Origin of the sequence: Pseudomonas campi, from assembly GCF_013200955.2 — a bacterium.
Lineage (GTDB): Bacteria > Pseudomonadota > Gammaproteobacteria > Pseudomonadales > Pseudomonadaceae > Aquipseudomonas > Aquipseudomonas campi.
Genome location: NZ_CP053697.2, coordinates 57,672 through 115,342, shown reverse-complemented (window position 1 = coordinate 115,342; position 57,671 = coordinate 57,672). Strand labels below are relative to the sequence as shown.

General features: G+C 63.3%; 48 protein-coding genes (2 of these 48 cut by a window edge). 31 read left to right on the top strand and 17 right to left on the bottom strand.

All coding sequences use genetic code 11. From position 1 onward, the window contains the following. Positions 1–21: the 3' portion of an alpha/beta hydrolase family protein gene (locus tag HNE05_RS00490; protein ID WP_173210997.1), read on the top strand. 801 nt of this gene lie to the left of the window's left edge; 21 of the gene's 822 nt are visible here — the last part of the coding sequence; the start codon falls outside the window, past its left edge; it ends in the stop codon at positions 19–21. 35 nt (positions 22–56) lie between these two features. Continuing rightward, positions 57–851 (top strand): acyl-CoA thioesterase, encoded by a 795-nt coding sequence (locus HNE05_RS00485; protein ID WP_173210995.1) that lies wholly within the window; start codon positions 57–59, stop codon positions 849–851. Here the strand turns inward: HNE05_RS00485 and HNE05_RS00480 are convergent. Then, positions 848–1,753 carry a LysR substrate-binding domain-containing protein gene (locus tag HNE05_RS00480; protein WP_173210993.1) on the bottom strand — a complete coding sequence of 302 codons (906 nt, stop codon included), beginning with the start codon at positions 1,751–1,753 and terminating at the stop codon, positions 848–850. The two genes, HNE05_RS00485 and HNE05_RS00480, sit on opposite strands and share 4 nt — an antisense overlap. A gap of 306 nt (positions 1,754–2,059) precedes the next feature. On the opposite strand from HNE05_RS00480, the gene HNE05_RS00475 reads away from it, so the two are divergent. After that, complete coding sequence (locus tag HNE05_RS00475; protein ID WP_173210991.1) at positions 2,060–3,484, top strand: aspartate ammonia-lyase; 1,425 nt, start codon at positions 2,060–2,062, stop codon at positions 3,482–3,484. A gap of 185 nt (positions 3,485–3,669) precedes the next feature. On the opposite strand, the gene HNE05_RS00470 is transcribed toward HNE05_RS00475, so the two are convergent. Both HNE05_RS00470 and HNE05_RS00465 read right to left on the bottom strand, forming a co-directional pair. After that, complete coding sequence (locus HNE05_RS00470; RefSeq protein WP_173210989.1) at positions 3,670–4,377, bottom strand: hypothetical protein; 708 nt, start codon at positions 4,375–4,377, stop codon at positions 3,670–3,672. 76 nt (positions 4,378–4,453) lie between these two features. Further along, positions 4,454–5,266 (bottom strand): helix-turn-helix domain-containing protein, encoded by an 813-nt coding sequence (locus tag HNE05_RS00465; protein WP_173210987.1) that lies wholly within the window; start codon positions 5,264–5,266, stop codon positions 4,454–4,456. A 162-nt stretch (positions 5,267–5,428) separates the two neighbouring features. Here HNE05_RS00465 and HNE05_RS00460 point away from each other — a divergent pair, with 162 nt between their 5' ends. From HNE05_RS00460 to HNE05_RS00450, 3 genes are all read left to right on the top strand, one after another. Then, entirely contained in the window at positions 5,429–6,874 is a 1,446-nt protein-coding gene (locus HNE05_RS00460; RefSeq protein WP_173210985.1) for an alanine/glycine:cation symporter family protein, read from the top strand. Between the two features lie 103 nt (positions 6,875–6,977). Further along, on the top strand, positions 6,978–7,424 hold the full coding sequence (locus tag HNE05_RS00455; RefSeq protein WP_173210983.1) for a GNAT family N-acetyltransferase: 447 nt from the start codon (positions 6,978–6,980) through the stop codon (positions 7,422–7,424). 4 nt (positions 7,425–7,428) lie between these two features. After that, positions 7,429–8,421, top strand: coding sequence for an asparaginase (locus HNE05_RS00450; RefSeq protein WP_173210981.1), 993 nt, complete (start codon positions 7,429–7,431; stop codon positions 8,419–8,421). 177 nt (positions 8,422–8,598) lie between these two features. On the opposite strand, the gene glsB is transcribed toward HNE05_RS00450, so the two are convergent. Continuing rightward, the gene (gene glsB / locus HNE05_RS00445) at positions 8,599–9,522 is read right to left on the bottom strand and encodes a glutaminase B (RefSeq protein ID WP_173210979.1); all 924 of its coding nucleotides are present in this window, start codon (positions 9,520–9,522) and stop codon (positions 8,599–8,601) included. 206 nt (positions 9,523–9,728) lie between these two features. Here glsB and HNE05_RS00440 point away from each other — a divergent pair, with 206 nt between their 5' ends. The 3 genes from HNE05_RS00440 to HNE05_RS00430 all read left to right on the top strand — a co-directional run bounded on the left by HNE05_RS00440 (position 9,729) and on the right by HNE05_RS00430 (position 12,424). After that, on the top strand, positions 9,729–10,757 hold the full coding sequence (locus tag HNE05_RS00440) for a histone deacetylase family protein (RefSeq protein ID WP_173210977.1): 1,029 nt from the start codon (positions 9,729–9,731) through the stop codon (positions 10,755–10,757). A gap of 24 nt (positions 10,758–10,781) precedes the next feature. Continuing rightward, on the top strand, positions 10,782–11,891 hold the full coding sequence (locus tag HNE05_RS00435) for a polyamine ABC transporter substrate-binding protein (protein WP_173210975.1): 1,110 nt from the start codon (positions 10,782–10,784) through the stop codon (positions 11,889–11,891). 188 nt (positions 11,892–12,079) lie between these two features. Continuing rightward, on the top strand, positions 12,080–12,424 hold the full coding sequence (locus HNE05_RS00430; RefSeq protein WP_173210973.1) for a hypothetical protein: 345 nt from the start codon (positions 12,080–12,082) through the stop codon (positions 12,422–12,424). A 10-nt stretch (positions 12,425–12,434) separates the two neighbouring features. On the opposite strand, the gene HNE05_RS00425 is transcribed toward HNE05_RS00430, so the two are convergent. Next, the gene (locus HNE05_RS00425) at positions 12,435–13,472 is read right to left on the bottom strand and encodes a threonine aldolase family protein (protein ID WP_173210971.1); all 1,038 of its coding nucleotides are present in this window, start codon (positions 13,470–13,472) and stop codon (positions 12,435–12,437) included. Between the two features lie 402 nt (positions 13,473–13,874). Here HNE05_RS00425 and HNE05_RS00420 point away from each other — a divergent pair, with 402 nt between their 5' ends. Then, the gene (locus HNE05_RS00420; protein WP_173210969.1) at positions 13,875–14,090 is read left to right on the top strand and encodes a DUF1127 domain-containing protein; all 216 of its coding nucleotides are present in this window, start codon (positions 13,875–13,877) and stop codon (positions 14,088–14,090) included. Positions 14,091–14,434: 344 nt separating this feature from the next. Here the strand turns inward: HNE05_RS00420 and oadA are convergent, their stop codons facing one another. Then, positions 14,435–16,243: a sodium-extruding oxaloacetate decarboxylase subunit alpha gene (gene oadA, locus HNE05_RS00415; protein WP_173210967.1), complete on the bottom strand. Its 1,809-nt coding sequence runs from the start codon at positions 16,241–16,243 to the stop codon at positions 14,435–14,437. A gap of 11 nt (positions 16,244–16,254) precedes the next feature. Next, complete coding sequence (locus HNE05_RS00410) at positions 16,255–17,670, bottom strand: acetyl-CoA carboxylase biotin carboxylase subunit (protein WP_173210965.1); 1,416 nt, start codon at positions 17,668–17,670, stop codon at positions 16,255–16,257. A gap of 187 nt (positions 17,671–17,857) precedes the next feature. On the opposite strand from HNE05_RS00410, the gene HNE05_RS00405 reads away from it, so the two are divergent. Next, a complete protein-coding gene (locus HNE05_RS00405; RefSeq protein WP_173210963.1) occupies positions 17,858–18,808 on the top strand; it encodes a LysR family transcriptional regulator in 951 nt (316 codons plus the stop codon). On the opposite strand, the gene HNE05_RS00400 is transcribed toward HNE05_RS00405, so the two are convergent. Both HNE05_RS00400 and hexR read right to left on the bottom strand, forming a co-directional pair. Next, the gene (locus tag HNE05_RS00400) at positions 18,762–18,977 is read right to left on the bottom strand and encodes a PA3496 family putative envelope integrity protein (RefSeq protein ID WP_173210961.1); all 216 of its coding nucleotides are present in this window, start codon (positions 18,975–18,977) and stop codon (positions 18,762–18,764) included. The genes HNE05_RS00405 and HNE05_RS00400 overlap by 47 nt on opposite strands. 199 nt (positions 18,978–19,176) lie before the next feature. Continuing rightward, a complete protein-coding gene (gene hexR / locus HNE05_RS00395) occupies positions 19,177–20,043 on the bottom strand; it encodes a transcriptional regulator HexR (RefSeq protein WP_173210959.1) in 867 nt (288 codons plus the stop codon). Positions 20,044–20,152: 109 nt separating this feature from the next. On the opposite strand from hexR, the gene zwf reads away from it, so the two are divergent. The 6 genes from zwf to HNE05_RS00365 all read left to right on the top strand — a co-directional run bounded on the left by zwf (position 20,153) and on the right by HNE05_RS00365 (position 29,511). Further along, positions 20,153–21,580 (top strand): glucose-6-phosphate dehydrogenase, encoded by a 1,428-nt coding sequence (gene zwf / locus HNE05_RS00390; protein WP_219637220.1) that lies wholly within the window; start codon positions 20,153–20,155, stop codon positions 21,578–21,580. A 280-nt stretch (positions 21,581–21,860) separates the two neighbouring features. Next, on the top strand, positions 21,861–22,379 hold the full coding sequence (locus HNE05_RS00385) for an Hcp family type VI secretion system effector (RefSeq protein WP_160077581.1): 519 nt from the start codon (positions 21,861–21,863) through the stop codon (positions 22,377–22,379). A gap of 177 nt (positions 22,380–22,556) precedes the next feature. Next, positions 22,557–24,707: a type VI secretion system Vgr family protein gene (locus HNE05_RS00380; protein ID WP_173210955.1), complete on the top strand. Its 2,151-nt coding sequence runs from the start codon at positions 22,557–22,559 to the stop codon at positions 24,705–24,707. Next, positions 24,692–25,510: a DUF4123 domain-containing protein gene (locus HNE05_RS00375; RefSeq protein ID WP_173210953.1), complete on the top strand. Its 819-nt coding sequence runs from the start codon at positions 24,692–24,694 to the stop codon at positions 25,508–25,510. The genes HNE05_RS00380 and HNE05_RS00375 overlap by 16 nt, the downstream gene beginning before the upstream one ends. Position 25,511: 1 nt before the next feature. Then, a complete protein-coding gene (locus HNE05_RS00370; protein WP_173210951.1) occupies positions 25,512–28,550 on the top strand; it encodes a hypothetical protein in 3,039 nt (1,012 codons plus the stop codon). Continuing rightward, complete coding sequence (locus HNE05_RS00365) at positions 28,543–29,511, top strand: tetratricopeptide repeat protein (protein ID WP_240008794.1); 969 nt, start codon at positions 28,543–28,545, stop codon at positions 29,509–29,511. The genes HNE05_RS00370 and HNE05_RS00365 overlap by 8 nt, the downstream gene beginning before the upstream one ends. Before the next feature lie 295 nt (positions 29,512–29,806). Here the strand turns inward: HNE05_RS00365 and HNE05_RS00360 are convergent, their stop codons facing one another. Continuing rightward, positions 29,807–32,407, bottom strand: coding sequence for an EAL domain-containing protein (locus HNE05_RS00360; protein ID WP_173210949.1), 2,601 nt, complete (start codon positions 32,405–32,407; stop codon positions 29,807–29,809). 441 nt (positions 32,408–32,848) lie between these two features. Here HNE05_RS00360 and HNE05_RS00355 point away from each other — a divergent pair, with 441 nt between their 5' ends. The 7 genes from HNE05_RS00355 (at position 32,849) to trhP (ending at position 39,595) form a co-directional block, all read left to right on the top strand. Beyond that, a complete protein-coding gene (locus tag HNE05_RS00355) occupies positions 32,849–33,091 on the top strand; it encodes a hypothetical protein (protein WP_173210947.1) in 243 nt (80 codons plus the stop codon). Between the two features lie 554 nt (positions 33,092–33,645). Next, a complete protein-coding gene (locus HNE05_RS00350) occupies positions 33,646–34,647 on the top strand; it encodes an SEL1-like repeat protein (RefSeq protein ID WP_240008793.1) in 1,002 nt (333 codons plus the stop codon). Positions 34,648–34,751: 104 nt separating this feature from the next. Further along, positions 34,752–35,264: a hypothetical protein gene (locus HNE05_RS00345; RefSeq protein ID WP_173210942.1), complete on the top strand. Its 513-nt coding sequence runs from the start codon at positions 34,752–34,754 to the stop codon at positions 35,262–35,264. A 111-nt stretch (positions 35,265–35,375) separates the two neighbouring features. Then, on the top strand, positions 35,376–35,774 hold the full coding sequence (locus HNE05_RS00340; protein ID WP_173210940.1) for a hypothetical protein: 399 nt from the start codon (positions 35,376–35,378) through the stop codon (positions 35,772–35,774). A gap of 582 nt (positions 35,775–36,356) precedes the next feature. After that, positions 36,357–37,757, top strand: coding sequence for a CSLREA domain-containing protein (locus HNE05_RS00335; RefSeq protein WP_173210938.1), 1,401 nt, complete (start codon positions 36,357–36,359; stop codon positions 37,755–37,757). Positions 37,758–37,801: 44 nt separating this feature from the next. Continuing rightward, entirely contained in the window at positions 37,802–38,140 is a 339-nt protein-coding gene (locus tag HNE05_RS00330; RefSeq protein WP_173210936.1) for an OmpA/MotB family protein, read from the top strand. Between the two features lie 129 nt (positions 38,141–38,269). After that, on the top strand, positions 38,270–39,595 hold the full coding sequence (gene trhP / locus HNE05_RS00325) for a prephenate-dependent tRNA uridine(34) hydroxylase TrhP (protein ID WP_420826981.1): 1,326 nt from the start codon (positions 38,270–38,272) through the stop codon (positions 39,593–39,595). Here the strand turns inward: trhP and HNE05_RS00320 are convergent, their stop codons facing one another. Next, positions 39,596–42,475 (bottom strand): putative bifunctional diguanylate cyclase/phosphodiesterase, encoded by a 2,880-nt coding sequence (locus HNE05_RS00320; RefSeq protein ID WP_173210934.1) that lies wholly within the window; start codon positions 42,473–42,475, stop codon positions 39,596–39,598. 185 nt (positions 42,476–42,660) lie between these two features. On the opposite strand from HNE05_RS00320, the gene uvrD reads away from it, so the two are divergent. The 3 genes from uvrD to HNE05_RS00305 all read left to right on the top strand — a co-directional run bounded on the left by uvrD (position 42,661) and on the right by HNE05_RS00305 (position 46,437). Beyond that, on the top strand, positions 42,661–44,871 hold the full coding sequence (uvrD, locus tag HNE05_RS00315; RefSeq protein WP_173210932.1) for a DNA helicase II: 2,211 nt from the start codon (positions 42,661–42,663) through the stop codon (positions 44,869–44,871). Between the two features lie 49 nt (positions 44,872–44,920). Beyond that, positions 44,921–45,595 carry an outer membrane protein gene (locus HNE05_RS00310; RefSeq protein ID WP_173210930.1) on the top strand — a complete coding sequence of 225 codons (675 nt, stop codon included), beginning with the start codon at positions 44,921–44,923 and terminating at the stop codon, positions 45,593–45,595. Positions 45,596–45,855: 260 nt separating this feature from the next. Next, complete coding sequence (locus HNE05_RS00305) at positions 45,856–46,437, top strand: TetR/AcrR family transcriptional regulator (protein WP_173210928.1); 582 nt, start codon at positions 45,856–45,858, stop codon at positions 46,435–46,437. Positions 46,438–46,651: 214 nt separating this feature from the next. Here HNE05_RS00305 and HNE05_RS00300 read toward each other — a convergent pair whose 3' ends face one another. Further along, a complete protein-coding gene (locus HNE05_RS00300; RefSeq protein WP_173210926.1) occupies positions 46,652–47,284 on the bottom strand; it encodes an FMN-binding negative transcriptional regulator in 633 nt (210 codons plus the stop codon). 304 nt (positions 47,285–47,588) lie between these two features. Here HNE05_RS00300 and HNE05_RS00295 point away from each other — a divergent pair, with 304 nt between their 5' ends. The 4 genes from HNE05_RS00295 to HNE05_RS00280 all read left to right on the top strand — a co-directional run bounded on the left by HNE05_RS00295 (position 47,589) and on the right by HNE05_RS00280 (position 52,036). Continuing rightward, entirely contained in the window at positions 47,589–48,428 is an 840-nt protein-coding gene (locus HNE05_RS00295) for a Tim44 domain-containing protein (protein ID WP_173210924.1), read from the top strand. 207 nt (positions 48,429–48,635) lie between these two features. After that, entirely contained in the window at positions 48,636–50,627 is a 1,992-nt protein-coding gene (locus HNE05_RS00290) for a PhoX family protein (RefSeq protein ID WP_173210922.1), read from the top strand. A 242-nt stretch (positions 50,628–50,869) separates the two neighbouring features. Further along, positions 50,870–51,277 carry an SMI1/KNR4 family protein gene (locus tag HNE05_RS00285; RefSeq protein ID WP_173210920.1) on the top strand — a complete coding sequence of 136 codons (408 nt, stop codon included), beginning with the start codon at positions 50,870–50,872 and terminating at the stop codon, positions 51,275–51,277. Positions 51,278–51,385: 108 nt separating this feature from the next. Further along, positions 51,386–52,036, top strand: coding sequence for a hypothetical protein (locus tag HNE05_RS00280; protein ID WP_173210918.1), 651 nt, complete (start codon positions 51,386–51,388; stop codon positions 52,034–52,036). 110 nt (positions 52,037–52,146) lie between these two features. Here the strand turns inward: HNE05_RS00280 and HNE05_RS00275 are convergent, their stop codons facing one another. The 5 genes from HNE05_RS00275 to HNE05_RS00255 form a co-directional block, all read right to left on the bottom strand. Further along, on the bottom strand, positions 52,147–53,535 hold the full coding sequence (locus tag HNE05_RS00275; RefSeq protein ID WP_173210916.1) for a pectin acetylesterase-family hydrolase: 1,389 nt from the start codon (positions 53,533–53,535) through the stop codon (positions 52,147–52,149). 228 nt (positions 53,536–53,763) lie between these two features. After that, positions 53,764–54,456: a sensor histidine kinase gene (locus tag HNE05_RS00270; protein WP_173210914.1), complete on the bottom strand. Its 693-nt coding sequence runs from the start codon at positions 54,454–54,456 to the stop codon at positions 53,764–53,766. Next, positions 54,453–56,057: a tetratricopeptide repeat-containing response regulator gene (locus HNE05_RS00265; protein ID WP_173210912.1), complete on the bottom strand. Its 1,605-nt coding sequence runs from the start codon at positions 56,055–56,057 to the stop codon at positions 54,453–54,455. Before HNE05_RS00265 ends, HNE05_RS00270 begins: the two co-directional genes overlap by 4 nt. Before the next feature lie 116 nt (positions 56,058–56,173). Further along, positions 56,174–56,842 (bottom strand): GntR family transcriptional regulator, encoded by a 669-nt coding sequence (locus tag HNE05_RS00260; RefSeq protein WP_173210910.1) that lies wholly within the window; start codon positions 56,840–56,842, stop codon positions 56,174–56,176. Between the two features lie 120 nt (positions 56,843–56,962). After that, on the bottom strand, positions 56,963–57,671 hold the 3' portion of the coding sequence (locus tag HNE05_RS00255) for an SDR family NAD(P)-dependent oxidoreductase (RefSeq protein ID WP_173210908.1). Its footprint extends 62 nt past the window's final position; the window shows 709 of its 771 coding nt (coding positions 63–771); its start codon lies beyond the right edge, outside the window — the gene reads right to left on this strand; it ends in the stop codon at positions 56,963–56,965.

Below are 57,671 nucleotides of genomic sequence, written 5' to 3'. Positions count from 1 at the left end.
CATCTGGCCAGCCACGCCTGAGCCCCTTCACAACCCCCAGGACCAGAGGATCAATCATGGCCTTCGAAGAAATGCTGCGCGCCGCCTGTGATGCATCACCCACCCAGATACAGATTCCGCAACACTGGGGCCAGGGCCGCGCCACCTTCGGCGGGCTGCTGGCCGCCTGCCTGTTCGACAAGATCCAACCACAGGTCGCCGCCGGGCGAGCGGTGCGCTCACTCATGTTGTCCTTCGTCGCGCCCGTGGCCCCTGGCATTCTGGACGTACAAATCGAGGTGCTGCGCGAGGGCAAAGCGGCAACCCAGATCCAGGCTACGGCGGTGCAGCAAGATCAAGTGTGTGCCGTGATGCTGGCGAGCTTCGGCGGCGATCGCAGTTCGGCGGTGAGCGTGGGTGCGCTGCCCGCACCGGCGTTCCGGGCCCCCGAGACGGTGTCGCCCTTCCCCTTCATCGCCGGCCTGACGCCGGACTTCACCCAGCACTTCGACTATCGCTACGCGGTCGGCAAGATGCCCTTCATGGGCGGCCAGGAGACACGCATGGGCGGCTGGATCCGCTTGCGCGACCCCGGCGCGCAAGCCACCAGCGTGGCCGAACTACTGTGCCTACTGGACGCCTGGCCACCGGCGGTGTTCAGCCTGCTCAAGGCTCCGGCGGCCGGTAGCTCGCTGAGCTGGACCGTCAGCTTCGCCGACGCTTCGGACGACTGCGCGGCCGGCGACTGGTGGCAGTACCTGGCCGACATCCAACACGCGGCCAACGGTTACAGCCACATAGACGCCACAGTGTGGAACAAGCACGGGAACGCAGCGCTGATCAGTCGCCAGACCGTCAGCGTCTTTGCCTAACCCGCGCCCAGGCCGCCTGCCAGCTTGCGCCAAAGCAGACGCACCGCCGCCTTGCGTGACAGCTCGCAGCGGTACAGGCGAATCTCCAGCGGCACCTGCCAGTGCTCGCCGCCACAGATGGTCAGCTCGCCGCGGGCCAGTTCGGCGGTCACCGACAGGCGCGGCACCCAGGCCACGCCCAGGCCCTGCATGGCCATGCTCTTCAGGCTGTCGGCCATCGCTGTTTCGTACACCGTGCTGGAGCGCAGGGCGCGCTGGCGCAGCAGCAGGTTGACCGAGCGACCGAGGAAGGCACCGGCGCTGTAGGCCAGCAGCGGCACGCTCTGCCCGCTGTCGAGGTCGAACAGCGGCGCGCCGGCCTCGTCCACCGCGCACACCGGCAACATCGAGGTGGCGCCCAGGTGCAACGAGGGGAAGATTTCCGGCGCCAGCTGCAGCGCGGCGTCCGGATCGTAGTAAGCGAGGATCAGGTCGCAGGCGCCTTCGCGCAGGGCGTGAATCGCCTCGCCGACGTTGCTCGCCACCAGCCGGGTGTTCAGCGGCAGACCCTCGCGGCGCAGGCGAGCGATCCATTCCGGAAAGAAGCCCAAGGTCAGCGAATGCGCCGCGGCAATCTGCAGCACTTCGCCCTGCTGGCCCTCGACGTTGTGCAGGTGGCGCACCACCTCGCCGAGTTGCTCGACCATGCTGCGCGCCGTGACCAGGAACAGCTGGCCGGACTCGGTCAGCTCCACCGGCGTACGCGAACGGTTGACCAGGGTCAGCCCCAGCGCCGCCTCCAGGCTGCGGATACGACGGCTGAAAGCCGGCTGGGTGACGAAGCGCTTCTCCGCCGCCTGGGAAAAGCTGCGGGTGGCCGCCAGGGTGACGAAGTCTTCCAGCCACTTGGTTTCCAGGTTCATCGAATCTCCGTAGCCCGGCTGCAATCCGGGAAATGTTTCGATAGCTCCCACGCTCTGCGTGGGAGCGTCACTCAGGCGCGGAGCGCCTGAGGCTGCATTCCCACGCGGAGCGTGGGAACGATCAGCGCATTTTTAACCCAGGCAGTCGTTTGAAATTATGCACGCGCGACATCCACCCTGGGTCACCGCGACATTATGCCGATTATGCATACCATAGCGTTTAACAGCATTAGCCGACAAACGGACTCAGGCCTAGTCTATTGGGCATCGCGGCACTCGCCGTATCTACCAGAGATAAATCTCATCATGTCCGCTGCTGCATCCACCCGCGTCGAAAAAGACCTGCTCGGCAAACTGGAAGTCCCGGCCGAGGCCTATTACGGCATCCAGACCCTGCGTGCTGTGCAGAATTTTCGTCTTTCCGGTGTACCGCTGTCGCACTACCCGAAACTGGTAGTCGCCCTGGCCATGGTCAAGCAGGCCGCCGCCGACGCCAACCGCGAGCTGGGCCACCTGTCCGCCGCCAAGCACACCGCGATCAGCACAGCCTGTGCGCGCATCATCCAGGGCGAGTTCCACGAGCAGTTCGTGGTCGACATGATCCAGGGCGGCGCCGGCACCTCGACCAACATGAACGCCAACGAGGTGATCGCCAACATCGCCCTGGAAGCCATGGGCCACGAGAAGGGCGAGTACCAGTACCTGCACCCGAACAACGACGTGAACATGGCGCAGTCGACCAACGACGCCTACCCCACCGCCATCCGCGTCGGCCTACTGCTTGGCCATGACTTCCTGCTCACCGCGCTGGACAAGCTGATCCAGTCGTTCGCCGCCAAGGGCCTGGAGTTCGGCCACATCCTCAAGATGGGCCGCACCCAGCTGCAGGACGCCGTGCCGATGACCCTCGGCCAGGAGTTCCGCGCCTTCGCCGTGACCCTCGGCGAAGACCTGCAGCACCTGAAGATGCTCGCCCCGGCCCTGCTCACCGAGGTCAACCTGGGCGGCACGGCGATCGGCACCGGGATCAACGCCGACCCGGCCTACCAGCACCTGGCCGTCGAGCGCCTGGCGATCATCAGCGGCCACCCGGTCAAGCCGGCCGCCGACCTGATCGAAGCCACCTCGGACATGGGCGCCTTCGTGCTGTTCTCCGGCATGCTCAAGCGCACCGCGGTCAAGCTGTCGAAGATCTGCAACGACCTGCGCCTGCTCTCCAGCGGCCCGCGCACCGGGATCAACGAGATCAACCTGCCGGCGCGTCAGCCGGGCAGCTCGATCATGCCGGGTAAGGTCAATCCGGTGATTCCGGAAGCGGTCAACCAGGTGGCCTTCGAAGTGATCGGCAACGACCTGGCCCTGACCATCGCCGCCGAAGGTGGCCAGCTGCAGCTGAACGTGATGGAGCCGCTGATCGCCTACAAGATCCTCGACTCGATCCGCCTGCTGACCCGCTCCATGGATATGTTGCGCGAGCTGTGCATCGACGGCATCACCGCCAACGAAGCGCATTGCCGCGCGCTGATGGAAAACTCCATCGGCCTGGTCACCGCACTCAACCCCTACATCGGCTACGAGAACGCCACGCGCATCGCCAAGGTGGCGCTGGACACCGGCCGTGGCGTGCTGGAACTGGTGCGCGAGGAGAAGCTGCTGGACGACGCCACCCTGGCCGACATCCTGCGTCCGGAAAACATGATCGCCCCGCGCCTGGTGCCGCTCAAAGCCTGAGTATTCGCTGCAAACATCGACCGAGAGGCCCCCTCGCCTCTTGCCTTCAGGGATGGCTTCGGCCATCCCTTTTTTTGTCTGGCGAAAGCACTCAGCAAACCTGTAGCCGTAGCCCGGATGCAATCCGGGAAAAACAGGCAGCTCCAGGTCCCGGATTGCATCCGGGCTACACGCGGCGCACCCACTCATTGCACCAGGCACTCGCCTTCTTCAAGGGTTCCCAGCAGACGCTCGCGGTACTGCGATTCGCCGTCGAATACCGCGACCGGCTCCTTCTGCGCATAGGGTTCGAGGAAGTCGAGGGTGACCATCAGCTTGAACACCTGGTAGCGCTTGCGCGACTGGCGAAAGCCGGGGCAATCGGGGAAGTGATCGCGCACGACGGCGGACTCCTCCTCGCAGTTGTCGTCGTCCTCGTGCTCCTCGTAACGCTCCGTCCCTTGCCGATAACTCCTGCGGCCACAATCCAGACGCTGCACGCTCTTGCTGCAGAAACCGGCAGTGCTACAACTCTCATGAGCATTGCGCTCACTGGTCTCCGCCTGCACTTCGCGCCAGCGGGCCTGGATGTCGTAGGCCAGGCCACTGTCCGTGCTGTCGATGAAGAACGAGTTGCCGGCATAGTCACCCGCCGTTACCCAGGCGCTGAAACCGGACGTGGCGTCATGCAGCTTGAGCCGACCGACCAGCCAGGGGTCCGGGGCAAACTGCAGACGCATGTGCCCCTGTTTGAGCACCACGTCATCCGTCAGCTGCAGTGGCTGGCTGTTCTCGGTGAACAGGTAGCCCTTGCCCGACAGACTGCCGCAACCGGCCAGGGTCAGACCGACCAACAAAGTAGCGCTGAGCCGCAGGATCGCCCGCGGCGTCCTGGCTGCGAGAAGGTGGCGCACGTGGTATCGCTCCGTGATGATCATGGCGGACTTGGGTCGCCGTTCGACCTCGGCCGCTGCAATAGATTCGCCGAGCCTACTCGATCTCGAACAGGCCGTTCTTCAGCGGTTCCACCGTCAGGCGCTGGCGGATATCGGCATCGATACGCGGGTCGTCCGGGCGGTACAGCATGATCTGCCGGTAGGCGTTGACCCGGTTGATCTCCGGCCCGAGAAATTCCCAGACCACCCGGGTGCAGGCCGGGTTGCGCCCGTCGGCGCTGGAGACGCCGGTCTTCAGGCCGTTGAGGCGGGTGATGCGGCTCTTGAAGCTGGGGATGAGGATGGTCTGGCTCATCTCGTTGACGGTCAGCGACTCGTAGTCCAGCAGGAACAGCCGATCCTGCAGGGCGAAGGCTGCGCCCAGGTAACGGCAGCGCACCCAGTCCTCGGCCTCGCCGGCCCGCGTGCGCTCCTGGCGTTCCTGACGCTCGAACAGGAAGGTGCCGCGCTCCTCGCGCAGGTGCACCAGCGACAGCAGGATGAACCCCGGCACCGACATGCAGTTGGAGTATTCGAAGTAGTAGCCGCAGTAGCGACTGAGGTTGCCGGCGTTGTCGCGCAGCGGCTGCAGCAGCTCCAGCAGCGGATCGCCTTCGCTGACCTTGCCTGGCGTGGTGCCACGAGCACCGATCAGGCGGGCGAACTGCTCCGGTGGCTGGCCCAGCTCGTATTCCTCGACCCCGAAAAAGTCGCAGATGCGCTTGAGGTTGTAGGGCGTCGGGCGGCTCTGGCCATTGAGGTATTTGTTGAACTGGGCGCGATTGATCGCCAGCTTGCGGCAAACCTCGGCAATCGAGCGGTAGTGGCTGCACAGCAGCTTGAGGTTGTCGCCGAAATGCTCCGCCATGATGCGGTTCCTGATGGTGCGAGTGACGCGATTCTAGCATCAACTCGCATCAACTCGCCGCGACCTGCGAAATTGTCTCAACGCCGCCCCTGGCCAACCATTCGGGGGCCGCACGGTGGCGCGGCCTCGCCCATCCAGAACAACAAGAGAGACACCCTCATCATGCTCGATCTTCTTAACGACCTGCTCTGGAGCAAGGTCCTCATCGTCGCCCTGGTCGGCCTCGGCCTGTACTTCACCATCGCCTCGCGTTTCGTCCAGTTCCGTTACTTCGGCAGCATGTTCAGCATCTTCGCCGAAGCCTTCCAGCGCAAACCGGGCCAGCTCAGCTCGTTCCAGGCGCTGATGCTTTCCGTGGCCGGCCGCGTCGGCGCCGGCAACATCGCCGGTGTGGCGGTCGCCATCATGCTCGGCGGCCCCGGTGCGATCTTCTGGATGTGGCTGGTCGCCCTGCTCGGCATGGCCACCAGCTACTTCGAATGCTCCCTGGCCCAGCTGTACAAGCGCAGCGAGCCGGATGGCACCTACCGTGGCGGCCCGGCCTTCTACATCCTGCACGGCCTGGGTCAGCGCTGGCTGGCGGTGATCTTCTCGATCCTGCTGCTGGTGACCTTCGGCTTCGGCTTCAACGCCGTGCAGTCCTACACCGTGGCCACTTCGCTGCACGACACTTTCGGCCTGCCGACCTATGTCAGCGGTCTGGCCCTGGTGGCGGTGATCGGTCTGATCATCTTCGGCGGCATCAAGCGCATCGCCAGCACCGCCGACGTGCTGGTACCGATCATGGCCTTCTCCTACATCGCCATGGCGCTGGTGGTGATCGGCATGAATATCACTGAAGTGCCGGCTGTACTGACCCTGATCGTCAAGAGCGCCTTCGGCCTGGAGCCGGCCTTCGCCGGCGGTATCGGCGCGGCCATCATCATGGGCGTCAAGCGCGGCCTGTTCTCCAACGAAGCGGGTCTGGGCAGTGCGCCAAACGTCGCCGCCGTGGCCGCGGTCAAGCACCCGGCCGCCCAGGGCATCGTGCAGTCGCTCAGCGTGTTCATCGACACCCTGCTGATCTGCACCAGCACCGCGCTGATCATCCTGCTCTCGGGCGTCTACGAGCCGGGCAGCAACCTGGCCGGCGTAGTTCTGACCCAGACCGCCCTGGCCGCCGAAGTCGGCGAGTGGGGCCGCGTGTTCGTCAGCACCGCCCTGCTGCTCTTCGTCTTCACCACCCTGGTGTACAACTACTACCTGGGCGAGAACGCGCTGAGTTTCTTCAGCGAGAAGCCTGCGCTGCTGATCGTCTACCGCGTGCTGGTGATCGTCCTGGTGCTGTGGGGCTCGATGCAGGACCTGTCCACCGTGTTCGCCTTCGCTGACGTGACCATGGGCCTGCTGGCGCTGGTCAACCTGGCCGCCGTGACCCTGCTGTTCAAGACCGGCCTGCGCCTGATGCGCGACTACGACCGGCAGATCAAGGCGGGCGTGCAGTCGCCAGTACTGAATCCGCAGGACTATGCCGACCTCGACCTGGATCCGGCTGCCTGGCCGACCCCGACCCAGGGCGAAAGCGCCAACGCCCGTGCCGAGCTGGCTCACGCCGTGCACCAGCGCTGAGTCAGGGCACTCAAGGATGAGGGGGCTTAGGCCCCCTTTTTCTTGCCCAATCGCCGCCGTTTCGCCGTTACACTCGAGCGAAAACCCGCGCAAGGAGCCGCCGATGTCCCTGGAAATTCGCCCCGTCACCGCCGCCGATCACGCCGCCTGGCTGCCGCTGTGGCAGGGCTATCAGCGCTTCTACCACAGCGACATCCCGGCTGAAGTCAGCGCCGTGACCTGGCAGCGCTTCCTCGACGCCAGCGAGCCGATGCACGCCGCGCTGGCCTGGCAGGACGGCGTGGCCATCGGCCTGGTGCACTGGATCTTCCACCGCTCCTGCTGGACGGTCGGCGACTACTGCTACCTGCAGGACCTGTTCGTCGCCGAAGGCGTGCGCGGCGGTGGCCATGGCCGCGCGCTGATCGAGCATGTCTATGCCGCCGCCCAGGCCGCCGGCGCCAGCCGCGTGCACTGGCTGACCCAGGAAGACAACGCCCAGGCGCGCCTGCTCTACGACCGGATCGCCAGCCGCTCCGGCTTTATCCAATACCGTCACTTGTTTGGTTGACTCCATGAATCCGACCCAAAAGCTGCTGGTGTTGTATACCGGCGGCACCATCGGCATGCAGATGAGCGCCGCCGGGCTGGCCCCGGCCTCGGGCTTCGAAGCACGCCTGCGCGCCGAACAGGCCGCCCACCCCGAGCGCCCGGCACCGGCCTGGCAGTTCGCCGAGCTGCTGCCGCCGCTGGACAGCGCCAACATGACCCAGGCCAACTGGCTGGCCATGCGCGATGCCATCGTCCACGCGGTGGACGAGGACGGCTGCGATGCCGTGCTGCTGCTGCACGGCACCGACACCCTGGCCTACAGCGCGGCGGCTCTTAGCTTTCTGCTGCTCGGCCTCGACGTGCCGGTGGTGCTGACCGGCTCGATGCAACCCGCCGGTGTGCCCGGCAGCGATGCCTGGCCCAACCTGTTCGGCGCCCTGGCCCTGCTCGCCGAAGGTGTAGCGCCTGGCGTGCACCTGTATTTCCACGGCCAGCTGCTGCACGGCGCACGCGCCAGCAAGCTGAAAAGCGAGGCCTTCGACGCCTTCCAGGACACCCGCCGGCCGCGCCACGGCCAGGCCGTCGACGCACTACCGAGCGCCCTGCACTACCGCCAGCCGCGCCGCGCGGTGGCGCTGGCCGTGCAGCCGCTGTTCCCCGGTCTGAGCGCGGCGCAACTGCGTGCGGTGCTGGCCAGCGGTGCCGAGGCGCTGCTGCTGGAATGCTATGGCAGTGGCACCGGGCCGTCGGACAACCCCGAGATTCTCGCCGCGTTGCGCGAGGCCCATGCACGCGGCGTGGTGCTGGCGGCGATCAGCCAGTGCGCCCAAGGCCATGTCGAGTTCGGCGTGTACGCCGCCGGCAGCGCCCTGGCGCAGACCGGCCTGGTCAGCGGCGGCGGCATGAGCCGCGAGGCGGCGCTGGGCAAGCTGTTCAGCCTGCTCGGTACGGGCCTGCCACAGGCCGAGGTGGAGCGCCTGTTCGCCCTCGACCTGTGCGGCGAGCTGGCCGAGTAAGCACAGGGCATCAGGCCTGCCGCGATCAGTCCCCTCTCCCATTTATGGGAGACGACTGCATGGATGCAGGAGGTAGAGCGACGCAGGAAGCCCAAGCCGAGGGCTAGGGAGAGGGGCGTTGCCTGACCCTCTCTCGGGATCCCTCTCCCAAACGCGAGAGAGGTCGCACTCAGCGATTCACCGATTCAGCGGTGAAAACACCGACCCTCCGATCCGTTCGCTGAGCAATTCCAGCGCCGCCATGCCGGCCAGCGAGTTGCCGGCCGGGTTCAGCTCCGGTGACCACACGCACACGCTGAAGCGTCCCGGCACCACCGCGACGATGCCGCCACCGACCCCGCTCTTGCCCGGCAGGCCGACGCGGTAGGCGAAGTTGCCGGCCTCGTCGTACAAGCCGCTGGTGGCCATGATCGCGTTGACCTGCTGGGTCTGCCGCGGCGTCAGCAGCTGTTCACCGCTGTGCGTGCACAGCCCCTGGTTGGCCAGGAAGCCGCAGGCGCGCGCCAGGTCGACGCAGTTCATCGCCAGCGCGCAGTGGTGGAAATAGCTGCGCAGCACCGTCTCGACATCGTTGTGGAAATTGCCGAAGGCCTGCATCAGGTAAGCCGCAGCAGCGTTGCGCGCACGGTGCTGGTATTCCGACTCGGCCACCTTCATGTCCGCCACCACATGCAGGTTGCCGGACAGGCGCCGGGCGAAGTCGCGCATCGACAGCGCCGGGGCGGCGAAGCGTGACTCGTTGATATCGCAGATCACCAAAGCGCCGGCATTGATGAACGGGTTGCGTGGCCGGCCGCGCTCGAACTCCAGCTGCACCAGCGAATTGAACGGCTGGCCGGAAGGCTCGTGGCCAAGGCGCTGCCAGATGTCCTCGCCGGAATGCTGGATCGCCTGGACCAGGCTGAACACCTTGGAAATGCTCTGGATGGAGAACGCCGTGCTGGCGTCACCGGCGGTAAACAGGCTGCCATCGACGCCGTACACGGCGATGCCCAGCTGGTTGGCCGGCACCTCGGCCAGCGCCGGAATATAGTCGGCGACCTGGCCCTGGCCGAGCAGCGGCCGGACCTGATCCAGAATCTCGTTCAACAACGCCTGCATGCTCGACCTCTTGCCTGTACGGGTGCCGAAATAGACGCCCGCCGACCACGCGCAATCACAGTGCCGGGCTGGCCGTGGCCAACCCCTGGTGGCCATGCTCCCCGCCACAATGGCCGGAATTATCCCTTTGTTGGCCGGGGTTATCGTTCTCCCGACTCGGCCACGGCGCCAACAATGCGCCCAGCAAGTATGAGGAGAACCACAAGATGCTGACCATCTACAGCGACGACCACCGCCTGCACCACGCCCAGGGCGAGATGGTCGGCGGCGAGCTCCAGCCCTGCTTCGAGATGCCGGCGCGCGCCGACCATGTGCTGGCCCGTGTGCAAGCGCAGCAGCTCGGCGAGATCCGCGCACCGCAGGAATTCGGCCTGGCACCAATCGCCCGTATCCACAGCGCCGATTACCTGGTGTTCCTGCAAAAGGCCTGGGCCGGCTGGGCTGCCCAGGGCAACAGCGCCGACTTCCTGCCCGGCGTGTTCCCGGCCCGGCATATGCGCGCCAAGCGCCCGGACGACCTCTACGGCCAGTACGGCTTCCACAGCTTCGACTGCTTCGCGCCGATCACCGCCGGCACCTGGCAGGCTGTGTACAGCTCCGCCCAGGTCGCCCTGACCGCCCAGCGCGAAGTCGCCGCCGGCGCGCGCAGTGCCTTTGCCCTGTGCCGTCCGCCGGGCCACCACGCCAGCAGCGATGTGATGGGCGGTTACTGCTACCTGAACAACGTGGCCATCGCCGCCCAGGCCTTTTTCGACCAGGGCGCCGCGCGGGTGGCCATCCTCGATGTCGACTACCACCACGGCAACGGCACCCAGTCGATCTTCTATGAGCGCGCCGACGTGTTCGTCGCCAATATCCACGGCAGCCCGAGCTTCGAGTACCCGCACTTTCTCGGCTATGCCGATGAGACCGGCGCAGGCGCCGGCGTGGGCTACAACCTCAACCTGCCGCTGGCCGCCGGTAGCGCCTGGGATGTCTGGGGCGCGGCCCTGGACAGCGCCTGCCAGCGCATCGCCGCCTACGCGCCGGACGTTGTGTTGGTGTCCCTCGGCGTCGACACCTACAAGGACGACCCGATCTCGCGCTTCAAGCTCGACAGCCCGGATTACCTGCGCATGGGCCAGCGCATCGCCCAACTCGGCAAGCCGACCCTGTTCGTCATGGAGGGCGGTTACGCGGTGGCGGAAATCGGCATCAACGCGGTCAACGTACTCGAAGGTTTCCAGGGCGCCTGAGGCGCCATCAATGAGGAGAACAAAATGAACAAACTCCAACAGCTGTTCGGCATCACCCTCTGCGGCAGCGCCCTGCTGACCGGCGCGGGACAGGCGCAAGCGGCAGAACAGCGCGAGCTGCGCGTGTACAACTGGGCCGACTACATGCTGCCGTCGGTACCCAAGGAATTTCAGCAGAAGACCGGCATCCAGCTGACCTGGGACGTGTTCGACACCAACGAATCGCTGGAAGCCAAGCTGCTCACCGGCAACTCCGGCTATGACCTGGTGGTGCCGACCAACACCTTCCTCGACACCCAGATCAAGGCCGGCGTGTTCCAGAAGCTGGACAAGAGCAAGCTGCCCAACTGGCAGAACCTCGACCCCGGCCTGCTTGAGCTGATGACCGCCAACGACCCCGGCAACCAGTACGCCGTGCCCTACATGTACGGCACCGTGCTGATCGGCTTCAACCCGGCCAAGGTCAAGGCCGTGCTCGGCGAAAATGCCCCGGTGGACAGCTGGGATCTGATCTTCAAGGAAGAGAACATCAGCAAGCTCAAGCAATGCGGCGTGGCCATGCTCGACTCGCCCGGCGACATCCTGCCGATTGCCCTGCACCACCTCGGCCTGGACCCGAACAGCGCGCAGCCTGGCGACTACGACAAGGCCGCCGAGCTGATGCTGAAGATCCGCCCCTACGTCGCCTACTTCCACTCGGCCAAGTACATGACCGACATCGCCAACGGCGACATCTGCGTGGCCATCGGCTACTCGGGCAGCTTCTACCAGTTCGCCAACCGCGCCAAGGAAGCCGGCAACGGCGTGGTGGTCGACTGGCGCCTGCCCAAGGAAGGCGCGCCGCTGTGGTACGACTCCTTCGCCATCCCGAAAAGCGCGAAGAACGTCGCCGAGGCCCATGAATTCCTCAACAACCTGCTCGACCCGAAAGTGGTGGCACCGATCAGCGACTTCCTCGGCTACCCCAACCCCAACCTGGCCGCCACGCCACTGGTCGGCGCCGAGATCCGCGACAACCCCAACCTGACCCCAACCGCCGAGGCGCAGAAGACCCTCTACGTGCTGCAACCGCTGCCGCAGAAGATCGAGCGCGTGCGCACCCGGGCGTGGAGCAAGATCAAGACGGGTAACTGAGCCGCGCCTCAACAGTTGAAATAGAACCGGCCTCAGGGCCGGTTCTGCATTTCGACCTGCAGCTCATCGGCAAGCTTGGCAGTCGTTGGACAAGCCCGAGAGCGGCTGCTTAGGTGAACAGTCAGGAACGCCGCCGGCCGGCCATGGCTCTGGCGTCCATTGCCGACTGCCACGCCAGGAGCCATCCGATGAGAAACCAGCTGATCGCTGCCACCCTGCTCGCCGCCAGCACGGCGGCCAGTGCTGCCAACCTGCCCGCGTTCAACGTCACCTGCCCGACCGATGTCAGCGTGCGCGCCGAGGCCGGTGGCCCGGTGTATATCAACGACCAGCAGGCCACCCTGCACAAGTTCAGTGAGCAGTACTTCGAGGCCAAGGGCGAAGGCATGACCGTCTCCGTCAGCCTCACTGCCAGTGGCACGCCAACGGTGTCCTACACCGGCAAGCAGGGCGCCAACGGCATGTGCGAGGAAAAGCAGGAAGACCCGGCAACAGAAACTGCGCCGCCAACCCAGCCGGACGAGCAGCAGTAAGCCGCGATGCTCAGGCCATGGCCTTGCGAATATCCGCCGCCAACTCACGCACCCGCGTTTCCTCGGTATCCCAGGAACACATGAAACGCGCGCCACCGGCGCCGATGAAGGTGTAGAAGCGCCAGCCCCACGCGCGCAGGCGTTCGATGGCCGGCTCGCTGAGTTGCAGGAACACGCCGTTGGCCTGCACCGGGAACATCAGGCTGACGCCCGGCACATCCGCTACCAGTTCGGCGAGCAGGCGTGCGCAGCGGTTGGCGTGGTGGGCGTAGCGCAACCAGGCGTCGTCCTGCAGCAGGCCGACCCAGGGGGCGGAGAGGAAGCGCATCTTCGAGGCCAGCTGGCCGGCCTGCTTGCAGCGGTAATCGAAGTCTTCAGCCAGGGCCTTGTTGAAGAACAGGATGGCTTCGCCGACCGCCATACCGTTCTTGGTGCCGCCGAAGCACAGCACGTCGACGCCGGCCTGCCAGGTCAGCTCGGCCGGGCTGCAGCCGAGGAAGGCACAGGCGTTGGAGAAACGCGCACCGTCCATATGCAGGTTGAGCCCGAGCTCCTTGCACACCTGGCTGATCGCCCTTACTTCATCGGGGCTGTAAACGGTGCCGACCTCGGTGGCCTGAGTCAGGGTCACTACCCGCGGTTTCGGGTAGTGGATGTCCTGACGCTTGAGCGCCACTTCGCGGATCGATTCGGGAGTCAGCTTGCCCTGCTCGGTGCGCGCGGTGAGCAGCTTGGAGCCGTTGGAGAAAAACTCCGGGGCGCCGCACTCGTCGGTCTCGACGTGGGCGGTCTCCGAGCAGATCACGCTGTGGTAGCTCTGGCACAGGCTGGACAGCGCCAGGGAGTTGGCGGCCGTGCCGTTGAAGGCGAAGAACACTTCGCAATCGGTCTCGAACAGTTGGCGGAAGTGGTCGGCGGCGCGCGCCGTCCACTGATCCTCGCCGTAGGCACGCTGGTGGCCCTGGTTGGCCTCGGCCATGGCGGCCCAGGCTTCCGGGCAGATGCCGGAATAGTTGTCGCTGGCGAATTGTTGTGTCTGGTCGGTCATGCGGGTTTCCTTGTGCATCCCTGCCGCGGCGCAGGGCGGATCGGGTCAGCCTACTTTACGCCGCACAGGCCCGCCGGCGCCGCCGAAAGGGCGACAGACACAGGCAGCTTTTCGACAAAAACAGATCGCCACAAACACAATCGGCTGCAGAACTGTATCGCCACGAATCTGCTGCAGACGCCACCAGTCACCGGTAAAAATCACGCTGCTCAGACAAGCGCGGGACTTTCACCTGGTGACCCGTACAGTTGGGCAAATAAAACCAGAACAGTTAGCTAGCCGGCTAATTAATAGCCCGACAATTCACCCCAGCTGTGCCTACAAAATCGACCAGTCAGTCAGGATAATTAACCCCAAGCAGAACACTCTCTCACCCCGCCACAAGCGGAAGGAAGCTCCACCATGGAACGTACCCTCGGTTCCGACTCGCTCTTTCAAGACAGTTCCTCGAACGTACGTGGCCACCTGCCGCTGCAGATCATCGCCACCCTGCTGCTGTGGAAGCGCCGCATCATCAGTCGCCATCAACTGGCCCGCCTGGACGAGCGCCTGCTGGCCGACGCCGGCATCAGCCTCTATCAGCGCCACGCCGAGATCAGTAAGCCGTTCTGGCGCTGAGTCGAACGCGTCACCGCGCAAAAGGGAAGCCGAGTGCTTCCCTTTTTTGTACCTGCGATCTGCGCGCTAGGTGCTGGGTGCTGAGTAGGGCGGGTGAAACCCGCATTGCCCGTGTCGCGGGTTGCACCCGCCCTACTCAGCACCCGCGCATAAAAAAGGGGAGCCTTGCGGCTCCCCACAGGGGACTTGCTCGTTAGAGCCGGTTTACGATCTTTTGAGCTAGAGCCAGGCAAGGCGAAATTGGGCGAGGGCGCGGAGTTTACGAGCTGTAAATGAGCAGCCCGAGCCCAATTTCAACGCAGCATGGCCGACGATCAAGAGGTCGTAGACCGGCTCTTGGCCGATCAGGCCTCGATCTCCACCAGCACTTCACCAGGGGTCACTCGATCACCCTTGGCCACGTGGATAGTTTTCACCGTACCGGCGATCGGCGCCTGCACCTCGGTTTCCATCTTCATCGCCTCGGTAATCAGTACGGCCTGGCCGGCTTTCACCTGGTCGCCCTCTTTCACCAGCACCTCGACGATATTGCCCGGCATGGTGGTGGACACATCGCCCGGCGCGCTGGCCTGCTTGCGCTTGCTGCCGCCACCGCCGACGAAGTCGTTGAGCGGCTCAAACACCACTTCTTCCGGCATGCCGTCGATGGACAGGTAGAAGTGGCGCTTGCCGTCGCCCTTCACGCCAACGCCGGTGATGTCGACGCGGTAGCTCTCGCCGTGCACGTCGATGATGAACTCGGTCGGCACGCCCTCACCGCCCACCGCCGCCACGCCGCCAGCTTCCGGAATCGGCAGGAGCACTTCGGGAGTCAGTGTGCCGGCGGCGCGCTCCTCGAGGAACTTGCGGCCGATGTCGGGGAACATGGCGTAGGTCAGCACGTCTTCCTCGGACTTGGCCAGGGCGCCGACTTCGGCGCGCAGCTTGGCCAGCTCCGGCGGGATCAGGTCGGCGGGGCGCACATCGATAACGTCCTCACTGCCGATCGCCTGCTTGCGCAGCTGCTCGTTGATCTTGCCCGGCGCCAGGCCGTAGCGACCTTGCAGGTACAGCTTCACCTCGTTGGTGATGGTCTTGTAGCGCTCGCCGGCCAGCACGTTGAACACCGCCTGGGTGCCAACGATCTGCGAGGTCGGCGTCACCAACGGCGGGAAGCCGAGGTCTTCGCGCACCCGCGGGATTTCCGCAAACACTTCGTTGATGCGATTCAGCGCGCCCTGCTCTTTCAGCTGGTTGGCCAGGTTGGACATCATGCCGCCCGGCACCTGGTTGACCTGCACGCGGGTGTCGACGGCGGTGAACTCGCTCTCGAACTGGTGGTACTTCTTGCGTACGGCGTGGAAGTACATGCCGATTTCCTGAATCAGCGGCAGGTCAAGGCCGGTGTCGAACTCGCTGCCGCGCAGGGCGGCGACCATCGACTCGGTGCCCGGATGGCTGGTGCCCCAGGCGAAGCTGGAGATGGCGGTGTCGATATGGTCGGCACCAGCCTCGATGGCCTTGAGCTGGCACATCGAGCCCATGCCGGCGGTGTCGTGGCTATGGATGAACACCGGCAGGTCGATCTCGGCCTTCAGCGCCTTGACCAGCTCGGCGGTGGCGAACGGCGTGAGCAGCCCGGCCATGTCCTTGATGGCGATGGAGTCGATGCCCATGGCCTGCATGTCTTTGGCCTGTTTCACGAAGGCCGCGACCGTGTGCACCGGGCTGGTGGTGTAGCTGATGGTGCCCTGGGCGTGCTTGCCGGCGGCTTTCACCGCTTCGATGGACACGCGCAGGTTACGCACGTCGTTCATCGCGTCGAAGATGCGGAACACGTCGATGCCATTGACCGCCGCCTTGGCCACGAAGGCGCGCACCACGTCGTCACTGTAGTGGCGGTAGCCGAGCAGGTTCTGCCCGCGCAGGAGCATCTGCAGGCGGGTGTTGGGCAGCGCGGCCTTGAGCTTGCGCAGACGCTCCCACGGATCTTCCTTGAGGAAGCGCACGCAGGCGTCGAAGGTGGCGCCGCCCCAGACTTCCAGCGACCAGTAGCCGACCTTGTCGAGCTTGTCGCAGATGGGAAGCATGTCTTCGGTGCGCATGCGCGTGGCGATGATCGACTGGTGGGCGTCGCGCAGGATGGTGTCGGTAACGGTGATTTTTTTAGCCATTTCTCAATTCCTCACAGGCCGGCGTGGGCGGCGATGGCGGCAGCGATGGCCAGGGCCAGCTCGTCCGGTTTGCGCTTGATCGAATAGTTGGTCAGTTCCGGGTGGGCTTCGACGAAGCTGGTGTTGAACTGGCCGCTGCGAAACTCGGGGTTGCGCAGGATTTCCTGGTAGTAGGCGGCGGTGGTCTTCACCCCTTGCAGGCGCATGTCGTCCAGCGCACGCAGGCCGCGGTCCATCGCCTCTTCCCAGGTCAGGGCCCAGACGATCAGCTTGAGGCACATGGAGTCGTAGTAGGGCGGAATGGTGTAGCCGGTGTAGATCGCCGTGTCGGTGCGCACGCCGGGGCCGCCGGGGGCGTAGTAGCGGGTGATCTTGCCGAACGAGGGCAGGAAGTTGTTCTTCGGGTCCTCGGCGTTGATGCGGAACTGCAGGGCGAAGCCGCGGTACTGGATGTCTTCCTGCTTGACCGACAGCTCCATGCCCGAGGCGATGCGGATCTGCTCGCGGACCACGTCGATGCCGGTGATTTCTTCGGTGATGGTGTGCTCCACCTGCACCCGAGTGTTCATCTCCATGAAGTACACCTCGCCCTCGGCGAGCAGGAACTCCACGGTGCCGGCGTTCTCGTAGCCCACCGCCTTGGCCGCACGCACGGCCAGGTCGCCGATATAGGCGCGCTGTTCGGGGGTCAGCTGCGGGCTGGGGGCGATCTCGATCAGCTTCTGGTTGCGCCGTTGGATCGAGCAGTCGCGCTCGTACAAATGCACGGTGTTGCCGAAGCTGTCGGCAAGGATCTGCGCCTCGATGTGCTTGGGGTTGACGATGCATTTCTCGAGGAACACCTCGGCGCGACCGAAGGCCTTGGTCGCCTCGGAGATCACCCGCGGGTAGGCCTGCTCCAACTCCTCGCGGCTGTTGCAGCGACGGATGCCGCGACCGCCACCGCCGTTGGTGGCCTTGAGCATCACCGGGTAGCCGATGCGGTCGCCTTCGCGCAGGGCTTCGGCGATATCCGCCACGTTGCCCTCGGTGCCGGGCGTGCAGGGCACGCCAGCGGCGATCATGCTGCGCCGCGCCTCGGTCTTGTCGCCCATGCGGCGGATCACTTCCGCCGACGGACCGATGAACTTGATCCCGCGCTCGGCGCAGATATCGGCCAGCTCGGCGTTTTCCGAGAGGAAGCCGTAGCCAGGGTGCAGGGCATCGCAGCCGGTCTCCACCGCCAGGTTCACCAGCTTGCGCGGGTTGAGGTAGCCGGCCAGCGGGTCGTCACCGATGCTGTGGGCCTCGTCGGCGCGCTTGACGTGCAGCGCCATGCGGTCCGCTTCGGCGTAGACCGCCACCGAGCGGATGCCCATCTCGGCGCAAGCGCGCACGATACGGACGGCAATCTCGCCACGGTTGGCAATGAGGATTTTCTTGATCACGAGCCTGGTTCCTCGATCACGTGAACAAACGACCGCACGCGGCGGTCGACGGGTGACCGTACGCCTGGTAGCGGTCTTGGCTTTACCCTACGCCGGCACGGTGATTAACCAAAATCAATATTTGTTGGGTTAGCCATTAGTAAAGACTTATAGTTGAGCCAGCCCACCTTTCTGACGAGCCACAGCAATGCGTAAGTCGCTGATGCGCATGACATTTCGGCAACTGCAGATTTTCCGGGCAGTCTGCGAAAGCCGTTCCTACAGCCGTGCCGCCGAGGAAATGGCCCTCACCCAGCCGGCCGTGAGCCTGCAGATTCGCCAGTTGGAAGAGCTGATCGACCAGCCGCTGTTCGACTACGTGGCCAAGAAGCTCTACCTGACTCCGGCCGCCGAGGTGCTACTGAAAGCCAGCGAAGATGTCTTCGGCCGCCTGGAGAGCCTCGACATGCAACTTTCCGACCTGCAGGGCTCGCTGCAGGGCCAGCTCAACCTGGCGGTCGAGTCCAGCGCCAAGTACCTGGTGCCGCACCTGTTCGCCGCCTTCCGCGCCCAGCACCCGGAAGTCAGCCTGCAGCTGGTGGTGGTCAACCATGCCATGGCGGTCAAACGCCTGTCGGCGAGCCGCGACGACCTGCTGATCATGTCGCAGGTGCCGAGCGAGCTGGCGCTGGATTTCTTTCCCTTCTTCAACAACCCGATCGTCGCCGTGGCGCCGCCGACGCACCCCCTGTGTTCAGTGGAGCGCCTGCGCCTTAGCGATCTCAGCGACTTTCCCCTGCTGGTGCGCGAGCCAGGCTCGGGCACGCGCAAGGCCTGCGAGGAATACTGCCACCAGAAGCGCGCGCATTTCGCCCAGCTCATCGAGATCGGCTCTAGCGAATCCCAGGTGGAAGCGGTGATCGCTGGCCTCGGCCTGGCCCTGCTGCCGCGCCACGCGGTGCGCCTGGAGCTGGCCGCCGGCCTGTTGCGCGAACTGCCGGTCGAGGAGCTGCCGCTGCTGCGCAGCTGGTGCGTGGTGCACAACCGCGGCAAACGCCTGTCACCGGTGGCCCAGGCGTTTCTCGACTTTATCCGCGTCGAGCGCCTGCAGATCAGCGCTCTGGGCGAGCGCTTCGCGGCTGCGCCGACTGCAGCGTAGTCAGGTAGTTGGCGGCGATCAGCTCGGGAAAATCGGCGACTTCCTGACTGAGGCGGCGCTGCTCCGAATAATCCTCGATCGCCCGGCGGAACTGCATGCGGCGCAGGTCTTCCTGCTGGCGGCGAGTACGGCTGGCGGAATGTTGCTGGTCAGCGTGATGGCGGGACATGGCACGACTCCAGTGCGGATGCGGGGAGCATCAGCATGCGGGGGAGCCATGACGGTTTGCCGACAGGATGGTGAAGATCGGGTGAAGCCTGGGACATCAGACGTTGCCGGTGATGGATAAGCAAGGCGTTATCCACCCTACAAAAGCTCGAAGCCCACGTAGGGTGGAAAACCGCGCAGCGTTTTCCACCAAGTGCGCCTCAATCCTCGGCGGCACGCACCGACTTGGGTGACAGACGCAGGCTGCGCAAGCTGCGCTTGACGCTTTTCAGGTGGTTGACCAGGTCCGGGCCGCGGGCCATCGCCACGCCCATGGCCAGCACGTCGATCACCACCAGGTGGGCGATGCGTGAGGTCAGCGGGGTGTAGATCTCGGTGTCTTCCTGCACGTCGATGGCCAGGTTGACGTCGGCCAGGTCGGCCAGCGGCGTCTGCCCGGGGCACAGAGTGATCAACGTGGCGCCGGACTCGCGCACCAGGTTGGCGGTGATCAGCAGATCCTTGGAGCGCCCGGACTGGGAAATGCAGATGGCCACATCGGTAGGCTTGAGCGTCACCGCGCTCATCGCCTGCATGTGCGGGTCCGAATAGGCCGCGGCGGTCAGCAGCAGGCGGAAGAACTTGTGCTGGGCATCCGCCGCCACGGCGCCGGAAGCGCCGAAACCGTAGAACTCGATGCGCTTGGCGTTGGCGATGGCGTTGATCGCCTTCTGCAGGGCCTGAGTGTCGAGGCGCTCGCGCACTTCCATCAGGGTATGCAGGGTGGTGTCGAAAATCTTCAGGCTGAACTCGGTGACCGAGTCGTCTTCCTGGATCGCGAACTGGCCGAAGCTGGCGCCCGCCGCCAGGCTCTGCGCCAGGCGCAGCTTGAGGTCCTGGAAGCCCGTGCAACCGATGGCGCGGCAGAAGCGTACGATGGTTGGCTCGCTGATGCCGACCTCGTGGGCCAGGTCGGCCATGGAGCTGTGCATCACCGCCGAGGGGTCCTGCAGGACGTAGTCGGCAACCTTGAGTTCGGACTTGCGAAGCAGATGGCGGGACTGGGCGATGTGCTGCAACAGATTCACGGGCGGGACTCGGTTATGATCAGGCTGTAGTGGCCTTGTAGTTATACTACATGAACGGTTGTACCGCACAGGCAAACCCGGAGTCATCCTGTTGAACACCCCCTGCGACATGCTGGTTTTTGGCGGCACTGGCGACCTGGCCCTGCACAAGCTGCTGCCGGCGCTCTACCACCTGCACCGCGACGGCCGCCTAGCCCCCGACATGCGCATCCTGGCGGTGGCGCGCAATGTGCTCACCCGCAGCGCCTACCAGGCCCTGGCCGAGCGCCGCTGCCGCGCCCAGGTGGCGCGCACCGCCTTCGACAATGACACCTGGGCCAGCTTCGCCGCGCGCCTCGACTACTTCGCCATGGATGCCTCGCAGAGTGCCGAATTCGGCCGCCTGGCCAAGTTCCTCGATGCCGGCAGCTGCCAGCGCGGACGCATCTATTACCTGGCCACCGCGCCCAATCTGTTCGAGGCGATTGCCGAGAACCTGGCGATCGCCCGTCTGGCCGGCGACAACACGCGGATCGTTCTGGAAAAACCGATCGGCCATTCGCTGGAGTCGGCCCAGGAGATCAACGCGGCGATCGGTGCGGTGTTCAGCGAGGCGCAGGTGTTTCGCATCGACCACTATCTGGGCAAGGAGACCGTGCAGAACCTGATGGCGCTGCGCTTCGCCAATGCCCTGTTCGAGCCGATCTGGCGCGCCGGGCACATCGACCACGTGCAGATCAGCGTCAACGAAACCCTCGGTGTAGAGAATCGCGGCGCCTACTACGACCACGCCGGCGCCATGCGTGACATGGTGCAGAACCACCTGCTGCAGCTGCTCTGCCTGGTGGCCATGGAAGCGCCGGTGCGCTTCGACGCCGAAGCGGTGCGTAACGAAAAGGTGAAGATCCTCGAAGCGTTGAAACCCATCAGCGGCCTCGACGTGCAGGACAAGACCGTGCGCGGCACCTATGCCGCCGGCAAGATCGGCGGACAGGAAGTGCCGGCGTACTACTTCGAAAAACAGGTCGACAACGACAGCGATACCGAGACCTTCGTCGCCCTGCAGGTCGAGGTCGACAACTGGCGCTGGGCCGGCGTGCCGTTCTACCTGCGCACCGGCAAGCGCATGGCCAAGAAGAGTTCGGAAATCGTCATCCAGTTCAAGCCGGTGCCGCACCGCCTGTTCGAGGTCAGCCAGGCCAATCGCCTGGTCATCCGCCTGCAACCGGAGGAGCGCATCAGCCTGCAATTGATGGGCAAGAACCCCGGCAAGGGCATGCGCCTGACGCCCATGGAGCTGGATCTCAACCTGGCCCAGGTATTCCCGCAGAAACGCCGCTGGGACGCCTACGAGCGCCTGCTGCTGGACGTGATCGAAGGCGACTCGACGCTGTTCATGCGCCGCGACGAAGTCGAGGCGGCCTGGGCCTGGGTCGACCCGATCCTCAAGGGCTGGCTGGAGTACTACCAGAATCCACGCCCCTACCCGGCCGGCACCGACGGCCCGGAACAGGCGCAGAGCCTGCTGGAACTGCAAGGGCGCTCCTGGCAGGACTGACTGCGCCACTTTCTGCACAGGCGCCGCGCAGCCAACACCCGCTCACTGCGCTAGAGCGCCTGCCACGCCTGGCCCTGCGCCCGCTGCGCCGCTTTCTGCACAGACCTGCGCAAACTGTTGCGCAGCTTTTTGTGCGGTGTTTGGCACAGCGCCTTTCACGCCCCGCTTAAAATTATTTAACTAATTGTTTTTAAACACAATTTAAATACTGGCACAGCTCTTGATCGCTCTTTGGCTCCCGGACCAGACAAGGTCCATGACCCAGGCAAGGAGAGCACTCATGCCAACACCCGCGTATATGACCCTCGAAGGCACCAAACAAGGTCTGATCACCGCTGGCACCTTCACCGAGGATTCGGTCGGCAACATTTTCCAGGAAGGTCATGAAGACCAGGTGCTGGTACAGGCCTTCAACCACCAGGTCATCATCCCGCGTGACCCGCAGTCCGGCCAACCGACCGGCCAGCGCGTACACAAGCCGCTGATGATCACCAAGGTGTTCGACAAATCCTCGCCGCTGATCTTCAACTCGCTGACCTCCGGCGAGCGCCTGAACAAGTGCCGCATCGAGTGGTACCGCACCTCCGCCACCGGCACCCAGGAGCACTACTACACCATCGAACTGGAAGACGCGGTGATCGTCGACGTGCAGTCGCGCATGCCGAACTGCCAGGATCCGGGCATGGCCCACTTCACCCACCTGGAAGACGTCTACTTCACCTACCGCAAGATCGTCTGGACCCATGAAGTGTCCGGCACTTCCGGCTCGGACGACTGGCGTTCGCCGATCTCCGCCTAAGGCAGTGCCCCTCTCCCATTTATGGGAGAGGGTTGGGAAAGGGGCATTTTTGCCCCCCGCGTCACGGCACGCCCGTGACGCATCCCGGACAATGCACAGGCCTGCAGGAACGCAGACCGCACTACCCGCATCGGCCAGGTCTCCTGGCCGATGCCATTTCGGCAGAAGGAACAACGGATGTTCGCCCCAGCCAATCAGACCCATTTCAGCCTGAGCATCGACGGCGTCGCGCACGACCTGCAAGTGCTCGAATTCAAGGGCTTCGAGGCCCTCAGCCAGCCCTTCGTCTTCACCCTGGAATTGGTCAGCGAACAGCCTGACCTCGATCTCCAAGGCCTGCTGCACCAGCGCGCCTTTCTCGCCTTGTCCAGCCAGGGCAATGGCATCCACGCCTACATCCATCAGGCCGGCCGTGGCGAATCCGGCAAGCGCCTGACCCGCTACCAGCTGGTCCTGCGCCCGCAGCTGGCCTACCTGGCGCACCGCAGCAACCAGCGCATCTTCCAGCAGCTCAGCGTGGCCGAGATCATCGCCAGCATCCTGGAAGAGCACGGCATCGTGCAGGGCGCCTACCAGTTCCAGCTCGGCGCCAGCTACCCCAAGCGCGACTACTGCGTGCAGTACGACGAGAGCGACCTGCACTTCATCCAGCGCCTGTGCGAGGAAGAAGGTATCCACTACCACTTCCAGCACAGCCCGGACGGCCATGTGCTGGTCTTCGCCGATGACCAGACCGCCTTCCCGCGCCTGGCCCCGGTGGCCTACCAGCAAGACTCCGGCCTGGTCGCCGATGACCCGGTGATCAAACGCTTCGGCCTGCGCCTGGCCACTCGCACCAGCCGCGTCACCCGCCGCGACTACGACTTCGAGAAGCCGCGCCTGCAACTGGAGGCGGCACATGCTTTATCGAAAAGCCCAGACGGCGATGCCAAACCGGACCTGGAAGACTACGACTACCCCGGCCGCTTCACCGACCGCAGCCGCGGCAAACACCTGTCCCAGCGCGCCCTGGAACGCCACCGCGCCGACTACCAACTGGCCGAAGGCCAGAGTGATCAGCCCCTGCTACTCAGCGGCCACTTCCTCGAACTGACCGCCCACCCGCGCGCCGACTGGAACCAGCTGTGGCTGCTCAACGAAATCCACCACGAAGGCAAACAGCCGCAAGTGCTGGAAGAATCCGTCACCGACTTCTCCGCCGGCCTTCCCCCCTCCCCCATTCATGGCAGAGGGGACGGGGGAGAGGGTCTATCCAGCAACGCCGAATCCTTCCACCAGGGCTACCGCAACCGCTTCAGCGCCACCCCTTGGGACATCCCCTATCGCCCGCCGCTGAACCACCCCAAACCACGCATCCTCGGCAGCCAGAGCGCCGTGGTCACCGGCCCCAAGGGTGAGGAAATCCACTGCGATCAGTACGGCCGGGTAAAGGTGCAGTTCCACTGGGACCGCGAAGGCCAGGCCGACGACAAGACCAGTTGCTGGCTGCGCGTCTCCAGCAGCTGGGCCGGTGACCGCTACGGCGGCATCGCCATCCCGCGGGTCGGCATGGAAGTGCTGATCACCTTCCTCGAAGGCGACCCCGACCAGCCGCTGCTCACCGGCTGCCTGTACCACGCCGAGCACGTGGTGCCCTACGACCTGCCGGCGAACAAGACCCGCACGGTATTCAAAACCCTCAGCTCACCCGGTGGCGGCGGCTACAACGAACTGCGCATCGAAGACCGCAAAGGCCAGGAACAGATCTACCTGCACGCGCAGAAAGACTGGGACGAAAACGTCGAAAACGACCAGAAGATCCGCATCGGCCACGAGCGCCACGACACAGTCGAAGCCAACAGCTACACCGACCTGAAAGCCGAGGAACACCGCACCACCCACGCCGACCGCAAGGTGGAAATCCGCGCCAACGACCACCTCACAGTGGCCAACAACCAGCACGTGAAGATCGGCACCGGCCAGTTCGTCGAAGCCGGCAACGAAATCCACCTGTCCAGCGGCCTGAAAGTCGTGCTCGAAGCCGGCGCCGAACTCACCTTCAAGGCCGGCGGCAGCTTCGTCAAACTCGACGCCAGCGGCATCACCCTCAGCGGCGCGACGGTGAAGATCAACTCGGGAGGCAGCCCGGGGAGCGGTTCGGGTATCAATATCCTGAAGCCAATAATCCCCTGGGCAGCGGACTCGGATAAGGCCGGCATGATTGCTCAGCCAGCCCTCCCGAACCTATTCAAGCGTGTTAGCCGTGCCGGTGAACCTCTGGCAAAACTGTGCGGCAAACAAGCCAATGGCGCGTGTACCAGGGAGGTATGCCCATGCATGAATGGCTGAGAAAAATGCTTCAGCAGCCTGCGGTTGGCGTTGAGGGAGTGGGGGGGACAACTGGTCAACCGTTGTGCTTCTTGATCGATCAGATTCGGCAGCCCGATGTCCTGGAAAAACTCTATAGCCTCAGTGAAATACCTAAGATAGACCTGCTCCTCCAGGGAACCGAGTTCTCATCCCTGCAAGACCATGGCCCGATATGGATTGTCACCTACGCGCGCAGCGAAGCTGCCAGTCTCGCAGCCAGAATATGCAGTGACAAACGCAGCGGCATAGCACTGGAGACAATGAATACAGATGCGGCTCTGCAACAAGCCCGCCATTTACTCAAAGTGGCCGACCCTGAGCGAGGCTTCAGCTTGGCTCGTTACTACGACCCCGCCTTTTGGGTCGCATGGGCCCTGACCTGGCCGGATGCAGCACTCTATGGTCCATGGTCGCGGGTCTACACGCCGCCTGCAACTTCTGCAGCAGGCTCCTGGCGCGTCTGGCCTGCCCCCGACGAGACTCCGGGTGCCGCAGCCCAAACGCCAACAGTAACCAGCGAAACATTGGAAGCCTTCAAACTCACTAGGTGGTGGTACTGGATCAACAGCCAAACGCAAGGCTCGCCAATCTCCGATACGGCGCTGCCCTTGGTGATCGATAACCTGCAGTTGCTCACCAAACACGGCATCGAGGAAGGTCGACATTTGCAGCGCCTACTACCAATGCTCGGCAACGCCCGTTGGAACGAGAGTAGCGAAGTCATGGAGTTGCTACGCGCCAACATACCCCCCTACAAGAAAGTGCAAATTCTGGAAGCATGAGATGACAGGAACGTCAGCCCCCCAAAGCAAGGAAGCACTAGCACCGGTAGCGCTGCCCGCCGAGCCCGACTCGCCCTTTATAGATGGCGAGGACTTCTGGTCGGACCAGAAGCCCATGTGCAGCCCTCTCTATGACGACATCCTGTACGTCACGGGGCAACGTCGCTTCTGGCTCATACCCAAGCGCCTGAAAGAAAAACTCGACGAGGCCTCCACAACCCTGCGCGAGAAAGTCGCCATCAAGGCCGACAGAGCCGAGCGCATGAGCAGCATCGCCGATGCAGGCCTGCTCGATTACTTCCTCACGCCAGGCCCCGAGTCATTCCTCGATGCCAGCGACGATGCGGTTGGCCAACGCCGCCGTTACCTGGAAGCCAAAGAGGCGATAACGCAGGAAAGAGAAGCCCAGAAGAAAGCTCGCGAGGCCTGGAAAGAGGCACGCAGCAAAGGGGACTTCGATACCGCAGCCCGCAAGGAGCGCGAACTGTTCCATAGCAAACAGCGCAGCGCAGAGCTTGAGCAGCGCATTGCAGAGCTGGAGACCATCGCCTATCGCAGGGCCGAGGAGCTGGGCTATATCCGTGAAAACGGGACTTTCTATACACCTCGGGCTTTGCAGGCCCGCGATGCGGTCGATCATTACATCAGCGAGCGCAACAAGGCACTCGCCCACGGCTTCGAGATGTTCGACCCGGGCAACCGCAAGGTAGCCACGGCCTGGGAACACCTGCGCGACTACAAGACCCTGCATCAGACCCTGATCCAGCGTGGCGAAGTGGACTCCAGGACACTGCTCGGCGTACGCCGGAACATCCTCGAACTCGAAGGCCTGATGGCCCCCTACATCAACGCCATCGTCGAGCTTGCCGAATGCGGCATTGCCGTCGCAGAGTTCGCCCTCAGCCCGGATGATCAATACCAGGGAACAGAGGACTTTCAGGCCTACATCAAACACCTCCAAAAACGTGCGTCGCTCGAAACCAAGATCGAAGATCGCTACCACGAGTGGACATCCGCCACCGCCGAGAATGCGGCCCCGCCAGGTATGCTGTTCAGTGACCTGCAAGCACAGTGGTACAAACTCAATGACGAGGCCGACGAGATACGCAACAAGGCGGAACTCCGTGTTCGGAGCCTCTTACCCCCGCGCATGTTGCTCTGGGAGCCGGAGTGCTATCAGCCCAAGCCGCTCGAGCGCCTGGCCAAGACCAATATTCCGCTACGCGAGTTCAGCCTCTCTTCGGTGTCCAACGCGCTGACCCACCTCAGCCTGAAGGATCTGACCAGGCAGGGCGCTGGCTTGCTCAACGAAGCACTGACAGACCTGAAAGCGCTGCCCAAACCCATCGCCAAACAGGCCGATACCGACGCTGCATTCAGCGACTGGCTCGCCCTGGAAGGCGCCATGTCGCTGGATGAGAAAGGTCCCTGGTTCGACGAAGCCGGACTGTTCCAGCCGAAGCCCTTCTTTGAAGCCCTCGATGCCCAAGGCATTCGGGTCAAGAGTCTGCAGGACGGCAGCATCAAGCAGCGCTGGGGCAAGACGCTGCAAGCCATGATTTTCGAGGACCGCCAGCTGCGCAGCCTGATGCTGTTCGACAACAGCCCTCAGGCACAGATGCTCCGCTGCCTGCTGCCGGAAGGCGCCAAGCTGCACCAGTCGGCCACGCTGGAAGGCCCGCAATGGAACGGCGGGCCGCAGCTGGCCTCCGTCGAAACCAACATCGAAGTGGCCGCCTGGCGTGGGGAAGTCACCCTCTTCGACCTGCAACTGCCGATACGCGAAACAGCACAGCCCATACGTCTGGATTACCAGGCCCATGAAGGCAGCCTACGCACCTTCGAGTTCGGCAAACTGTCCGCCAGCCTGGTGGCCAAGGCCTGGGGCTTTGCCGGCGCCAGCCTGGTGCTCGCGCGCGAGCTGTCGCTGGACCAACAGACCGGCTACAGCAGCCTGTCTGGTGTCGATACTGCTAAAGGCAGCGCGGAGCTGGCCAAGTTCGACCTTTTCGTCGGCGCCCAGGCCGGCTGCAAACTCAGCGGCGAGTTGCAGTGGTGCCCGCCCCCCAGCGTACTGCCGCCGCCGCCCGTGCCGGGGCGAGCCAACCCGCAGGGCTGGCGCACCTTGGCCAAACTGGATCTGCAAGCCGCCGTGGCGGTAGGCTTACAGGGCAAGGGCAAGTTCAATCTGTCCGCCAAGAACGGGCGCTTCATTCTCACGCTGGAAGCCAGCCTGGTCTGGGGCGCCGGCGCCAAGGGCGCCGCCTCGCTGGAAATTGGCTACGAAAGCGTCATCGCCCTGCTGGACCTGCTGCACCGCGAACGCGCCGCCAACGGCTACCGCGATCTGGAGTGGGTAGAGGGCGACGCCATGCACCTGATTCGCCAGCTCAGCCTGTTCGGCGCCCTGGGCATGGATGTGGCCATGCTCTACCTGACCAATACCATTCGCGGCTATGGGCTGCTCAAAGGGCTTTATCAGTCGCTGACCAGCGGCGGGCGCGGCGGGCAGATCGCTTACACCCTGATGCGCCATGAACAGCCAGAAGTACTTCGCCAATGGGTATGCAATTTGACACCGGATGCATTGGGCCCGCTGTTACTGACGTTGATAAGCCCCCCCAAATCGTTTACGCCTGAAGGGCAAAGCAAAAGCCTTAGCTGGGACCAAGTTAGCTTATTGCAACAGGAAGCGATCGAACGCTGCCTAGGGTGGATTCGCGGCAAGGCAAATGCTAGTCAGGCCTTCGAGGAAGCCCTGATATGCATGAATCGCGAAGGGGCTCGCTCAACTGAGGCCGGCAAGGCCTATTGTATAGGCCGCTATGAGCTGAATCGATTTATGGAAAAAAAAGTCATGCCAGACATTACAATAAACAATGAAATGCGCGCCCGCTATCGGCAGCATTTAGAGTTTCTCGGAGCCAGACTAAATAGCCACTGTGAATACGACTATTCATATCAAACTTTTGTAGCACCGGGATCAGTAAGTATCGCCCCAATACCCAGAGTCAAATATCGAGGACCTAAGCTTGATTAGAAACCTCACCAAGCAACTCTTGCTGAGCTGCCTATTGCTAAGCAACCACGCTCTCGCAGACTTAACACCGGAACAAGAACAGTCTCGCGATTATGGATTAATGCTTTACAATCAACACATGGGCATTTCGGCAATTGAACCATTACGAGTCGCGGCTAAAGCGGGAGATGTGGATGCCCAATACTATCTAGGCGAAACATTACGCCTTAACGCCATGTATATGACAGCCGAGGCCGCACAATGGTACGAAGCTGCAGCGAACCAAGGCAATCTCTTTGCCATGTTACGCCTCAGCAGTACTCAAGACCTATGCAGTCTTTTCACTGATTGCGTGCGTGATGACACTGAATGGAGAGAAAGAGCACTAGAGCAAGGCCGGCAGCGAGCGGAGCGCGGCGACACCAGCGCCATGATTGCGTTATATCTAGCGGATCAGGGGTTAAGCTGGCTAGAAAAGTCTGCCGAGCTAGGTGACCATTATGCCCAGTATCTATTGGCTGGATTTTACAGGGACGGCGATGGATGGTTTTTAATCCCAGGGAAGCGTGAGGAAACCATTGAGCAATTACTCAAATCCTCTTCAGAAGGAGGCTACCCACCTAGCATGCTCTTGTACATCAGCTATCTCTCAAAAAGAGAAGACTATGCAGGTGTGCGGCAGTGGATTATTCGCTCAGCTGAACGCGGCTATATTGATGCCATATATTCTTATGCAGCACACTCCGCGCATCTACCGGAGTCTTTCGATTTCGAGAAAGACTACATACGAAGCTATGCTCTATTCCATATTCTCTCCGAGCTCAAAGGCGGCGGAGTAGCGCCAGAATACTCGCGCAACAAGCTAAACGAACTTAGCTCACTTATGCCTTCTAATCAGATCAAACAGGCTATGGCGTTTGCTAAAGCCTGGAAAAAATCCAATCCACCTCCATCCTATTTTCTACCCGCGTATGGATTTTGAAAAAGTCAAAAAGGGGACGGATTGAACCACCCCCGATTATCGAGATATTTGCCGAGGTACAAGGTGCAGCGGCCAAAAGTTCATAGGGCCCTCTTGCTGCCGGAAACCACCGATGCCGACTAGCGGAAATAGGGGACACGAAATAGGGAATAGGAGACACCCATTTTCTGACTGGGCCTAACCTTGCTAAAGCACTCAATGGAAAAGGAAATTCCATATGTCATGTCAAACTCGAGTGTTGCTCTACAGCCCTGCGCCTATCGCAGCGACGACCAGACCGCTGTCCCGTCCTGACTCATAGGGGCAGGGACCGAGCCGCGCGCCCTTCTGCCTTGAAGTTCTGCAACCACGGTTTGAGCCCAGTAATTGGCGTGGGCTTGCACAACCAAAAACCCTGCAGCAAGTCGCAGCCCTTTGCCTGCAAGTGGCTGGCTGTTTCGGCGGTCTCAATGCCTTCGCCCACTACCCGGTAACCGAGGCTGCGCGCCATCTGGATGGCGGTAGACACAATCACGTCGGCACTTTCATTCGTGCAGATATCGTGGATAAGGGAACGATCCAGCTTTAACTCGGACGCTGGCAGTTGCTTGAGATAGGACAACGAGGAGTAGCCGCTACCAAAATCATCGATAGAGATCTGATAGCCCTGTTCGGCCAAGACATTCAGCGCCTGCAGGCTGCGGGCGGGGTCGAGCATGGCTGCCGTTTCGGTGATTTCGAGGGTTACCGAGCGGGCCTGTAGGCCATGTTTCTGAAGCTCCAACTCCAAGACGCCCTTAAGCTCGGCAGACTCCAAGTCCCGTGCAGAAATGTTGATGGCAAGCGTCAACTCCGGGTTGTCGGTGTGTAAGTCCGCCAAATCTTTCATGGCCTGTCCAATGACCCATTTGGTCAGTTGGGTGATGACGCCCGTTTCTTCCGCCAGGGGAATGAAATCTGCCGGACTCACCCATCCGCGTTCCTCATGGTGCCAACGAATCAAAGCCTCCACGCCAACGATATGCCCGGCCAGGAGATCCTGTTTGGGCTGGTAATAAAGCATGAGTTGGTTCTGCAGCAAGGCCTTGCGCAGATCCGCGATCAAGGTCAGGCGACTCTCGTTGTAGATATCGTATTTGGGGGAATAGATGCCGGTTTCGTTGCCGTCCCGGGGCGTGATTTCCATCCCGACATGGGCATTACGGATCAGCTCGGCAGCCGATTTGCCGTGCTCTGGGTAACTGGCAGCGCCGAAACGAGGGTGCAGTTCAATCGCCAGATGATCCAGCCATATCGGCTCGGCCAACTGCCTTAACACGGTATTGAGGGCCGAGAAATCGTTCGCCGCTTTATCCACGTCAACCAGCAAACAGAAGCAGTCTCCCGAAATACGATAGACCCGCTCTTCCCGGCCGTGATCGTCCCTGACGGCTTGAATGAAGGGTAGACCGGCGGCCAGCTCTACCATTTTTTTCGCCACTTGTTTCATTATCCATTCACTCCTGGCCAGGCCAAGCGTGCGATTGATTTCATCCAGGCGGGTGATCCGGGCCAAGCCCACCATGTAGCGGCCGTTCGGGGCCTGTTTCAGTTGCTGATCCACCATCCACTCAAAGCGGTTGCGATTGGGCAGCCCGCTCACCGGGTCGTGCGCTAACGCTTCGGTGAGCAGGTTCTGCGCGATATTGCGCGCCTGAGCCTCCTGCAGGGCGGTGGCATGAGCGGTAATCTTGTCTTCCCGCTCGCGATACAGTCGATCCGCCAGAGCCAGGGTCAGGATAAAGGCTTCGAGCCCGGAACCGATCTGCATGGCGTGCGCGGTAAAGAAGTGCTCAGGAAAGATCCCCAGCGCCCTGCCGGCCGTTGCCAGTACGCCGATCGTCAAAGGCGTCCAGGCCAGGGTAAAAAACCCCCCTGCCCGAACACCTTGCTTCCAGACGACGGGGCCGGCGACCAGCAGCAGCGAAAAAAAGAACAGCGCGGAAAACGATGCCACCTGGACACCCGTGTGGTAGTCCATGAGAGGCGCCGACAAGAGAAACAGCAACTCGAACACCATCATCCCGATCAGCACTTTGTCCAGCCGTGGGCTGTGCAATCTGGTGTTGAGAAATTCCCGGCAGAAAAGCAGCGAAAACAGCGCCAGGCCTGGTATCGACACAAGCAGCGCCTTGGCATGCAGTTGCGGTGCATAGGGATAGAGGTGCTGGAAACTGAAGCCCTTGATCGAGGCGAAAAACAACAGATAGCCGAATAGGGCAAGGGCGTAGTAGAGATACAGCTTCTCGCGCAGGCTCAGGTACACGGCGAGATTGATGAGGATGATGACGAAGATGCAACCGTAGTAGAAAAAATGCAGTTTCAGCTCATCGGCGGCGGCTTCAAAAAACGCCTGTTCGCGCCAGATACGCAGCGGCACGATCATGGAGCCGCCCGTCGCGACCCGCACAAAGACAGTCTTCATCTCTTCGGGCGCCAGGGACACGCCGAGCGACATGCTCGGATGATCCACGTCGCGTGGATAAAAAGGCCGGCTGTCGCCAGTCTTCAGCTCTTTTACTAGAGCGCCCCCCGCGTAGGCGTAGAAAGCCACATCGTCCAACTGGGAATAGCCCAGTTCGGCAATTAGGTTCAGGTTGAGCGGCGTCTGATTGCTGATGGTAAAGCGTAGCCAGTAGGCCGACGGGGTAAGGCCGAAGGAGGCACTGCCAGTGGGCACCAGGGACCAGCGCTCATCAGGCAGGGCAACCACCTGATCAATCAAGGCTTCGCCTGTAGCGTCCTCCCAGAACTCGAAGTGGGCCTGGATGCTTGACGCTGCAGTTACCTCAATCGGCTCTGGTTGCGCCAGTGCCTTAAGACTCAGACACGCAACTAAAACTGCGACCAGGATGTTAAACGCCCGGTTCAATGGCACGGAATGATGTCTCCGTTAGCGGCCAGTCGGCGGCACTTTTTTTATTTTCGCTATCGCAGTGTAGTCTCAACGGGGGCAAGAAATGGGGCAGATTTAACAGCCCCTTCACAGCGCGCCGCGCTCGCCGGTGCTGGCGAAATCCACATCAACAGCTGCCGCATTAATGAAGGTGCTACAGGGCCAAAACAGGCCCTGAAAACAATGCTCGCGCCTAATTCTTCTGCTACAGGTTTTGCGCCGCGGCGCGCATTTGCCCCCCTGCATACCGCCCGACTTTTCAGCGTGCCAATTCCTTTTTTACCCCGACTTCAGCCCGGAGGGAGCAGTCAAAGTGCTGCGCTTTATGACTGCCAACGGCGGTTAGAGCGCTCACAACGTGGGCGGGCATGCCGAAGGTTTGTCCGCCAGCGGGAAGCACATTGGTCCGCCAAGGAATGGAACTTGGACAACCGCAAGGAGCCGCATATGTTTCCCCGATTCCTGCCCCGTACGCGGGTCGGCGCTTCGCTGCTCTCTGGCGCCGTCACCACCCACACCACCACATTGTTAGTCACCACTACCGCCGACAGCTATGCCGATCTGTTCGTGCCACTGGAGCAGACTCCGACAATATTCATCGCGGCTAAAACATCAGTGCCATCGACCCGCCAGAGCAGGGAAACGCCGTGCTCAGCTGAAAAATAAATTTGCCCACTTTCTTAGATAATTCTTTGCTCCCCGCTCAATGACTAAACTTGAGGAGCATGAAGATGACCGAGGAATACATTCAATATTCATTTTCTTGAACTGTAATAGTCACACGTTTAGATGAAGCGAAGAGCAACACGAAAAATGTCGGTTTATCTAATAGACCAGAAAATGAGGTCGCAGAATAATCCCCCATTGTTCCACCCATGAGCGCTCGCCGCCCCCTTATCGAACCAACCACCAGCAAGGCAATGGAGCATCTTAGTTTCCTTACAAACGGGGTCACCCCTCCTCGCGACACTACGCGCAGACATGGCTTTGTCCCTTTTGCTCCTAAGCCAACCAGCCCACACGTATTTTTAAAAAATGATTACCCTGTCGCAAATACGTTTGGCAAAACGACATAGTCAGAAGCGAAATCGAAGAGTGGCGTATTTGGCAATCCAGGCAGTAGTGGATAAACTACGGCTCTTCAGCTGAACCAGTCCGAAGAAAATACGGTCTGCTGCTTGTGCCGTGGAACGACCCAACCACCGATAATGGAATATCAATTGAAACGCACTGGCGCCGCCCTTCTAACACTGCTTGCCTTGCTTGCTGGAATTTATACATTCACTGCATACAACGAAGACAGCATAAGCGATAGCTTGCCCAAGCTAACCCTGCAACAGGTGCTACCCGCCACGTCTAGCAACGAGCACTGTAACAACCAAATGGATAGCGACATCCTGTACGGTATAGGATTGAGATTATTCGAGAACGGCGATTATGCGCCGGCCGAAAGCTGTTTGATCATGGCCGCACCCAATCACAACAGAGCATTCTGCTACCTGTCCATTATTAGCGAGCAAGCTGAAAGTAAATCAACGCAGGAAAGAAACAGGGATTCCTTCAATTACTTAGCCTACTCCGCAGCCCGAAATGATTGGTGTGCAGAATATGGCATATACCAGACCTATCTCTATGGCACAAAGGGTGTCCCACAAGATAAAGATCTGGCACTGCTCTGGCTAGAGCGCTCGGCACTCCATGGTTATCCAGAGTCCCAGACAATATTGGTCGATCACTATGAAAGCCAGAATGACCTGGCCGCCAGCTACGCCTGGAGCAAAATCATCGCCACTGACCAAGTGGATGCTCTCAGGGCACGAATGACCCCTGAGCAATTAGCTGAGGGTGAAGAACACTATACCGAGCTCAGCTCGACGGTAACCAGTAAAGAGGCAATGTACGCCGAAGCGCGCGAAGAAGATGTAGGTCGTTACTCGGCAGTCATTCAAATGGATTATCCGGACATTTTTAACGGCATGACTTCAGAGCAGCGCTACAGCTTTGTCAAACAAGCCATGCTCACCGCCATTGAACAGCCCTACATTCAACGACGCAGCCAGGTCACGAGCTATATCGTGATTGCTCGTCGCGCACAGATTGAAAAGCCGGGCGTCAATATTCTGCAAAACAAAAATATTACAGCCTTGCTGCAAACAGACGATTTGACGGTGGAGGAAGTCATTGAGCAAGCGCAGGACATTATTAACAGCACTTACATGTGATTAGCTTTCAGGACTACAGTTCATAGGGCGCAGGCCACCATTTTTCAACTGCGCCAGCCTAGAATAAAGTGTGACAGGACCCGCCACAGGCCAGAACAAATCAAATGAAAGTGAACACACAAAAAGCCAAGCAACTCATAAAACTTACCCTCTTAGTTGGCCTATTAACTTATGCGGCGTTCTTTTTCTACGGCGCCATTATGGCGTACGACTTCTGCAATGGCCCTAGGGGCCCGGCAAACTCGAGCGAGCGATCAGCCTGCTTTCAACTGAACCATGATGCCTATCAACGCATGCCGCTACTGATCGACCACCCAGCCTTTGAAAACTGTTCCTTCTCGAAAATAAAACATGGTAATTACTGGGCCACTTTGAATTGCCTAGACGATAAGCAAAATAATGGCCTATTCAGCCCAATGGATGAGGTGCAGTCGGCATGTACGACTTTTAACAATCAGAGCTACAAAGAAATTCTCGAGTGCATAGCAACTGACCGCGAGGCAAGAGCGCGGGTGTTGGAAAACACATCACACCCCTACTACGTCGAGTGCAGCAACCAGTGGCATCAGTACTCTCACATAGAAATGTGCATGAGCAGCCCGGCCTGGCGAAAATAATCGAGGGCCAGAACTTGCTATGGGAAATAGACGCCTTGTGCTACACCGCTCATTAGCGGCCGCCGTCTGATTCCTGCGACGCGGCCCCATAAACCTCACGGATGAATCGATATGAGTGAAGATAAAACCCGCACCTCCACTCGGGCCACCTGCCCTTATTGCCAGCACACCAGTTCGCTCGACACGTTTCGGCTGCAGCAAGTGCTCGGCAAAACTCCAATCCACTGCGTGAAGTGCGATGGCCCCATGATCCTGGCCTGCGAGGAGCAGCTAAAGCGCTTCGAGCGGCTCGGCAGCACCGGCATGGTATTTATGCTGGTGATTACTCTCAGCGCCGTCACAGCGGTGATGGCCATTGCGCTGAAGTGGCTGGGGGTCATCCGCGGCGATACCCAGCTTATGACCTCCGCCATTGCCACAGCCGTCGGTGTCACCACCCTGCTACTGGCAAAAGCAACCAACGAGTTCACTTTTGAGCTGGAGCCGCCCCCACAGAGCACACCCGAGTAGCCCTGGGCACCGCTCTCACGGACCAAACGGGATAACTCCATAAGCCGCGCAGGCCAACCCGGGTCTCCTCCCGCCGCCGCCCCTGACTGCACTGGCCCTTTGTTCTGCCAATCCGCCAGCGGGCAGCTCAAGCTAGGGCTAGAAAGGACGGGGATAGACCGTTGGTCGTTTCAATCTGTGCCGTCGAGCCAAGCCGACTAACGTCACGGAACCTTTCCGGCGCACCTCGTCTCCACCTCTGCGCGCTTCGGATGGTTTGCCTGGAAACGGCCGCCCGTGCACAAGGCGCAAGTGGTTGCGCTTTTGTGATCTACCCGCCTAGCTAGGGCGGCAAACCCAAATCGCGGGATCTGCGCTGTCCGCCCCGAAGGAGTCCGGAAATATCCGGTCCATTGGAAGGAGCCATACCATGCGCACGTTACCCCTGCCTAAAGCCCTGTTGGGCGCATTGCCCTTGTCCGCTGCCAACGGCGTGAACTGACGCCGTAGAAACGACTCGATCTGCGAACGGATACGACCAACCCAGTGCTGTTGCCGCGATCCGCCACGAAAGGAAGCCACTCACACGCAAGGAGTCGCACCATGCCCATACGCCCCCTGTTACTCGGCACATTACTGCTGGCAGCCTTTGGCACTCACGCCGCCCAGCTGGTCGTTACCACCACCCGCGACGTCCATGACGGCCAATGCAACAGCCATTGTTCGTTACGCGACGCGGTCACGGTGGCCAACCAGACCCCCGGCCCTAGCACTATCCAACTGCCGACCGGTAACTTCACCCTCGGCATCCCATCCGCCTTCGACAGCGATGAGAGCACCATCGAAGATGACCAGGACAATCAGCGCGGCGACCTGGACGTGTCCGGCGAGCTGTACATCAGCGGCTCGCCCACCAGCCTCAGCCGCATCATCTGGTATGGCGAGGGCCTCGCCTACCCGAGCAACGCCGACCGACTGATAGAGGTGCTGCCCGGGGGAAACCTGACGCTGGAGCACCTCACCCTCGAGGCCGGCTTCACGCCCTTCGAGGGTGGCGCGGTGAAAAACCGCGGGCAATTGCTGGTGCGCGAAGTCCAGCTAATAGGCAACGTTACCTACCAAAAGCGCATGTACCCGCTTAGCCGCGCGAACGGAGGGGCGATCGCCAACTATGGCACGCTGACGGTGCTGTCCTCGTTGTTCTACTCCAACCGCGCGCGCGCCGACAACGCCAAGCAACGCGCCCTTGGCGGCGCCCTCTACAACCGGGGCAAGCTTCGCGTGAGCGACACCCAGTTCTACAAAAACGGAGGCATCGCCGGCGGTGCCCTGTACAACCTGAGCAATGCCACATTCGAGCGCTGCGCCTTTACCGGTAACAGTTCTTTATACTTACCCGACTGGCAGCACGCCGACGCCGTGCTGGTCAACGACGGCGGCGCCCTGACGCTGAGCAACAGCACCCTGACCCACAACGCGGGTGGCGTATTGAGCAACGGCGTCGCCCGTGACCCCTCCCGACATTCCAAGCTCACCCTCAGCCACGTCACAATCAGCCAGAACGAGCCGAAGACAGGCGCTGAGCGTGGTATACCCAGACAAGTACTGTTGAACTGGAGCGAGTTGCTGATACGCAACAGCCTGATTGTTGGCAACTACGACAGCTGGCCGGGCAGCAGCCATGAGGTGACCAATTGCGCCAATCTGGGCGACAGTTTCAGCTACCAGGCCATCGGCCTGCTGCGCAACGACGAGCCCAGCAACTGCAGCGCCGACCTGTATGTCCCCTTCGAAAAAACCTTCACCGAGGTGCTATCACGCGTCGCGCCCAATCACAGCGACTATAACTTCACCAACGCTTTGCTTCCCGGCAGCCCCGCAGTGGATGCCGCCATCGGCGATTGCGTCGGCCGCGATCAGCGCGGCGTGGCCCGACCCCAGGATGGCAACGGCGACGGCGTGGCGGTGTGCGACTTGGGTGCCATCGAAATGACAGCTCAGTAACGCTCTTATCCCCCGCCGGCCTAGGTCGGCGGGGGCTTTATTCCATGGCCGTGCTGCACCAACTGTTGCCCGTGCGGCACAGCGGCGCGCACCGCATCACCATCGCCGGGCACACCGACAACCGGCCCATTCGCCGCCTGCTCTATCCCTCCAACTGGGGACTCTCCAGTGCCCGGACCGGTAGCGTAGTGCGCTATCTGGAAGCCAACGGCATCTCCAGCAAGCGCCTCAGCACCCTGGGCCATGCGGACACCCTGCCGCTGGCCAGCAACCAGACCGCCGAAGGCCGCGCACACAATCACCAGGTGGAGCTGATACTGGAGAAAGCCGCTCCTGAGGCCTGTGCCAAACCGCGCAAAGCAGGCGGATCACCGAACACCTAGGACTGGCCGTGGTGCGCTTGAACCGCCTCGTAACGGCTGATACGCCGCCACTCATAGACCCACATCAATACCCAGCGCCTCACTCCTCCCTAGAATCGACGGCCGTTTGAACAGCCGCCGATTACCGCCATGCCCACCTTTGCCAAACCCGAACTGCTCTGCCCCGCCGGCACCCTCAAGGCCATGCGTTATGCCTTCGCCTATGGCGCCGATGCGGTGTATGCCGGCCAGCCGCGCTACAGCCTGCGCGTGCGCAACAACGAGTTCGACCACGCCAACCTGGCCATCGGCATCAATGAGGCCCATACCCAGGGCAAGCAGTTCTATGTGGTGGTCAATATTGCGCCGCATAACGCCAAGCTGAAGACCTTCCTCAAGGACCTGGAGCCGGTGGTGGCGATGGGGCCGGATGCGCTGATCATGTCCGATCCGGGGCTGATCATGCTGGTGCGCGAGCACTTCCCGCAGATGCCGATCCACCTGTCGGTGCAGGCCAATGCGGTGAACTGGGCCAGTGTGGAGTTCTGGCGCCGCCAGGGGCTGAGCCGGGTGATCCTCTCGCGCGAGCTGTCGCTGGAGGAGATCGGCGAGATCCGTCAGCAGGTGCCCGGCATGCAGCTGGAGGTGTTCGTCCACGGCGCGCTGTGCATGGCCTATTCCGGGCGCTGCCTGTTGTCCGGCTACATCAACAAGCGCGACCCCAACCAGGGCAGCTGCACCAATGCCTGCCGCTGGCAGTACCAGGCCCACGAGGGCGAGCAGAACGAGCTCGGCGAGATCGTGCGCCAGTGCAGCCCCGCCGCGCCAACCCTGGGGGAAGGCACGAGTACCGAACGGCTGTTCCTGCTCGAAGACAGCAGCCGCCCCGGCGAGCTGATGGAGGCCTTCGAGGACGAGCACGGCACCTACATCATGAACTCCAAGGACCTGCGCGCCGTGCAGCACGTCGAGCGCCTGGTGCAGCTGGGTGTGCATTCGCTGAAGATCGAGGGCCGCACCAAGAGCCACTACTATGTGGCGCGCACCGCCCAGGTGTACCGCCAAGCGATCGACGACGCGCTGGCCGGGCGACCGTTCGAGCGCGCCCTGATGGATGATCTGGAGTCGCTGGCCAACCGCGGCTACACCGAGGGTTTTCTGCGCCGCCACGTGCATGACGAGTACCAGAACTACCAGCGCGGCAACTCGTTCTCCGAGCGCCAGCAGTTCGTTGGCGAGCTGACCGGCGAGCGCCGCGGTGAGCGGGTCGAGGTCAAGGTGAAGAACCGCTTCAGCGTCGGTGATCGCCTGCAGCTGATGACGCCGCGCGGCAACCACAGCTTCACCCTGCAGGCGCTGTACACAGGCACTGGCGAGGCCACCCGCGTGGCGCCCGGCGACGGCCATACCCTTTATCTAGAGCTGCCGGCAGATATCGATCCGCGTTATGCCCTGTTGATGCGTTACCTCGACTAATCAGCCCATCTCGGCATGGCTGCGCAGCAGCTCGGCGAACTGCTCGGCCGGCAGCGGCGGGCTGATCAGGAAGCCCTGCAGCTCGTCGCAGCGCTGGGCCTTGAGGAAGTCCATCTGCGCCTGGGTTTCCACCCCTTCGGCCACCACTTTCAGGTCCAGGCTGTGGGCCATGGCGATGATCGCGCGGGTGATCGCCGCATCCTCACCGCCCACCGACAGGTCGCGGATGAAGGTCTGGTCGATCTTCACGTAGTCCACCGGGAAGCGCTTGAGGTAGCTGAGCGAGGAATAGCCGGTGCCGAAGTCATCGATCGCCAGTTTGACGCCCAGGTCGCGCAGCTGCTGGAAGGTGGTGATGACGTTCTCGACGTTGTCCAGCAGGTGGCTCTCGGTCAGTTCCAGCTCCAGCATATGGGCCGCCAGGTCGGTCTCGTCGAGCACCTGGCGCACCAGGTTGACCAGGTTGCCCTGGCGCAGCTGGTGCACCGACAGGTTGACCGACACGCGCAGCTCGACCAGCCCCTGCGCCTGCCATTCACGGGCCTGGCGGCAGGCCTGACGCAGGACGAACTCGCCGAGCGGGGCGATCAGCCCGGTTTCCTCGGCCAGCGGGATGAAGTCCCCCGGCGGCACCAGGCCCAGCTCCGGGTGGCGCCAGCGCACCAGGGCTTCGGCGGCATTCAGGCTGTCGTCGGCCAGGCACAGCTTGGGCTGGTAGAACACTTCCAGCTGGCCTTCCTGGATGCCCTTGCGCAGCTGGTTCTCCAGCTGCAGACGCTCCAGGGTGCAGGCCTGCAGGTTGTCGGTGTAGAACTGGAAGGTGTTGCCGCCCAGGTGTTTGGCGTGCTGCATGGCCATGTTGGCCTGGCTGATCAGCGCGGAGATTTCCCGCGCGTTGTCCGGCAGCAGGCTGATGCCGATGGAGGCACTGATCACCAGTTCGTGACCGCCGACATCCATCGGCGTGCGCAGCTTGCCGAGCAGGCGGCTGGCGGTGCGCGCCAGGGCCGAGAGGCTGCCGTAGTCGTCGAGGAGAATGGCGAATTCGTCGCCGGACAGCCGCGCAATGGTGTTGGCCTCCGACGCCGCCTGGGTCAGGCGCCGCGCCATCTGCCGCAGCAACTGGTCGGCGACTTCATGGCCGAGGCTGTCGTTGAGCAGCTTGAAGCGGTCCAGGTCGATATGCAGCAGGGCCAGGCCGCGGCCATGCTGCCGCGAGGCTTCGCCCGCCTCGTGCAGGCGCTCGCGGAACAGCGTGCGGTTGGCCAGCCCGGTCAGCTCGTCGTAGTGCGACAGGTAGCGCAGGCGCTCCTCGGTCTGCCGGCGCGACGACAGGTCGGAGAAGAAACCGACGATATGGCTGACCTGGCCGCGCGCATCGCGCACCACATTGAGCTGCAGCCACTGCGGGTACAGCTCGCCGTTCTTGCGCGTCTCCACCAGCTCGCCGCGCCAGCTGCCATGCTGCTCCAGGTCCTGGCGGATCAGGTGGTAGTGGCGGCGGGTCTCGCGGCTGCTGATCAGGGTCGCCACGCTGCGCCCGAGCACTTCTTCCTTGCGGTAGCCGGTGACCTGGCTGAAGGCTTCGTTGACCGACAGCAGCAGGTAGTCGGCATCGAGAATCACGATGCCCTCGCTGGCCGCCTCGAATACCGTGGCCGCCAGGCGCTGCTGTTCTTCGCGCTGCTTGCGCCCGGTGATGTCGCGGCGGGTGCCGAGCATGCGCAGCACCTGGCCCTGCGCATCGCGCTCCACCGCACGGCCGCGGTCCTCGACCCAGCGCCAGCGACCATCGGCATGGCGCACGCGGTATTCAACGGTATAGCCGTCGGTGCGGCCCTTGAGGTGTTCGACCAGGGCCCGGCGCAGCAACGGCAGGTCGTCCGGGTGCAGGCGCGGTTTGAGGTGGCTGAGCACGCCTTTCACCTCATCCTGACTGATGCCGAAGATGCTTTCCAGGTGACTGTGGTGCACCTCGTCGGTCTGCAGGTTCCAGTCCCACAGGCCCAGTTCGCTGGCCTCCAGGGCCAGGCCCAGGCGCGCTTCGCTCTTGCCCAGGGCATGGCTGGCATCGTCCAGCTCCAGGGTGCGCTGGGCCACGCGGATTTCCAGCTCGTCGTGGGCCTTGCGCAGCTCGCGCTCGGCGCGGCGGCGCTGTTCCACCTCGCGCGCCAGTTCCTGGTTCAGCCCTTCGGCGCTTTCCCGCGCATGTTCCAGGCCGCTGATCAGCACCTGGTTCTGGAAGCGCTGCAGCAGGCTGCGCAGGACCAGGCGATTGACCTGCCAGGCCACCACGCCGAGGCTCAGCAGTAGGATCAGGCCGAGCATGCCCCAGCCTTGCTGGCGGCTGCTGTCACTGAGCAACAGAGAAATGATGGGCGGCACCAGGCACGGCAGGGCAAATACCAGAAAAGCTGCGCGGCTGACCGCATAGGCCACGCTGGCAGACAAGATAGCGGCGGCGATCAGGCCATAGACCAGCGCCTGCAGCATGAAGCGATCGGGCGGCACCAGATACACCGCCGCAAAAGCCAGAGTCAGCCCGGACAGCCCGGCCCCCAGCAGAAACATGCACCGCCACTGCGGGCTGGCCTGGCGCGACGGCAGGGCCGCGTTGAAGGCCGCCATCTGGATCAGCCGCATTACCGCCAGCAGCACCAGCCAGATCAGCCAGCCACCGAGCAGCAGGCTCTGCTCCCCGCCCCACAGCAACGCGGCACACGCCAGGCCGTTGAGCAGCATGAACAGGGTGGGAACCTGGGAACCTTGATAGAGCAGGCGGGTTCGCTCGACCGCTATCTCGGTGGCGAACTGCTGACGAATGGCGCGCGAATCAAGCGGCGACACAGGCGCCGCCGTGGGTGTTACCGGGGTGGTCATAGGCGATTTTCTTGTAATGGTGTGCCCGACTTTTCCCGAGCATACCCGAGCTAGAGCGCCTGCCCAAGCCTGATAGTGGCTTTTTAACAGCCCGCATCGATCAATGGCGGACAGTTGTTCACTGACTATTGCCCTCTCGGCGGTCACGGTTTGCCGCCCCCCACCCCGGCCCGTAGAATGCCGCGATGCAAAATGATCCCGCCCGTTTCGACCCAGAACTTCTTCTCGCTTCCCTCAACGATGCGCAGTGCCAGGCCGTGGCCGCCCCGCTCGGTCGCCAGCTGGTGCTGGCCGGCGCCGGCTCGGGCAAGACCCGCGTGCTGGTGCACCGCATCGCCTGGCTGATCCAGATCGTCAACGCCTCGCCCTACAGCATCCTGTCGGTGACCTTCACCAACAAGGCCGCGGCCGAGATGCGCCAGCGCATCGAGCAGATGCTGGGGCTCAACCCCAACGGCATGTGGGTCGGCACCTTCCACGGCCTGGCGCACCGCATCCTGCGTGCGCACTGGCAGGAAGCCGGGCTGGCCGAGAATTTCCAGATCCTCGATTCCGACGACCAGCAGCGCCTGGTCAAGCGGGTGATCCGCGAGCTGGGCCTGGATGAACAACGCTGGCCGGCCAAGCAGGCCCAGTGGTTCATCAACGGGCAGAAGGACGAAGGCCTGCGGCCGAAGAACATCCAGGCCGGCGGCGATCTGTTCCTCGCCACCATGCTGAAGATCTACGAGGCCTACGAAGCGGCCTGCGCGCGCACCGGGGTGATCGACTTCGCCGAGCTGCTGCTGCGCGCCCTCGACCTGTGGCGGGATAACCCGGGCCTGCTGGCGCATTACCAGCAGCGCTTCAAGCACATCCTGGTCGACGAGTTCCAGGACACCAACGCCGTGCAGTACGCCTGGCTGCGCTTCCTCGCCAAGGGCGGCGAGAGCTTGATGGTGGTGGGCGACGATGACCAGTCGATCTACGGCTGGCGCGGCGCCAAGATCGAGAACATCCAGCAGTACAGCAGCGACTTTGCCGACGCGCAGATGATCCGCCTGGAGCAGAACTACCGCTCCACCGCCGGCATCCTCAAGGCCGCCAACGCCCTGATCGCCAACAACAACGGCCGCCTGGGCAAGGAGCTGTGGACCGACGGCGACGACGGCGAGCCGCTGTGCCTGTATGCCGCCTTCAACGAACACGACGAAGCGCGCTACGTGGTGGAAAGCATCGAGCGGGCGCTGAAGACCGGCCTGTCGCGCAGCGAAATCGCCATCCTCTACCGCTCCAACGCCCAGTCACGGGTGCTCGAAGAAGCCCTGCTGCGCGAGAAGATTCCCTACCGCATCTACGGCGGCCAGCGCTTCTTCGAGCGCGCCGAGATCAAGAACGCGGTGGCCTACCTGCGCCTGCTTGACGGCCGGCACAACGACGCCGCGCTGGAGCGGGTGATCAACGTGCCGACCCGTGGCGTCGGCGAGAAGACCATCGAGGCGATCCGCGAGCACGCGCGCCACAGCGACTTGTCGATGTGGGCGGCGATGCAGCAGCTGATCGCCAACAAGGCCCTGCCCGGTCGCGCCGCCGGTGCCCTGGCCGCCTTCGTCGAGCTGATCGAGAATTTGGCCGCGAAAGTGCTGGATATGCCGCTGCACCTGATGGCGCAGACGGTCATCGAGCAGAGCGGGCTGATCGCCTGGCACAAGGCCGAGAAAGGCGAGAAAGCCCAGGCGCGGGTGGAAAACCTCGAGGAACTGGTCAGCGCCGCACGCAACTTCGAGAACAACGAGGAAGAGGAGATGACCCCGCTGGCGGCCTTCCTCACCCACGCCTCGCTTGAGGCCGGCGACACCCAGGCCGACGAGCACGAAGAAAGCATCCAGCTGATGACCCTGCACAGCGCCAAGGGCCTGGAATTCCCCATGGTCTTCCTGGTCGGCATGGAGGAAGGCCTGTTCCCGCACAAGATGAGCCTGGAGGAGCCTGGCCGTCTCGAGGAAGAGCGCCGCCTGGCCTATGTCGGCGTGACCCGCGCCATGCAGCACCTGGTGCTGACCTACGCCGAGACCCGCCGTCTGTACGGCAGCGAGACCTACAACAAGGTGTCGCGCTTCGTCCGCGAGATTCCGCCAGCGCTGATCCAGGAAGTGCGCCTGTCCAACAGCGTCAGCCGTCCCTACGGCAGCGGCAGTTCCAGCAGCAGCGCCACCAACAGCATGAGCATGTTCGCCAACGCCGAGGTGCCGGACACCGGCTTCCGCCTCGGCCAGCACGTGCGCCACGCGCTGTTCGGCGATGGGGTGATTCTCAATTTCGAAGGCAGCGGCGCCCAGGCGCGGGTGCAGGTCAACTTCGAGGCCGAAGGCAGCAAGTGGCTGATGCTCGGCTACGCCAAGCTGGAAGCGCTCTAGACCCAGGCTCAAACACATCCACACACCTATAAGAACAAGGATTACATCGATGAAACGCGCTCTGCTCCTGGCCACCCTGCTGGCCCCGTTACCCACCCTGGCTGCCGGTTTCGAAGGCGGCTACGTAGGCCTCTATAGCGGTTATGCCTGGGCCGAAGATGAAGGCACCAGCTACAGCCAGTTCAATAACCAGAAAACCGGCTGGACCCAGGAAACCAACCCCATGGGCGCGCAAATCGGCGTGCTGGGCGGCTACAACTGGCCCCTGCAGCACAACTGGCTGGTCGGTGTGGAAGCGGATTACGAAGGCCGCATCGATGGCGCCGACTCCGACTATCAAGAGTTCAATGGCGTCACCGACACCAACTATCGCAACACCAGCGAGATCAAGTCCTCCGGTTCCCTGCGCGGCCGCCTCGGCTACCTGCCCACCCCGGACCTCTTGCTGTTCGCCACGGCGGGCTATGCCTATGCCAGTGTCGAGCGCGAGTGGGAGGACAACCAGTTCCTCGGCCGCAGTGAATCCCAAACCAATGGCCAGGCTGGCTGGACCGTCGGTGCTGGTGCCGAATACCTGCTGAACGATGCCTTCTCTGCACGCCTCGAATACCGCTACGCGGATTTCGGTACGCAAGAGGGCATCGACGTCGACATGTGGAGCGAAGAATACAAGCAGCGCCTGACCGAGCAGAGCCTGCGCCTGGGCGCCGCCTACCACTTCTAAGAACCTGTCCACGATCTCTTGTCCGTCGGCCATACCGCGTTAAAAACAGGCTCGGAATGCTCATTTACAGCTCGTAAACTCCGCTTCCTCGCCTGTTTTTGCCTTGTCTGGCCCTAGTCCAAAAGATCGTGAACAGGCTCTAAGCAAAGCCCACCCAGGCCCTAGCTGCCTGGGTGGCAGCGCCCGCTGTGGCGCCCCACCCGTCGCCTCCCCCGCTCTCCCCCTGCTCAGCCACCATACTGCTGAGCGGAGGTGAAGCCATGCCCCGTAGCGATCCATCCGCCGACAAGATTCTCGACTGCGCCCTGCACTTGGCCGACCGCTGCGGCTGGGAGCGCCTGCACCTGCATGAGGTCGCCGCCGAGCTGGACAGCGACCTGGCCGCTATCGCCCGCCACTACCAACAGAAGGACGACCTGGTCGAAGCCTGGTTCGATCGCGCCGACCAGGCCCTGCTGACTCGCGCCAAAGCTGCCGACCTGCCCGGTCTGAGCGCGGAAAAACGCCTGGAGGAACTGCTGATAGCCTGGCTGGCCAGCCTCGCCACGCACCGCGCGGTGACCGGGCAGATGCTGCTGTACAAGCTCGAGCCAGGGCATCTGCACCTGCAGCTCGGCGGCCTGCTGCGCATCAGCCGCACCGTGCAGTGGTGGCGTGAGGCCGCGCTGCGGCAGAACCTGCACCTCTCTCGTATCGCCGAAGAAAGCCTGCTGACTGCCGTCTACCTGCGCACCTTCGTGCACTGGCTGCGCCACCCCGCGGAGGGCGAGGCCGAAGTGCGCGCCCTGCTGCGTCGCCAGTTGCGCCGCCCGGCCTTGCGCTGGCTGTTACGACAGCCCTGAGAACCCGTTCAGGATTTTTTGCAGATTGCCACACAGCGTGTAGAGCAGGCACGGACCGCTTTGGCTCCCTCTCCCGTGCACGGGAGACGACTGCATGGACGCAGGAGGTAGAGCGACGCAGGAAGCCAAAGCCGAGGGCTGGGGAGAGGGTGAGTGAGCCAAAGCCCCATTCCCACAAGTGGGCGAGGGGCGCTTCCGAGAGCCGAGACAAGCTCTAAGGCAGCTGCGCCATACGCGCCGCCAGCTGTCGCTCGCCCTCGTGCGCCGACGCGGCCAAGCCGTCGCGCACCCCGGCGAAGTCGGCGGCGCTCTTGTTCTGGCTGAGCTTGAAGCTGCCCTCGATGCGGCTGATCGGCAGGGCGAAGCCGACGATGGCGCGCAGCATGCTGTCGATATAGTCGGCCGGCGCATCGCTCACCGCCCACGGCCGTGCGCGGCGCTGCTCGTGCTTGTCGCTCAGCGCGCTGACCAGCGCCAGCAAGCGCTCGCGCTCGTCGAACACCGCGGCGCGGCCATGGGCATGCACCGCCTGGTAGTTCCAGGTCGGCACCACCTTGCCGTGCTCGGCCTTGGCCGGGTAGAAGCTCGGGCTGACATAGGCCTCGGCGCCTTGGAACACCACCAGCACCTCGGCCCCGTCAGCCAGGGCACGCCATTGCGGGTTGGCCCGGGCAAAGTGACCGTACAGGGTGCCGAACTCGCCTTCGCCGGGCACCAGCAGCAGCGGCAGATGGCTGGCCTGCAGGCCCTGCTCGCCCTGGCAGACCAGCGTGGCCACGCCACTGTGCTCGATCAAACCGTGCAATTCGGCCAGCTCGCTGACGGCAAACGCTTTGGGGATATACATGCAGACACCTCGTTCTAAGAACCTGTTTACGATCTCCTGACTCGCGGCCATGCCGCGTTAAAAACGGCCTCGGAATGCTCATTTACAGCTCGTAAACTGCGCTTCCTCGGTCGTTTTTGCCTTGTCTGGCTCTAATTCAGAAGATCGTAAACAGGTTCTATACGCGCAAAGCACAGATGTACCGCACGGCCGGCGGCGCGAACAGACACAGTTGTACATAAATCCGGAAACACACTGGGCTGGCCTTTGCCCGCCGGACTGGGCAGGATGGCGCGCGTACCACCTCATTAACCGGGATACCTTCATGCAGCGCTTTCTCAGCATCGCCCTGGCTCTGTGCCTGGGCCTGACTCTCAGCCTCGACGCCAGTGCCAAGCGCATGGGTAGCGGCAAGTCCTTCGGCTCCGCGCCGACCCACCAGACCCGCCAGGCCGATGCGCCAGCCGCCGCACCTGCGGGCGCCACCGGCGCTGCCGCCACTGCCGGGCGTGCCGCACCCGCCGCCAGCGGTGCTTCGCGCTGGCTCGGCCCGCTGGCCGGGATCGCCGCCGGTGGCCTGCTCGCCTCGATGTTCATGGGCGACGGCTTCGAAGGCATCCAGTTCCTCGACATCCTCCTGCTCGGCCTGGTCGCCTTCGTCATCTTCCGCCTGATCGCCTCGCGCCGTCGGGCCCAGGCGCAGCCGGCCATGGCTGGTGGCATGCAGCGGCAGATGCCGCAGCAGGCGCCGGTGTTCGGTGGCAGCGCAGCAGCCCGCCCGGTGATCAATGCGCCGGCCTGGTTCGACGAGCAGCGCTTCATCGCCGCCGGCCGTGAGCACTTCCTGTCCCTGCAGCAACACTGGGACGCCGGCGAGATGGACAAGATCGGCGAATTCGTCACCCCGCAGATGCTCAGCTTCCTCACGGAAGAGCGCGCCAGCCTGGGTGATGGCTTCCAGTCCACCTACATCGACGACCTCGACGCCCAGCTCGACGGTATCGACGAACTGGCCGACAAGACCGTCGCCACCCTGACCTTCCGTGGCACGGCCAAGACCTCGCGCTTCGACCAGGGCGAAGCGTTCAGCGAAAGCTGGCGCATGGAGCGGGCCAACGGCGAAAACCAGCCCTGGCTGGTCGCCGGTATCCGCCAGAACGGCTGATCCACAGCACTATGAGAAACCCGGGCCAGGCCCGGGTTTTTTTATGCCCGCGCACCAGCATCGAGCCCGTAGGGTGCCGCCCGAGCCCTCCGGCAAAAGGTTAACCCGCGCACACGCCACCAACTCGCCATACAAGCGTCACGCTCCCGTCGCCTTCCCTCGATAGCGTCATGGTTCCGTCGAACCCTCTGCAGAAGGAAACGCACCGTGAACCGTGATGATCAGAACAACGTGCTGTTTGGCAATGGCGATGAGCTCCCCAGCAACCACTCCCACAACCCGCACCTGAACGAGCTGATCGACCAGCGGCGGCGGCAGATCATCGCCGGTGCCAGCGCGGTCGGCGCCCTGGGCTTTCTCGGCGTGCTGCCGCAAGCGGTGGAAGCGGCCGAACAGGCGGGCAAAAGCGTGGCATTGAAGAAGCGCAACCGCCTGCCCTTCGACGCCGTCGCTATCGGCCGCGCCGACGCCATCACCGTACCCGCCGGCTATCGCGCCAGCGTGTTCGTGCCCTGGGGCACGCCGATCAGCGGGCGCTTCCCGGCCTTCCTCGAAGACGCCAGCAACAGCGCCCAAGATCAGGCTGAACAGGTCGGCATGCACCACGACGGCATGCACTTCTTCCCGGCCGACGCCCAGCGCGGTGCCGGCAAACGCTCCAACCACGGCCTGCTGGTGTTCAACAACGAATACGTCGACGCCCCGCTGCTGCATCCCAACGGCCCGACCACGGTCAATGGCCTGCGCACCAGCGCCGAGGAAGTGCGCAAGGAGATCAACGCCCACGGCGTCACCATCATCGAAGTGCGCCGTGGCCAGGGTGGTGAATGGCAAGTGGTGCCCGGCTACCTCAACCGCCGCATCACGGCCGCCACGCCGATGCAGATGGCCGGCCCGGCGCGCGGCCACGCCCTGCTCAAGACCCTGCACAGCCCGGACGGCACCGCCAGCCGCGGCACGCAGAACAACTGCGCCAACGGCTACACGCCCTGGGGCACCTACCTGACCTGCGAAGAGAACTGGGCCGGCTACTTCGCCACCCGCGATGCCGACCTGCCGCGCGAACTGAAGCGCTACGGCCTGCGCACCACCAGCCGCTTCGGTTGGGACACCCTGCCCGGCGACGAATTCCAGCGCTTCGACGCCACCCGCAAGGCTGCCAGCGCCGAAGGCGACTACCGCAACGAACCCAACCACTTCGGCTGGATCGTCGAGATCGACCCCTTCGACCCCGACTCGCAGCCGGTCAAGCACAGCGCCCTCGGCCGCTTCGCCCACGAAGGCCTGATCTTCGCCCCGGTGCAGGCCGGCAAGCCGCTGGTGTGCTACTCCGGCGACGACTCGCAGAACGAATACATCTACAAATACGTCAGCCGCGGCAAATACCTGCCCTGGCTGCGCAAGCCGGGTCGCCTGCTCGACGAAGGCACTCTGTACGTGGCGCGCTTCAATGCCGACGGCAGCGGCAACTGGCTGGCCCTGGACCTCAATGATGCGGCCTTCCAGGCCGCCTGCACGGCCGCCGGGGTGAGCTTCGCCGACCAGGGCGAAGTGCTGATCAATACCCGCCTGGCCGCCGATATCGTCGGCGCCACCAAGATGGACCGTCCGGAATGGGGCGCGGTCAATCCGGACAACGGCGAGGTGTACTTCACCCTCACCAACAACAGCTCGCGCACCAGCGCCGACCCCGCCAACCCGCGCGCGGCCAACCCCTACGGGCACATCATTCGCTGGCGCGAAAACCGCCGCGACCACGCCGGCAAGGGCTTCAACTGGGACATCTTCCTGCTCGCCGGCCCGCAGGGCGACAGCCAGGGCCCGAGTGGCGCGGCACTGGATGAGCGCAACATCCTGGCCAGCCCGGACGGCCTGTGGTTCGACCCGGACGGCCGCCTGTGGATCCAGACCGACATGAGCGGCAGCCAACTGGCCAGCGGCCCGTTCGGCAACAACCAGATGCTGGTGGCCGACCCGCGCACGGGCGAGATCAAACGCTTCCTGGTCGGCCCGATCGGCGCCGAAGTCACCGGCATCAGCGCCACGCCGGACTTCCGCACCCTGTTCGTCAACATCCAGCACCCCGGCGAAGGCTCGACGGCGGACAACCTGCTCAGCACCTGGCCCGACGGCCCCGGCCGCCGCCCACGCTCCGCCACCGTGGTGATCAGCCGCGAAGATGGCAAACGGCTGATGTAAACCGCCCGACACCCTCCCCCGGGTAGATGCCGCTTCCTCCCCTCTCCCATTTATGGGAGAGGGGCCGGGGGAGAGGGTGGCAACCCTGCACGCTCCGACCTGCGTAGCCCGGATGCAATCCGGGAAGCCCCCGCCATCCCCGGATTGCATCCGGGCTACTTCCGCTCAGCGCTGCAACAGGGTAAAACGCGCGTCCGGTCGGCTACCCTCTAGCCGACCGCCGCACTGCCTGGAGAAGCCCCGTGGAAGAAGTCATCGAACAGCTGCGTGAACTCAACGAGCCGGTTCCGGTCCCGCTGGAGCTGCCGGAAGAGGAAGTCCTGGTGGAAATCCAGGAACAGATTCTGATCCACCTGCCCTTCGAGCTGCGCGAATACCTGCTCAAGGTCAGCGACGTGGTCTACGGCCGCCTGGAGCCGGTGACCGCCTCCGACCCGCAGTCGCACACCTACCTGCCCGAAGTCGCCTCGGTGGCCTGGGACCTCGGCCTGCCGCGTGACTTGGTGCCGCTGTGCCAGGACGGCCGCGACTACTACGCGGTGGACGTGGAAGGCACCGTCTGGCTGTGGGACGGCGACGAAGGCGAACTGACCGACGAAAGCTGGGACTCGGTGTGGCACTGGGTGCGCGACGTCTGGCTGGAAAGCTGAGGCGATAGCACAAGCTAGAGGGCGGGTTGCGCGCCCGTCGAGTGCCATCTGGCATCTGCCGGGTGCATGGGCTTAACTGGCAAGCGTTGCACTCAGGGGCTCGCGGCCATGGCCAACATCACTTCCCGGCTGACACTGGCCGGTCTGGCAATCCTCATCGTCACTGGCGCTGTGTGGCTCGGTTTTGCCAGCACCGACCGCAATACGGCAGCCGTCAGCGCGGCATCGCCGGCGGGTGCGCCGGCAACAGTGCCAGCGCCGGGCGAGGCCAGCGGCGCGGCCGTCGACCCGCGCGCGGCACAAGCGCTGCTGAACACCCCCGCCGTGCAGACCTACCAGGCGCGCCTGCAGTTCATGGCCGACTACCGCCGTTTCATGCAGGAGGCCGCGGCGCTCAGCGCCGAGCAGCGGCGACGCCAGGCCGAGGCGCTGGCCAGGCAAATCGACCAGCGTGAAGCGGCCGCCGAGCTGGCGCTGAGCGAAGCCCTGCTGCTGCAGTTGGGGCTGGCCCAGGTGCAAGGCGGCGACGAGGAAACGCAGAAGGCCCACGCCGAACAACTGCTGGCGCGCTACCAGATGCTAAGCCAGGCGCGTGAGGCACGGGCCAAAGTGCCCGATGCCCGCTTCAGTCAGTACAAGTCCGAGGAGAAGCGCATCGTCGACGAGGTGCTCGCGCTGGACAGTATTCCCGACGGTCTGAGTCGCGACCAGTACCTGCGCCAGCGCCTGCAGGAGGCGCGGGAGCAGGCGTATCAGTAGAGCCTAGAGCCTGCTCACGATCTCGCGAGCTAGAGACAGAGGGTGGCGGAGACGGCCGAGGTCGCCTCCAACGCCCTTTGGCCGACGCGCAGCAGATCGTGGGCCGGCTCTCAGAGCAGCTGGTCGAGGATGTAGTACAGCAGATTAAACGGCTTGGCCCGGTCGGCGGCGTCGCTGCTCTCCGAGGCCGAGAGCACCGCGCCGCTGCCATCGAGCAGGTTGTTGACGAAGTGGTCGAGCTCCAGGTTCTGCTCCTGAATGTCCGAGTTGGCGAACTCGATGATGCTGGTGCAGTGGCTCTCGTTGACCGCGCGGAACTGCGGGAAGTAGCCGCCGAAGTTGTCCAGGTTGGCCAGCTGGTCGCGCAGGCGGCCGGTGTCCACATCCCACTTGGCATGGATCAGCGCTTCCTTGGTGGCAGCGTCCGGCGCATTGATGATGTCCGGGTAGAAGCGCTCATAGGAATAGGACGAGTAGTTGAGGTCCTTCCAGAAGTGGGTGTGGCCCATGCGGTCGCCCGGCAGGTTGCTCGCCAACGCCGGATACAGGCTGCCCAGGTCGCTGGCATTGAGCCCCGGCAGGCGGCTCTGCAGATAGGGCACAGGGCCGTCGTTCAAACCCCAGGCCACGCGAATATGATCCTGCAGCAGGCGCGAGGGGTACTGCGCGCTGTCGCTACCCAACGGGGCGCTGAATACCGGACCGGAGTCGTTGAGCAGGAAACCGCGGGTCGGCGCCATGTCCTGGCGAATGCCCACGTAGTTGGTCAGGCTGCCAGCGCCACCCGCGCTGCAGCCGGTGGTGAGCAACTGCGCGGGACGCTGCAGGTTGTTCTTCAGCCAGGCCACCACCGCACGGGTGTTACGCAGGCCGTTGTGATGCCAGACCAGCGGCGGCTTCTGGTTCTGTGGGTCTTCGTACACCGCCACCTTGTCACCGGAGTAGATGTCGCCGGTGCAGTAGGGCACGTAGATCATGTTCCAGTTCTGCGGCTTGGTCCGCGTCCAGGGGTGCAGGCGCACGACCAGCGGGCTGACCAGGCTGGCGCCGGGGTTGAGCAGGCTCATGTAGTCGTCGGGGATGCCGTCGGGATTGCGCGCCCCGCGGATACCGGTCTGCCCGGTGCAGCTGGCGTAGTCCCAGCAGGCGCCGCCACCCTCCAGATAGATGATGGTATTGCTGGTATTGGGTACGCGGTTAACGAAGAACTTGTAGGGCGAGCCGTTGCCGCACACCGCGCCGGTTTGCGGCGCCATTTGCACGGTCTGCCAGGCGTAGTAGAGGTTGGGTTTGAAGCCGGCATTGAAGCCGCCGGGGTTGTTCAGCAGCGGGTAGGGGCCGACGCTCTGCTCGGCGGTGACCTTGTTGTCCGCCGCTGGCGGCAGGGTCAGGTTGAGCAGGGTCTTCCAGAAACTGTAGTCGCCCAGCTCGGCGTGAGCCGGGGTGACCAGGGCAAACCACAGGGCAAAGCTGCAACAGGCCAGCAAGGATGGCTTCATCGGACATGTCCTCGTCTTGTTCTTGTTGTACGAGCACGGGCTACTGCCGGACGCCTCCATGCTGCGCAGTGGTCCACTGGGCCAGGCCGGCGAACAGGGACGCAAAGCACAAGAGGCACGCTAGTACATAGCGCGAGGAAGGCCAGAAACAGCCTTATATTGATTCGGGATAGAGGCAGCAAAAGAAGCTAACTGACCCGATAGCGCTGCCATCGCCGGCCATCTGCATCAGGGCAGATAAATACGAAACTCGCCGCCACCCAGCGGGCCGCCGTTGCTGATCTGGATATGTCCGCGCACGCCATTGCGCTCGTGCAGTTCGGCGATGCGCCCGGCGAAGTACAGGCCGAGGCCGGTGCTGCCGGTGCTGTGGTTGAGGCTGAGGACGTAGTTGGATTGTCCGGCGAGCATGGCCGGCGGGTAGCCCTGGCCGTCGTCGCAGATCGACAGCACCAGGTGCCCCGGCTCCTGCCAGGCGCGCACCAGCAGCGCGCTGCGCGCATAGCGAATGGAGTTGGTGATGATGTTGGCCACCACCGAGCCGAGCAGCTCCTGATCGAAGAAGCCCAGCAGCTGGAAGTCCTCGACCTCGCAACGGGCGACGATATGACGGCTATCCAGCACTTCCTGGTAGCGCGCCAGCTGCGCTTCGATGAAGTCTTCCAGCTCATGGTAGGCCGGGCGCAGCGGCAGCTGGTTGACCCCCAGTTTGTACAGGCCGAGCAGCTGCACCAGCATGCCGTTAAGGCGGGCGAACTCGTATTCGATCACCCCCTGTGCACTGTTGTGGGCCAGCTCCGCCGGCACCTGCGCCTGCCACTGGCCATGGGCCTGAACCAGCATGGCCAGGGAGTTTTTCATGTCGTGCACGGTGGAGGCGATCACCGTGGAGAAGTCCAGACCTTCGTGGACGTCGCTCATTGTTCGAAGGCCCGCCGGCGCAGTTGCTGGTAGCGCTCGTAGCGCGGGTCGCTGGGTGGAATCATGCTCACCGCATCCAGGCAGCGCCGGCACTCGTCGAGCAGATCCGCCTCTGCTTTGTCGCCCCCCAGGCGCAGCAAGGACTGGGCGGTGTTGAGGGCGATACTGATGTTCTTCGGCTGCAGCGCCAGGCCCCGGCGAAACAGCTCCAGGGCATCACCGAAGCGGCCCAGCTGGTAGGCGCGCACGCCCTGGCGGTTGAAGTCGACCGCTTCCTGGCCGCCGGCGAGGATCTGCGGGTCATCGGTCTGCTTGGCGACGTTCTGCATCACCGCCGGGTCATCGCCGTATATTTCCACGCAGCTTTTCAGCAGGTCATTGCTGGCCGCCGTCTGACCCAGCTCGCGCAGCTGGCTGGCCACCAGCAGCGCCGCATCGGCGGAGAAGAACTGTGGCAGCGCAGCCATGCCTGCCACGGCTTCCTCGGTGAGCTTGGCGGCACGCACCGGATCACCGGATTTCTGCAGGCTCTTGGCCTGCATCAGGGTAGCGCGCACCTGTAACACCTTGTCGTCGCCGTAGTGCTTGTCCAGCTCACCCATGGCCTGGGCGATATCGGCCTGGGCGCGCTTGTCGAGGGTGTCCTCGCCGGATTCGGCGATCAGCGCCTGGGCCATGCCCAGGTAGCTTTCCGGACTCTTGAAACGCGAGTTGCGGCCCTGATCCACGGCCTGGCGATAAGCCTTGGAAGCGCTGCCGAAGTCTTCGTTGTCCAGCGCCAGCTTGCCCAGCTGCATCTGCCGGCGGATGGCCAGGGGCGACAATTTCACCGCGTCCTCGAGGATGTCCTGGGCGCGCTTGCTCTCGCCGCGAGCGGCAAGGACCGCGGCCAGGCCGTCATACAGGCCCGGCAACATGGGGAAGTTCTTCAGCGCCTGCTCGTACAACTCCTGGGCACGCGCCAGCTCGTTGCGGGTCTGCAGCAGGCTGCCGAGTGCCAGGTAGGCCCAGGGCAAGGCGCGGTCGGCCAAGATGCCGGTCAACAGCTTCTCCAGTTCGGCATGCCGGTTCAGCTCGCGCAGGGCACCGGCCTGGTAGCGCTGGCACAGCGGCACCAGACGCTTGTCCTCCCGGATCAGGGCCTCGCAGGCGGCCAGCACGGCGGCCGGATCCTGTTTGTCGAGCGCCTGCAGGATCGGTTTGAGCGCGGCCTTGCGTTCCACCAGCTTGTCCAGACGCTGGGTCAGGCTGGCGCGGTTGAACGGCTTGGTCAGGTAGGCATCCGGTTCGTGCTCCAGCGCACTGAGCACCATGGCCTGGCTGCTCTCGGCGGTGACCATGACGAAAATGCACTGGTGGCTGATCAGCTTGTCGGCGAGCAGCTCCTCGAGCACCTGCTGGCCATTCTTGCCAGTGCCCAGGTTGTAGTCGTGCAGGATGATGTCGTAGCGCTTCTGCCGGCACAGGCTCAGGGTCTCTTCGCCCCGGTCGCCGGTGTCGACATCGCGGGCGCCGATATCGCGCAGCATGGCCTTGACCGAGCTGCGGAAGTCGGAGAAGTCATCGACGATCAGGAAGCGCGTGTTGCTGTAGTCCGCCATCGGGCAATCCTTGGGGCCGGAGAATCGATTGACTGAGTGTAAGACAAGAAATGCCACCCTTGTCGATCCGCAGAATTACCCAAGCTACCTTCCGGCAAACTCTCCCCAGGAGCGGCTCAAGGGCTGATGCTGCGGGCCTGAGCGCCCTCCAGTTCGAGCAGGTTGAGGAGGAAACGGGCGAAGTAGAGCAGGTCCTGCTCCATGAACTGGCGCGCCGCCTTGGCGTCACCGGCCTCGATGGCGGCGAAGGCCTCCTCGTGGAAATCATTGAGCCGCAGCGACAGATCGGCGCCGGTGAACAGGCGGTTGAAGAACGGACCGACCTGCAGCCACAACGACTCGATGCTGCGCAGCAGCACCGGGTTGCCACAGGCGCTGTAGAGGTGCAGGTGGAACTGGCTGTTGGCATCCAGATAGGCCTGCACCTGGCGCAGCTCGATGGCCTGGTCCATGCGCGCCACACAATCGCGCAGCAGGGTCAGGTCGGCGGGGGTCAGGCGCGGCGCGGCCAACTCCACGGCCAGGCCTTCGAGGCCCAGGCGCACCTGGAAGATGTTCTGGTAGCGCTCGCGGGTCATGGGCGGCACGCGCACCGAGCGCTGCGGCTCGCCCTCCAGCGCGCCCTCGGCCACCAGGCGCTGCAGGGCGGCACGTACCGGCATCGGGCTGGTGCCCCACTCGGCGGCCAGATCGCGGATTTTCAACCGCTGGCCGGGTTGGAAGCGCCCGGCCAGCAGGCCTTCACGAATGCGCTGGTAGAGCTGCTCCTGCAGATTGTCGGCCATGGTCATGCACCCTTGGCCGGTGGCGCGGGCAGTTGGGCGAGGGTCAGCGAGCAGTTGCGCATGCAGGATTCCTTTGACTGAAGAAGACCGCCCCAGAGCGGCGCAGGGGATTCTAATGGATCAAGGAGCCTTGTTTTCAATGAGGCAGTTGCCCCCGTCGACGACGAGGACCTCTCCGGTGATATAGCTGGCCTCCGGCGAGGCGAGAAAGGCCACGGCGGCAGCGACTTCCTCGGGGCGCCCGGCGCGGCCGAGCGGCGTGTACGCGGCGGCATGCCGCTCCTCCTCGGTGCTCGAACCGGTGGCGATCCAGCCCGGCGCCACGCTGTTGACCGTGACGCCCTGCTTGGCCACTTCCAGCGCCAGGCCCATGGACAGGCCGAGCATGCCGGCCTTGGCCGCGCTGTAGGCGGATTCGCCGGGGTTGCTGCCACGGGTGCCGGTGGTCGAGCTGATATTGACGATGCGCCCGTAGCCGCGTGCACGCATACCGGGCAACACGCCACGGATGAGCAGAAAGGCAGTGGTCAGGTTGCGATTGAGCGACAGGTTCCAGTTGGCCAAATCCATCTCAGCCAGCTCGGCAAACGGCTCGGGGCTGCCCTGCATGGCCATGCCGGCGTTGTTCACCAGGATGTCGATCTGCCCCCACTGCGCCTGCGCCCAGGCAACCAACTCGGCCACCTGCTGCTCATCGGTCAGGTCGGCGGCGCGGGCACGTGCTTGAATACCTTCAGCGCAGAGTTCGGCCGCACGCTGTTCGACCCGTGCGCTGCTGGCGGTGAGCAGCACGCGCACGCCGGCGCGACCAAGGCGCCGAGCGATGGCC

Excerpts from the sequence above, each read along its gene's own strand:
- trhP (WP_420826981.1), top strand. The coding sequence starts at position 38,270 with ATGCCCACCTTTGCCAAACCCGAACTGCTCTGCCCCGCCGGCACCCTC.
- glsB (WP_173210979.1), bottom strand. The coding sequence starts at position 9,522 with ATGCAGGCGTTGTTGAACGAGATTCTGGATCAGGTCCGGCCGCTGCTC.
- HNE05_RS00330 (WP_173210936.1), top strand. The coding sequence starts at position 37,802 with ATGGCCGTGCTGCACCAACTGTTGCCCGTGCGGCACAGCGGCGCGCAC.
- uvrD (WP_173210932.1), top strand. The coding sequence starts at position 42,661 with ATGCAAAATGATCCCGCCCGTTTCGACCCAGAACTTCTTCTCGCTTCC.
- HNE05_RS00270 (WP_173210914.1), bottom strand. The coding sequence starts at position 54,456 with ATGAGCGACGTCCACGAAGGTCTGGACTTCTCCACGGTGATCGCCTCC.
- HNE05_RS00320 (WP_173210934.1), bottom strand. The coding sequence starts at position 42,475 with ATGACCACCCCGGTAACACCCACGGCGGCGCCTGTGTCGCCGCTTGAT.
- HNE05_RS00275 (WP_173210916.1), bottom strand. The coding sequence starts at position 53,535 with ATGAAGCCATCCTTGCTGGCCTGTTGCAGCTTTGCCCTGTGGTTTGCC.
- HNE05_RS00305 (WP_173210928.1), top strand. The coding sequence starts at position 45,856 with ATGCCCCGTAGCGATCCATCCGCCGACAAGATTCTCGACTGCGCCCTG.
- HNE05_RS00480 (WP_173210993.1), bottom strand. The coding sequence starts at position 1,753 with ATGAACCTGGAAACCAAGTGGCTGGAAGACTTCGTCACCCTGGCGGCC.
- HNE05_RS00405 (WP_173210963.1), top strand. The coding sequence starts at position 17,858 with ATGCGTAAGTCGCTGATGCGCATGACATTTCGGCAACTGCAGATTTTC.
- HNE05_RS00345 (WP_173210942.1), top strand. The coding sequence starts at position 34,752 with ATGAAAGTGAACACACAAAAAGCCAAGCAACTCATAAAACTTACCCTC.
- zwf (WP_219637220.1), top strand. The coding sequence starts at position 20,153 with ATGCTGGTTTTTGGCGGCACTGGCGACCTGGCCCTGCACAAGCTGCTG.
- oadA (WP_173210967.1), bottom strand. The coding sequence starts at position 16,243 with ATGGCTAAAAAAATCACCGTTACCGACACCATCCTGCGCGACGCCCAC.
- HNE05_RS00295 (WP_173210924.1), top strand. The coding sequence starts at position 47,589 with ATGCAGCGCTTTCTCAGCATCGCCCTGGCTCTGTGCCTGGGCCTGACT.
- HNE05_RS00265 (WP_173210912.1), bottom strand. The coding sequence starts at position 56,057 with ATGGCGGACTACAGCAACACGCGCTTCCTGATCGTCGATGACTTCTCC.
- HNE05_RS00380 (WP_173210955.1), top strand. The coding sequence starts at position 22,557 with ATGTTCGCCCCAGCCAATCAGACCCATTTCAGCCTGAGCATCGACGGC.
- HNE05_RS00455 (WP_173210983.1), top strand. The coding sequence starts at position 6,978 with ATGTCCCTGGAAATTCGCCCCGTCACCGCCGCCGATCACGCCGCCTGG.
- HNE05_RS00340 (WP_173210940.1), top strand. The coding sequence starts at position 35,376 with ATGAGTGAAGATAAAACCCGCACCTCCACTCGGGCCACCTGCCCTTAT.
- HNE05_RS00310 (WP_173210930.1), top strand. The coding sequence starts at position 44,921 with ATGAAACGCGCTCTGCTCCTGGCCACCCTGCTGGCCCCGTTACCCACC.
- HNE05_RS00440 (WP_173210977.1), top strand. The coding sequence starts at position 9,729 with ATGCTGACCATCTACAGCGACGACCACCGCCTGCACCACGCCCAGGGC.
- HNE05_RS00485 (WP_173210995.1), top strand. The coding sequence starts at position 57 with ATGGCCTTCGAAGAAATGCTGCGCGCCGCCTGTGATGCATCACCCACC.
- HNE05_RS00460 (WP_173210985.1), top strand. The coding sequence starts at position 5,429 with ATGCTCGATCTTCTTAACGACCTGCTCTGGAGCAAGGTCCTCATCGTC.
- HNE05_RS00280 (WP_173210918.1), top strand. The coding sequence starts at position 51,386 with ATGGCCAACATCACTTCCCGGCTGACACTGGCCGGTCTGGCAATCCTC.
- HNE05_RS00450 (WP_173210981.1), top strand. The coding sequence starts at position 7,429 with ATGAATCCGACCCAAAAGCTGCTGGTGTTGTATACCGGCGGCACCATC.
- HNE05_RS00430 (WP_173210973.1), top strand. The coding sequence starts at position 12,080 with ATGAGAAACCAGCTGATCGCTGCCACCCTGCTCGCCGCCAGCACGGCG.
- HNE05_RS00300 (WP_173210926.1), bottom strand. The coding sequence starts at position 47,284 with ATGTATATCCCCAAAGCGTTTGCCGTCAGCGAGCTGGCCGAATTGCAC.
- HNE05_RS00385 (WP_160077581.1), top strand. The coding sequence starts at position 21,861 with ATGCCAACACCCGCGTATATGACCCTCGAAGGCACCAAACAAGGTCTG.
- HNE05_RS00370 (WP_173210951.1), top strand. The coding sequence starts at position 25,512 with ATGACAGGAACGTCAGCCCCCCAAAGCAAGGAAGCACTAGCACCGGTA.
- HNE05_RS00400 (WP_173210961.1), bottom strand. The coding sequence starts at position 18,977 with ATGTCCCGCCATCACGCTGACCAGCAACATTCCGCCAGCCGTACTCGC.
- HNE05_RS00425 (WP_173210971.1), bottom strand. The coding sequence starts at position 13,472 with ATGACCGACCAGACACAACAATTCGCCAGCGACAACTATTCCGGCATC.
- HNE05_RS00435 (WP_173210975.1), top strand. The coding sequence starts at position 10,782 with ATGAACAAACTCCAACAGCTGTTCGGCATCACCCTCTGCGGCAGCGCC.
- HNE05_RS00335 (WP_173210938.1), top strand. The coding sequence starts at position 36,357 with ATGCCCATACGCCCCCTGTTACTCGGCACATTACTGCTGGCAGCCTTT.
- HNE05_RS00420 (WP_173210969.1), top strand. The coding sequence starts at position 13,875 with ATGGAACGTACCCTCGGTTCCGACTCGCTCTTTCAAGACAGTTCCTCG.
- HNE05_RS00465 (WP_173210987.1), bottom strand. The coding sequence starts at position 5,266 with ATGGCGGAGCATTTCGGCGACAACCTCAAGCTGCTGTGCAGCCACTAC.
- HNE05_RS00475 (WP_173210991.1), top strand. The coding sequence starts at position 2,060 with ATGTCCGCTGCTGCATCCACCCGCGTCGAAAAAGACCTGCTCGGCAAA.
- HNE05_RS00375 (WP_173210953.1), top strand. The coding sequence starts at position 24,692 with ATGCATGAATGGCTGAGAAAAATGCTTCAGCAGCCTGCGGTTGGCGTT.
- HNE05_RS00260 (WP_173210910.1), bottom strand. The coding sequence starts at position 56,842 with ATGGCCGACAATCTGCAGGAGCAGCTCTACCAGCGCATTCGTGAAGGC.